We start from the raw sequence: 57,015 nt of genomic DNA, 5'->3' as shown, positions 1-57,015 counted from the left end.
TCGGCTCCTTCGACTTCAACTCGCGCTTCTACGCCGACGACGACCTCATCGTCGGCGCCGCCGATCCGTTCCAGCTGTTCCGCATCATCTTCGAGGTCGTCCGCGGCGGCGGGCTGAACAGCCCGGACGTGGCGTTCATGCTCGACCAGTGCCACAACGTCGAGGACAAGATCCCCGGGCAGATCCGCAGCGTCCTGAACGTGCAGGAGATGACCGCACGGGCGCTGCTCGTCGACCGCGACGCCCTCACGAGCGCGCAGCGCTCGGGCGACGTGCTCGAGGCGAACCGCATCTTCATGGACGCGTTCTACACCGACGTCCGCCCTGCCCTCGCCGAGTGGCGCGAGAGCCGGGGGCTGCCGGCCGACCCGATGAGAGCCTTCGCCGAGTCGGGCTACCTCGCCCGGATCGCGGCCGATCGCGTCGGCGGCGTCCAGGCGGGCTGGGGAGCGTGAGCACCTGCCCGATTCGGAAAGTCTCGGCATGACACAAAAGGGAGCGGATGCTGTGACCAGCCCGTATCCGGCGGCGGACGGCCTCGTCCGGGTCTACCCCGCTGCCGATCCCGACGGCACGGCCCTCGTCTGGGCGCACGGCGGCGCCTTCGCCTTCGGCGACCTCGACATGCCCGAATCCGACTGGGTCGCCCGCGAGCTCGCCGCCCGCGGCGTCACGGTGGTCTCGGTCGACTACCGGCTCGCCCCGGTGCCGCCCGGTTTCTCGCCCGACCGACAGCCGCGCGGCGGCGTGCACTTCCCGGCCGCATCCGACGACCTGGTGGCCGCCTACCGCTGGACCAGAGAGCATGCGGACGAGCTCCGCATCCGCCCCGACGCCCTCGCGATCGGGGGCACGAGCGCCGGAGGCAACCTCGCCGCCGGAGCGGCGCTGCGCCTGATCGGCGCCGGCACTGGCGACGGCCCCGCGCTCGTGGTGCTCGCCTACCCGACCCTGCTCGCCGTGCAGCCGGCTCCCGATGCGGCGCTGCGCGCGGCCCTAGACGCGGAACCCGACGCCGACCGCTTCGGCCCCGCATTCGTGCTGTCGATGTACGAGAACTACCTCGGCAGCCCTGTGGACGCGGCGCCGATCGCCGCGATCCCTGGGCGTGCGACGGCATCCGATCTCGCCGCGTTCCCGCCCACCCTCATGGTCAACAGCGACGTCGACGAACTGCGCGTCTCGGGCGAGCACTTCGCCGCGACCCTCGCCGCCGCCGGCCGCGAGATCGAGCTCGTCACCGAACCCGGCACGCAGCACGGGCACCTCAACCGCCCGGACGAGGCTGCGGCCACCGCGACCATCGAGCGCATCGCCGCTCGCCTGAAATCCCTCATCGCCTGAAAAGGAACCGTCATGACGAACCCCACCGCCGCCGCCCTCATCGAGCGGTCGAACCGCCTTGGTGCCGATCCCAAGAACACCAACTACGCCGGCGGCAACACCTCAGCCAAAGGCACCGAGACCGACCCGGTGACCGGTCACCCGGTCGAGCTGCTGTGGGTCAAAGGCTCGGGTGGCGACCTCGGCACACTGAAGGAAGAAGGCCTCGCAGTGCTGCGTCTGGACCGCATGCGCGCGCTCGTCGACATCTATCCTGGCCTTGACCGCGAGGACGAGATGGTGGCGGCGTTCGACTACTGCCTGCACGGCAAGGGCGGGGCAGCTCCCTCGATCGACACGGCCATGCACGGCCTCGTCGACGCCGCGCACGTCGACCACCTGCACCCCGACTCCGGCATCGCGATCGCGACCTCCGCCGACGGCGAGGAGCTCACCAGGAAGATCTTCGGTGACAAGGTCGTCTGGGTGCCCTGGCGTCGCCCCGGCTTCCAGCTCGGACTCGACATCGCCGCGATCAAGGCCCAGAACCCGCAAGCGATCGGCACGATCCTCGGCGGCCACGGCATCACCGCCTGGGGCGACACCAGCGAGGAGGCCGAGGCGAACTCGCTGTGGATCATCGACACCGCAGCCGCGTACATCGCCGAGCACGGAAAAGCCCAGCCCTTCGGCGGCGTCCGCCCTGGTTTCGAGGCGCTCCCCGAGCCTGAGCGGCGTCAGCGCGCCGCAGCGCTGGCGCCGACGATCCGCGGCATCGCCTCCCACGACAAGCCGCAGGTCGGCCACTTCACCGACGCTGACGTCGTGCTCGACTTCCTCGCCTCCGAGAAGGCACCGGCTCTCGCGGCGCTCGGCACCAGCTGCCCCGACCACTTCCTGCGCACCAAGGTCAAGCCGCTGATCCTCGACCTGCCGGCCACGGCATCCCTCGACGAGCAGATCGCGCGCCTGCACGAGCTGCACGCCGAGTACCGCGCCGACTACCAGGCCTACTACGACGCGCATGCGACCGCGGATTCCCCGGCGATCCGCGGCGCGGACCCGCTGATCGTGCTCGTCCCCGGCGTCGGCATGTTCTCGTACGGAGCCAACAAGCAGACCGCCCGCGTCGCTGGCGAGTTCTACGTCAATGCCATCAACGTCATGCGCGGAGCGGAGGCACTGTCGACGTACTCCCCCATCTCCGACGCCGAGAAGTTCCGCATCGAGTACTGGGCGCTGGAGGAGGCGAAACTGCAGCGGATGCCGAAACCGAAGTCGCACCAGGGCCGCATCGCCTTCGTCACTGGTGCTGCCAGCGGCATCGGCAAGGCCATCGCGACCCGCCTCGCCGCCGAGGGCGCCTGCGTCGTCGTCGCCGATCTCGATCTCGAGAAGGCGCAGGCCGCAGCCGCTGAACTGGGGAACACGGATGTGGCGATCGGCGTCGCCGCGAACGTCGCCGATGCGGATGCCGTGCAGGCCGCCATCGACGAGGCGCTGCTCGCCTTCGGCGGCGTCGACCTCGTCGTCAACAACGCGGGGCTCTCACTGTCGAAGCCCCTGCTGGAGACCACGGAGAAGGACTGGGACCTGCAGCACGACGTGATGGCCAAGGGCTCCTTCCTCGTCTCGAAGGCCGCAGCCCGTGTGCTGATCGACCAGAAGCTCGGCGGCGACATCATCTACATCTCGTCGAAGAACTCCGTGTTCGCCGGCCCCAACAACATCGCCTACTCGGCGACCAAGGCCGACCAGGCGCACCAGGTCAGGCTCCTCGCCGTCGAGCTCGGCGAGCACGGTGTGCGCGTCAACGGCATCAACCCGGACGGCGTCGTGCGCGGCTCCGGCATCTTCGCATCGGGGTGGGGCGCGAACCGCGCCGCGACCTACGGCGTCGCTGAAGAGGACCTCGGCCAGTTCTACGCGAATCGCACGATCCTCAAGCGCGAAGTCGTGCCCGAGAACGTCGCCGATGCCGTGTACGTGCTCACCGGCCCCGAGCTCAGCCGCACCACGGGTCTGCACATCCCCGTCGACTCCGGCGTCGCCGCGGCGTTCCTGCGATGACCACTCGCGCCGTCGCCGCGGTCGATCTCGGCGCGACCAGCGGTCGGGTCATGATCGGGCGGATCGGCGACGGCCTGCTCGACCTCGAGCTCGTCTCGCGGTTCCCGAACGGCCCCGTCCAGCGCGAGGATGGACTGCACTGGGACTTCAGCGCGCTCTACGAGCACGTCGTCGCAGGACTCGCCGAGGCCGTGCGCCGGGAACCCGGCATCGAGAGCATCGGCATCGACAGCTGGGCCGTCGACTACGGACTGCTGCGCGACGGGATGCTGCTCGCAGAACCGTTCCACTACCGGGACGCTCGTAACGACCGCGGGGTCAGCGAGGTGCACGATATCGTGCCGTTCGCGGAGCTCTACCGGCGCAACGGCCTGCAGTTCCTTCCGTTCAACACGCTGTACCAGTACCGCGTCGACGGCAGGACCGCGGATGCCGACACGGCGCTGCTCATCCCCGACCTCATCGCCTTCCTGCTCACGGGCACCGCGGTCGCAGAGCGCACGAACGCCTCGACCACCGGTCTGCTCGCCGTGGACACGGGCGAATGGGACGAGGAGCTCGCCGAGCGTCTTGGCATCCCGACGGGCATCCTTCCTCCGCTCGTCGATCCAGGCACCGTGGTCGGCACGCTGCGCCCCGAGCTCGCCCGCCGCATCGGCGCACAGCTGAAGGTAGTCGCCGTCGGCTCGCACGACACCGCCTCGGCCGTGGTCGCCACGCCCCTGTCCACGAAGGACTCCGCCTACATCTCCTGCGGCACCTGGGGACTCGTCGGCATCGAGCTCCGCGAGCCCCTCCTCACCGACGCCGCTCGCGAGGCGAACTTCACGCACGAGCTCGGCGTCGACGGGCGCTGGCGCTTCCTGCACAACGTCACCGGTCTCTGGCTCCTCAGCGAGACGGTGCGGGCATGGGAGACGGAGGACGGAGCCCCGATCGATCTGCCGTCGCTGCTGGATGCTGCGGCGTCCGTGCCGGGCGAGGCCCCGCTCTTCGATGCGAACGACCCCTCGCTCAGCGCGCCCGGCGACATGCCCGCGCGCATCGCCGCACTGCTCGGAGCAGGTGCCCCGCTCGATCGGCTCTCCTTCGCGCGCAGCATCGTGGAGTCGATCGCCGCGGCCTTCGCGAATGCCATCGAGACGGCATCCGTGCTCTCGGATCGCAGGGTCGACAGCATCCACCTCGTCGGCGGCGGCTCCCTCAACCGGCTGCTCTGCCAGGCGACGGCCGATCGCGCGGAGCTCCCGGTGCTCGCGGGCCCTGTGGAGGCCACCGCTCTCGGCAACGTGCTCGTGCAGGCCCGCGCCCTCGGCGCCGCCCCCTCCGCCCTCGAAGACCTGCGTGCGCTCGTCGCCCGCACCCACGAACCGGTCCGCTTCGACCCCCGCACCTGAGGCGCGGCAGGCGACCGACAGCACGGCCTGTCGGCTGCACGACGAGTCATCCGCTCTTGTTCTTGAATCGGTAAGCGCTTTCCCGTACTCTGGAGGGACACGATCCCCGGAAGAGATCCCCATGACCCACGACGTACTGCTGGTCGGAACCCGCGGCTTCGGTGCCGTGCACCTGCGCAATCTCGCAAGGCTCGCCGACCGTGCCCGCCTCATCGCCGTCGCCGACCCGGCAGGAGGCCCCGCTGCGGGCTTCGGATCCGACGTCCCGGCATTCCCCAGCCTCGATGCCGCGCTCGAGGCCGGCATCCGCCCCGACGTCACGGTGATCGCGACGCCGACCGGCACGCACTTCCCGCTGGCGATGCGCGCGCTCGAGGCCGGCAGCGACGTGTATCTCGAGAAGCCGCCGGTCGCGACGATGGAGCAGTTCAACCAGCTCCTCGCCGCGCAGGAGCGCACCGGCCGCGCCGTGCAGATCGGGTTCCAGAGCTTCGGCTCGCACGCGCTCGGCGAGATCGCCGCTCTCGGCACTCCGACGTCGGTTGCGACATGGGCGACCTGGACGAGGGATGCCGCATACTGGTCGCGCTCCGCCTGGGCGGGCCGCCGGTCCATCGACGGCGTGCCGATCGTCGACGGCGTCGTGACGAACCCGCTGGCCCATGCCGTCGCGACCGCGCTCCGCATCGCCGGCGCACGCCGGCGCGAGGACGTGCAGCGCATCGACCTCGACCTGTACCGCGCCAACGACATCGAGGCCGATGACACCTCCTCCGTGCGGATCACGCTGCGCGACGGCCGCCGCGTCACCGCCGCACTCACGCTCGCGAGCCCCGTGCAGACGGCTCCCCTGATCGAGGTCCGCACGGCATCGGGCGACGTCGTCTTCGCCTACACCGAAGACGAGCTGACGTACTCCGACGGCCGAAGGGAGCGCACCGGCCGCACCGATCTGTTCGAAGAACTGCTCGATCACAGGGAGCACGGCACGCCGCTCTCCTCGCCGCTCGTCGAGACGGGCGCCTTCATGACGGTGCTCGAGGCCGTGCGCACAGCGCCCGCACCGTACGCGATCCCCGCGTCGGAGCTGACCGTCCTCACCGATCGAGAGGCGCCGCTCACCACGGTCGACGGCATCGACGACTGGATCGAGCGCGCCGCACGCAGCGGGGCACTGTTCAGCGAGCTCGGCGCTCCCTTCGCGCGCGCCGCGATCGCCGGCAGACGCACGGCGCAGGCGACCCGCTGACGCCCCGGCGCCGCGGGCACGAGAGCGCGCTCAGGCGTACGGGCGCGTGGTGGGACGCCGCATCCCCTCGTACTCGACCGACGGCCAGCGCTCGTCCATCGTGAGCACCTCCCACCCATCGGCGGTGCGCAGCATCGTGTCCTCGACCTTGACGCCGGGCGCGGTCGGGTTCCACGCGAACGCCTGGTTCTCGACGAGGAGATCGCCGGTGGATGCAGTGGCGCGGGGGTCGCGTCCGGCGTAGCCGGTCGGCCCGCCCTGGTGGTGCCGCTGCCACTCCTCCTCGTCGAAGCCGGCCCTCCGGTATGCGGCGCACCCCGCGGCGAACACGTCATCGAGCCGGGCACCGGGAGTCGAGGCGTCCAGGAACGCCCGCTCGACCTCGAGGATCGGCTCCTCGTCCGCTGAGGCGCCGATCCAGCGCGTGACATTCGCGATCAGTCCGTCCCGTCGCCCGCAGACGACCACCATGGCCCGCTCGCCGAGCCGCAAAGAGGTGGGCAGCGGATGCCGGAATGCGATCCGCTCGTGGCCTGCGACCAGCACGACGAGGGCGTCGATGCCCCGGGCGACGAGTCCCACCGACACGACGGATGCCACGTCGCGTTCGCTGAGGTCGGGATGCGCGCCGCCGAGCGCGTCGGTGAGCACCTGCGCGGTCTCCCGGGAGAGCGTGCGGTATCGATCCGTCTCCGCCGGAAGCATCCGCGCTCGTGCGGCGCGCAGGGCCGCGCTGACGTCGGCCTCGGGGATCGCCGGCTGCGCGCCAGCGGCTGCGGAGGGAGGGATCCACCATGGCACCCTGACGATGCGCTCGGCGTCGGCCGGAAGCAGCTCCTCGGCGATGAGCCGATCCGCCTCGTTGTCGGCGATGTAGAGCGTGTCGCCGTCGGCATCCGCCCGTACCGCGAGCACCGGCGGGCCTGCGAGCGAGACGTGCGTGCGCACCCCTTCGAGGTACCACGCGATCGATTCGTGCGAGGTGAGAAGCAGCGGGCCGCCGACCGTTTCGCGTACTCGGGCGATCCGATGCTGCTTCTCGATACGATCCTGGTACGACCCGACCACCGGAACTCCGTTCATAAAACGTTTTCTCGTAGTATGACGGCAGCGCACGCAATGCGGTAGATGGGAATCAGATGGCACGCTCCACTCGCCCCGGCATCACCGATGTCGCCCGGCTCGCCGGCGTCTCGCTGTCGACGGTGTCGCGCGCGATGAACGACAACCCGACGGTCGATCCCCAACTGGCCGCACGCGTCAAGACGGCGGCCGCCGAGCTCGGCTACACCGCGAACCCCGTGGCGCGCAGCCTCGTGCTCGGTCAGACGCAGACGGTGTCGGTCATGGTCCCCGATCTCGCCAACCCGACCTTCCAGACGATCCTGCACGGGCTCAGCCGCGCCGCCGCCCCCGACGGCTATCACGTTCTCATCTCGGACACCGCGGAGCAGGTCGACGACGAAGTCGCGCTGGCTGCGACCACCCGCCGGCGCACCGACGGCGTGATCCTCTGCGCTCCGCGCCTGCCCCAGAGCGAGCTGACCGCGCTGCTCCCGTCCGTCGCGCCGGCGGTCGTGATCAACCGTCCGCAGCAGATCGATGCGCCGACGGTCGCCGCCGACTACGAAGCCGGCACCGCCGACCTCATCGCGCACCTGCACGGGCTGGGGCACCGGCGCATCGCCTTCCTCTCGGGAGCCGTCGCCAGCGCTTCCGGCGAGGCGCGCAGGCGCGCCATCGCCGAGGCCTCGAGAAGCGGCGACGCGGAGTTCGTCGAGATCACGGCTGGCGTCGACTTCGACAGCGGCGCCGCATCGATCGACGCCGTCGTCGCGAGCGGCTCGACCGCGGTGCTCGCCTTCAACGACCTGGTCGCGATGGGCCTGCTGTCGGCGGCGACGACCCGCGGCATCCGAGTGCCCGACGACCTCTCGATCGCCGGCTTCGACGACATCCCCTTCGCCGCGTACACCACGCCCCCGCTCACCACCGCCGCCGTCCCCGCAGAGGAGCTCGGACGCCGCGCCTGGACGGCGATGCACGCGCTGCTCACCGGTGCGCAGGCGCCGGCATCCGTCGTCCTCACCCCCGAGGTGATCCTCCGCTCGAGCACCGGCCCCGCGCCGCGCTGAGCCCGCCTCTTCGGACTCAGGTTGCGATTCGTGCCGCCTGCGCGCCCGCGAAGCGGCACGAATCGCGACCGGAACGAAAAGCGGATGCCGTGACGAGGCGCGCCCATTCAGGACCCGCTTGCGGGCGCATCCTGAATTGCCTGTTGTCGGCATCCGCCTCGCATGCTAACCTCGGGAAACCGGTTACTTGAGGAAGCGCTTTCCCGCGATTTTCTCGATCCGACTCGATGGCGAGCACAGGAAGGCGCACCGACAGTGAGCGTTGACGCGACGGCAGAACGGGCTTCCGTCGGCGATCGGGAGCGCCCGTGGTGGCAGAGCATCTGGCGTCACCGCGCGCTGTACCTGATGGCGATCCCTGGTATCGCGTACTTCATCATCTTCAAGTACGTGCCGATGGGCGGGCTGATCATCGCCTTCCAGGACTACTCTCCGTTCCGCGGCATCGGCGCAAGCCCCTGGGTGGGCTTCGACCACTTCATCCGGTTCTTCAGCGAGCCCACGTTCGCGATGCTGCTGGTCAACACCGTGTCCGTGTCGCTGCTGCTGCTAGTCTTCTCGTTCCCGATGCCGATCATCCTCGCACTGCTGCTGAACGAGCTGCGCTCGAAGCTCTTCCAGCGCAGCATCCAGACGATCATCTACCTGCCGCACTTCATGTCATGGGTCATCGTCGTCTCGCTGTTCTACGTGCTGCTGACCACCGACGGCGGCAGCATCAACGCGCTGCTGCAATCCTGGGGATGGGATGCTGTGCCCTTCCTCACCGATCCGAATTGGCTGCGGCCGCTGTACACGGTGCAGGAGATCTGGAAGACAGCAGGCTGGGGCACGATCATCTATCTCGCGGCGATGACCGGGGTCGACATGGAGCTCTACGAGGCGGCCGAGCTCGACGGCGCCGGCCGCTGGCTGCAGACCTGGCACATCACGCTCCCCGCGATCCGCCCGACCATCATCGTGATGTTCATCCTCGCGATCGGCGACTTCCTCGAACTCGGGTTCGAGCACATGTTCCTGATGCTGAACTCGCTGAACCGCGATCTCGGCGAGATCTTCGACACCTACGTCTACACCGCCGGCATCCAGAACGGACAACTCAGCTACGCCACCGCGGTCGGCCTGTTCAAGGGGCTCGTAGGGCTCATCCTCGTCATCGCGGCCAACCGGCTCGCCAAGAAGTTCGGCGAGGAGGGCGTGTACTGATGTTCTCGTACGAGGCTTTCATGCGTCTGAACCTGTTTCTGCGAGCCGTCTACCGTGTCGCCTACCTCAATCTGCTCTGGATCGCGACGACCGCGCTGGGGCTGGTCGTGTTCGGCATCGGGCCGGCCTCGTACGCGGTGGCCGCGTACATCGACGGCTGGTTCCGCCGTGGCGAGACGCCGCCGGTCACCGCCGCCTTCATCGGTCACCTCCGCACCCGCTACTGGCATGCGGCTGCGATGGGATGGATACTGCTCGCCGCGACCGCGATCATCGTGACCAACATCTTCACCGGGTCCAGCTGGCTGCTGCAGTTCGCCAACGTCATAGCGCTCGTCGTGATCAGCATCATCGCGTCGTACGTGTTCGCCGTGATGGCGGCCACCGACATCCGCAGCATCCCGCGCCAGATCGTCGCCGCCCTGCTGATCGGAATCGGGTCGTTGCACTGGACGATCGTCGCCGCAGCCGCGGTCGTCGGCATCGCCTGGCTGCTCGCCACCTGCGCGCTCCCGGTCCTCGTGATGTTCGGCGTCGGCATCCCCGCCGCCGCCGTCGGCTTCATCACGCGCATCGTCTTCGGTCAGCTGGACGACGCTCAGACTTCACCCCCGACGCCGCGCGAAACCTCGCCGGCTCATCCGCACCTTGCGAGAGGAACATCACAATGAGGAATCAGTCCAGACTCGGAATCGCCGTCGCTTCCGTCGTCGCCGCGGCGCTCGCGCTCACGGCGTGCGGCTCGTCGGGCGATCCTGACGACGACGGCGGCACCGCCGAGACCAAGCCCGCCGAGAGCGTCACGTGGATGGCGATGCTGCACACGCCCACCACCCCTGAGGCCGACGGCCCGATCCAGACGGCTCTCGAGGAGTACACGGGGACGAAGCTCGACTTCCAGTGGGTGCCCGACGCATCGAAGGACGAGAAGATCAACGCGGCGCTGGCCTCGGACTCGCTCGCAGACATCACGTCCATCACCAACACGTCGAACACCTCGGTGCGCCAGGCGCTCAAATCCGGACAGTTCTGGGATGTCGAGGAGTACCTGAAGGACTACCCGAACCTGTCGAAGATCGACGAGAAGACGATCGCGTCCGCCCGTGTCGACGGCCACCTGTACGGCGTTCCCATCCAGAAGCCGATCGCCCGCTACGGCGTGCTGGTGCGACAGGACTGGCTCGACAACCTCGGCCTCGAAGTGCCGCACACGATCGAGGAGCTCGGCGAGGTGGCCGTGGCCTTCACCACCGAGGACCCGGACGGCAACGGCCAGGACGACACCACCGGGTTCATCGACCGGCTGGAGAGCTTCAAGCTCGGGTTCAAGACGCTCGCCGGCTATTTCGGCGCCGGCAACAACTGGGAGATCACGGATGACGACGAGGTCGTCCCCACTTTCCAGACCGACGAGTTCAAGGAGGCCATGGAGTGGTACCGCGGCCTGTACGAGCAGGGAGCGGTGAACAGCGAGTTCGTGACGATGCAGAAGCAGAACCAGCTGGATGCGATCGCCCAGGGCAAGGGCGGCATCGTCGTGACGGGTCTGTTCGAAGCGAAGAACTACATGAACCTCGCTCTGAGCGCCGACCCGAACACTCCGATGAAGTGGGCGCTCATCAACGACATCACCTTCGACAACGTGCCGCGGCGCATCCTCTCCGACACCAATGGCGGCTTCGGCGGCTGGCTGGCGATGTCGACCACGCAGGTGAAAGACGAGGCCGAGCTGAAGTCGATCCTCGCGTTCATCGACAAGCTCCTCGACGAGGAGGCGTTCGCACTGATGTCGAACGGCATCGAAGGCGAGCACTACACGATCGACGACGGCGTCGTCACGATCATCGACCAGGCCAAGTGGGAGCAGGAGGTGCAGCCGTACAACTCGTCCCGCCCGTCCGACGTCGTCACGACGTTCAAGAGCTCGGCTCCATACGTCAACGAGGGCAGCGAGAAGATCGCCGAGAACGCCGAGTTCGCCGTCATCGACCCGACACTGCCGCTATCGTCCGCGACGTTCGATCAGAGCTGGTCGACGATCCAGCAGGCGGCCAACGACGCCTACAACAAGTACATGGTCGGCCAACTCGACATGGACGGCTACGAGGACGCGATCGACGCGCTCAGCAGCCAGGGGCTCGACAAGATCATCGAAGAGTTCACCGCCGCGTACGCAAAGAGCAAGTGACATGACCGGAACGCAGGTGCAGGGCATCGTCAGCAGCGTCGAGCGTGCCACGCGCGCCCTGCAGACGGCGATCGACAGTGCAGCCGATGCGGGCGGCGGTCGCGTGAGCGTCGCCTCCGGACTGCACGAGGTCGGTGCTCTGCGCCTGCGTTCCCATGTGGAGCTGCATCTGGAGGCAGGGGCCGTGCTGCGCTTCGTCCCCGACCCGATCCTGTATCCGCCGGTGACAGCACGCTGGGAGGGCGCAGCCGCGATCATCCACTCTCCGTGCCTCTACGCACGGGACGCCGTTGGCGTCTCGATCACCGGGCGGGGCGAGATCGACGGCGGCGGCTCGCGGTGGTGGGCGGCGTTCCGCACGGGTGATCTGGCCTACCCCCGCCCGACACTGATCGGGCTGCATGGATGCTCGCGAGTCGACATCGCAGACCTCACGCTGCGCGACTCCCCGGCCTGGACGGTGCACCCGCTGCTCTGCGACGACGTGCGGATCACCGGCATCCGCATCATCAACCCGCCCGACTCCCCCAACACCGACGGCATCGACCCCGAGTCGAGCCGCAACGTGCGCATCAGCGACTGCCACATCGACGTGGGCGACGACTGCATCGCCATCAAGGCCGGCAGCGAGCATTCCCTCGACCGGGTGCCCTGCGAGAACATCACGATCACGAACTGCACGATGGCCCATGGGCACGGTGGCGTCGTGATCGGCAGCGAGATGTCGGGCGGCGTCCGCGGCGTCGTGGTCTCGAACTGCGTGTTCCAGGACACCGATCGCGGCATCCGCATCAAATCGCGTCGAGGTCGCGGCGGCACTGTGACCGACGTGCGGGTCTCCAACATCGTTATGGACCGCGTGATGTGTCCGTTCGCCATCAACCCCTTCTACTTCTGCGGGCCTGGCGGCACGCTGCCGATCGTGGCCGATCGCACCCCGCAGCCGGTCGGCGAGGGCACTCCACGGCTGCGCGGCATCCACTTGTCGCACATCACCGCGACAAATGTGCAGTCCTGCGCCGCGTTCCTCTCCGGCCTGCCCGAGGCTCCGCTCGATGACGTCACGCTCGACGACGTGAGCATCGCTTTCGCCCCTGATGCTGAGCCTGCCGCCGCAGACATGGCCGACGGCATCCCCGCGACGGCCGCGGCCGGGATCCAGGCGCAGTTCACCACCGGCCTGCGCATCTCAGGGCTTCGACTCCATGGCGCCATCGGCCCTGAATTGGTCGCCGACGACACCGTGCAGGTGACGAGATGACCGCATCGACAATGACCCAGACGCACGTCACAGCCCCTTTCCGGCGACGCGCGGAGCTCATCATCGCCGGCATCGGCCTTGCGGCCTCCGCCACGCTGCAGGGCGGGTTCGCCCTCGTCGTCGCACGCAGCGACGACGACGCGCTGGAGAGCACGATCCTCCCGGCATTGCGCAGCGCCGGACTCGATCCGACCGGTGCCGACCTCCACATCGCGCTCAACACGCTCGCCGCCTGGTTCGGCTTCTCCTTCATCATGGTCGCCCTCTGCACCGCGATCGGCGTGTTCTTCGCGCGGCTCCGCCCGCGCCGTCGAGCGACAGGCTGGTGGTTCCTCGCGGCGGGTCTCGCCTGCCTGCTGGGAACGCAGTTCGTGCTGTACCCCGTCGCCTTCTTCTTCTTTCTCGCCGCCGCGCTTTTCGCGGTGCGCACCCCCACCCCTCGGAGTTCGTCATGACCAGCACCGCGCCTGCCCACATCGATGACGCGACCATCCCGATCCGTATCCGCCAGGTCGCCCGCAAGCGCAGGTCGATCACGCCCGGCCGCCGCGTCTTCATGGTGATCAACGCCGTGATCCTGACCGCGTTCGCGCTGGCGTGCCTGCTGCCTTTCGTGAACGTGCTGGCAAGCTCCCTGGCGACGCCGGGAGAGCTGGCGACGCGGCCGTTCATCCTGTGGCCGGAGACGTTCTCCCTCGACGCGTACCGGTACATCCTGTCGACGCCGACGATCTTCCGCGCCCTCGGCGTATCGGCGATCGTCACGTTCGGCGGCACGCTGATCAGCCTGATCCTCACGGCTTTCATGGCGTATGCGCTGTCGAAGAAGCACCTGAAGGGCCGCAGGGTGATCAACTTCCTCGTCCTGTTCACGATGCTGTTCTCCGGCGGCATGATCCCGACGTTCATCGTCGTGAAGAACCTCGGCCTGATCGACTCGCTGTGGTCGCTGATCATCCCTGTCGCCATCAACGCGTTCAATTTCGTGATCATGCGCAGCTTCTTCCAGGGCATTCCGGAGAGCCTCGAGGAGGCGGCTCGGATCGACGGATGCAGCGAGCTCGGTGTCTTCTGGCGGATCGTGCTGCCGCTGTCGCTGGCCTCGATCGCGACGATCGGATTGTTCTATGCCGTGTACTACTGGAACACCTACCAGAACGCTGTTCTGTACATCAACAGCTCCGAGAAGTGGCCGATCCAGGTGCTGCTGCGCCAGATCGTGATCGTGGCGAGCGGCATGAACGCCGACGACTCGGCGGTCGACGTGGTGCCGCCTGCGCAGTCCGTGCGCATGGCCGTGATCTTCGTCGCCACGCTGCCGATGCTCATCGTCTACCCGTTCGTGCAGCGGTACTTCGTGAAGGGCGCGCTGGTCGGGTCGATCAAGGGCTGATCGCGACCGAGCATCCTGCGCTCACGACCGACTCGGCCGGCGGTGAGACGGCGAGTCGGTCAGTGCGTCACCGCTCGGCCTTCAGCCGTCGGGCGACGGATGCCGGATCGACGGGCGGCCGATCGAGGACCGCGACCCGCAGGTCGAGGCGCAGCCGCTCGCCGGCCGCGAGCATCCGTCTGCCTGTCACGGCGACGGCCGGCCCGAATCCGACGTACCCCTCCGTTCGCACGAACCAGGGCATGTCGTCGTTGTCCGTGGCTGCGACCAACGATGCATCGGGGCCGTCGATCGCCAGCCAGGGCGACAGCGAGCCGTGCGCGGCATCCGCCCCTTCGCCATCCGCACAGCGCACGCGCGCCGTCAAGAACGGCGTCCGCCAGAAGATCCCGCCGTAGAAGGCGCCGTCGCGCCCGTTCGTCTGCGGACTGCCGAAGCTGACCGCCCCATGCCCGGCGATCAGCTCGCTGCTCCACCGCACGTCGATCCCGTCGTCGCCCTCGCGCACCGAGATCGTGCGCCGCTCGTCGAGCAGCAGACTCCCGTCCGGGCCCACCCAGTCCAGCAGCTCCATGGCGCCTTCCGCGCCGGTCTGCCGGGAGCGCACCGCCTGCCGCCCGTGATTCGACAGCAGCACAGAGCCCTCGCCGAGCACGAACGTACGTCCGCCCCAGAAGCTCACCCCGTTCACATCGGCGATCGCCGCGCTCACCCCGAGGTGGTGCGGATGGTCATCCGGCCCCACGTCCGTGGCGGCCACGGCGCCTTTCGTCATCACCGTGAGGTACGGCCGCGGAGACCGTTGCGGGTCGACGTCCGCGCCGTCGTGATAGCGGATGCGGGCAGCAACCGCTGAGAGCTCGTCGACGCTCACGACGACGCCCTGGTGCTCGCTCTGATCGCCAGCTCGGGCAGGAACATCATCGGCTCGCGGATCGGGTCATCGGTCATCTCGGCACGCAGCACTTCCCAGATGTGCGCGCCGATCTCGGCCAGTCGCGAGGTCATCGTGGTCAGCGACGGCGAGGAGAAGCGCGAGAACGGGATGTCGTCGAACCCGGCCACCGAGATCTCACCCGGCACCGGGATCCCCTCTTCGGAGAGTCGGCCGAGGAGACCGAGCGCGACGACGTCGTTGTAGGCGATCACAGCGGTCGCACCTGTCGCGCGCAGCGCCGGCCACGCATCGTAGCCGTCTTCGAAGGAGTGTCCGCACGGCACATCGATGATCTCGACGCCGGGTTCCGCGGTGCGCAGATCCTTGAGGCCACGCTCGCGCTCCCAGTTCGCGCGCGCATAGGTGGGACCGGCGAGGAACGCGATACGGCGATGGCCGAGCTCCATCAGATGGCGAGCGAGCAGCAGGATCCCCTCGTAGTAGTCGATCAGCACCGAGCCGGCGTTCTTGCCGGTGGTGCGGTTGAACACCACGACCGGGGAGACGCGCGGCAGCAGCTGCAGCAGGTTCTCTCTGGTCATGCGAGGCGAGAACAGCGCGACGGCGTCGGTACGATCGCGGAGGTCTCTGGCGAGCTCAGGCTCGGCGTCCGCGTCTTCGAAGGCATCCGTTACGACCACGTGATAGCCGTCCTGCGCGGCCGCGCTGTTGAACCCGTGCAGCACCTGGTGGAACATCGGGTTGCCGAGGTCGGGCAGCAGGACCCCCACCGTGCGGCTCGCGCCGAGCGACAACGACCGGGCGGTCTGGCTCGGCGTGTATCCGAGTTCCTTGATCACCGCGCGGACCCGCTCTGCGATCTCCTCGTTCACGGTGCTGACCCCGTTGACGACGCGCGACACGGTCGCCTTCGAGACGCCGGCGACCCTCGCGATGTCGTTGATGGTCGTCTCGCGGGTGGGCGTGGTTCGTGCGCGTTTCGCGGTCATGGTCATCTCTCCCGCACGTCGATGGTGAAGTCGGCGAATCGTCCGATCGCCTCGGGTGCACCGTGCGGACTCGCGGCGAACAGCGAGAGCGCGGCACCGACCCAGTCTCCCTCGACCGCCGTGAACTGCGGGTCGACCGAGGCCGCGTCGACCGTGAAGCGCACCCGCGCCTCGGCATCGACATCGACCGTGACCCGCACCCGTGATCCGGCCACGGGTATCGTTGCGATCACGCGTTCGCTCCGATCGTCTCGGGTGCGCACCGCGACGACCGCCTCGACCCCCGCGTCCGTCCGTCTGACGCCGGCCCAGGCGTAATCGCGCCCGAGCACCGCGATCCCCGCGCGACCCCCCGGCGGCGAGGTCTCCAACGCCACCTCGATCTGCGCGCTGCACGGCTGGCCGGGAAGGCTCTGCGAGAGCACGCGGGGCAGGGTGCGCACACTGCCGCCGTCGGGGCTCGATCGAAGACCCAGCCCCGGGCCGCGGCCGACCACGGCGTGCGGATCGGGGCGCGCCTCCCACTGCCACTGAGCGCCGGGCCACCCGCCCGCGAAATCGTCGGACAGGGCGAGCGTGCGCGAGTGCTGGGCCGTGCCGAAGGGAGACGGATGCCGCAGCACCGGCTGCCCGGCGCCTGCGCTCACTGCCTCGCCCATCATCGGCCACCCGTCGGCGGCCCACGCCATCGGCTGCAGATGCAGCACCCGGCCGTGTACCCCGCGGTCCTGGAAGTGCAAGAACCAGTCGCCGCCGCGGCCGTCGTCGACCCAGGCGCCCTGATGCGGCCCGTTCACCGGTGTATCCCCCTGCGCGAGCGTGATCCGATGCTCGTAAGGCCCGTAGGGCGTTGGCGCACGGAACACGCTCTGCCACCCCGTTGAGACGCCCCCGGCGGGGGCGAAGATCCAGTACTCCCCTTCACGCTTGTAGAACTTGGGGCCCTCGAGGGTGGTGATGCCGCCGGCCAGATCGCCGTCGATCACGTCGACGGCGGGGCCGAGCGGATGCCGCAACGCGGCATCCACCGGCATCACGGTGATCACGTTCTTGCGGCCGGCGCGCGAATGCGCCCAGGCGTGCACAATATAGGCACTGCCGTCGTCGTCCCACAGCGGACACGGGTCGATGATGCCGAGTCCTGGCAGCAGCAGGTGCGGCTCGGTCCAGGGCCCGGCGGGGTCGGATGCGGTGACCACGAACACTCCCTGATCGGGGTCGGGGTAGACGACGCGGAAGAGCCCGTCGTGATGACGGATCGACGGCGCCCACACGCCGCCGCCGTGCCGGGGCTGCGCGAACCATGCGGTCGGGGTGCCGCCTTCGAGTGCAAACCCGACGCGCTCCCAGGTGATCAGGTCGTCCGACGCGAAGATCGGCAGCCCGGGAGCACGGTGAAAGCTCGACGCCACGAGGTAGAAGCGGTCTCCGACGCGGATGGCGTCGGGATCGGGGACATCGGCATCGATGATCGGGTTGCGATAGGTGCTCGCGTCGTCGACGAGTTTCATCTCGCTCAAGGTAGTCGAGAAACCGGTTCCTGTCCACGCGACCGCGCGGCGGCCACCGTCACACCCCGAAGGGTGGCTTCCGCAGAACGGCACTCCCTGCTACGCTGAGAAAACGTTTCCTGATACCTGGAGCAATGATGCCGAAGACCCGTTACGCCCTCGCCGGCGCCGGTCACCGCGCGCAGCTGTACGTCGGCGCGATCGTCGGTGAGCACCGCGAACGAGCCGAGCTCGTCGCGATCGTCGAGCCGAACCCGGTGCGCGCCGAGCACTACGCGCGACTCGTCGCCGACGCGGGCGCCGCAGCGCCACGGCTCGCCGGCCCGGACGAACTCGAAGCCGTGATCAGCGAGGAGCGCGTCGACCGGGTCATCATCTGCTCGCGCGACGACCTGCACGCCGAGCTCATCGTCCGATCCCTCGAGGCCGGGGTCGACGTCGTGGTCGAGAAGCCCCTGACGATCGACGCCCCCAGCGCCGCCCGCATCGAAGAGGCGGTCGCACGCACCGGCCGGAAGGTCGTGCTGACCTTCAACTACCGCTACTCGCCCCGCAACAGCGCCCTTCGGCAGGTGATCCAGGACGGCACGATCGGAGACGTGACCTCCATCGACTTCTCCTGGGTGCTCGACACGAACCACGGCGCCGACTACTTCCGCCGCTGGCACCGCGAGAAGAAGAACTCGGGCGGACTGCTCGTGCACAAGTCGAGCCATCACTTCGACCTGGTGAACTGGTGGATCCGTTCTCAGCCGACGCGCGTGTACGCCTCCGGCGGCCTGCGCTTCTACGGCGCCGAGAACGCGAGGGCTCGCGGTCTCGGCGCACGCCCCGAGCGCGGTACGCACGACGGCGGCGATGCGTTCGAGCTCGACCTGCGCACCGACGAGCGCCTGAAGGCCCTGTACCTCGATGCAGAGCAGCACGACGGCTACCGCCGCGACCTCGACGTCTTCAGCGAGGGCATCACGATCGAGGACAACCTCGCCCTCGTCGTCGACTACGCCTCCGGCGCCACGCTCTCCTACTCGCTCAACGCGCACTCCCCCTGGGAGGGCTACCGTGTCGCCGTCAACGGCACGCTCGGCCGCGTCGAGCTCGAGGTCGTCGAACGCGCAGCGGTGCTCACGGGCGAGGGCCTGCACCCTCGGATCGACCCCAGCCTGTCCGGTCACGAGGGCACGGCGGGCCTGCGCTCCGAGGGGGAACGACTCATCGTGCAGAGGCACTGGGAGTCCGCCTACGAGGTGCCGATCGACGGCGGAGCAGGCGGACACGGCGGCGGCGACGCCCTGCTGCTCTCCGACGTCTTCGAAGGGCCGGGCGACGACCCGCTCGGCCGGCCGGCCGACTGGACCGACGGCATCCGCTCGATCTCGGTCGGCATCGCCGGCAACCGCTCGCTCGAGACCGGGCTCCCTGTCGACATCGCCGATCTCGGCATCTCCCTGGAGACTTCCCGATGAGGATCGTCGTCACTGGTGGCTCTGGACGCCTCGGCCGGTCTCTCGTGAACGGACTCGCGGATGCCGGGCATGAGCTCGTCTCGATCGACCGGGCCCCGACCGCACAGCTCGAACGAGACGGCGTCACCCAGGTCTCCGCCGATCTCTCGGATGCGGATGCCGCGACATCCGCCCTGGCCGACAGCCGGGCCGACGCGCTCATCCATCTCGCCGCGATCGCGGTGCCGTTCAGCGCCCCGGAGGATGTGATCCTCCGCACCAACGCCGGACTCGCCCAGGCCGTGCTCGGTGGTGCAGTGCAGGCGGGCGTCCGTCGCATCGTGGCCGCGTCCAGCCCGACCGTGATCGGCTACGGCTGCCCGCGCGGTTGGACCCCCGAGCGCCTCCCCCTCGACGAGACATCGCCCACGCTGCCCTGGAACGCCTACGGGCTGTCGAAGCTGCTGATCGAGCAGACGGCGGCCATGCTGCAGCGGCAGACCGCAGGCGACGTGCGCTTCGCGTCGTTCCGCCCCTGCTACGTGATCGCCCCGGAGGAGTGGGCGGGCGCGCCCACCCAGCAGGGCCACACCGTTCAGCAGAGACTCGACGATCCGGCGCTGTCGGCGCCAGCGCTGTTCAACTACGTCGACGCGCGCGATGTCGCCTCCTTCGCCGACACCCTACTGGCCGGCCTCGATGAGATCCCGAACGGCGAGGTGTTCTTCGTCGGCGCCGACGACGCGCTCGCCCGCGAGCCGCTGAGCGAGCTGCTGCCGCGGTTCCACCCCGGCACGGCGCACGCGGCGGCAGAGCTCACCGGATCGTCTCCCGCGTTCTCCTCCGCCAAGGCCGCGCGGCTGCTCGGCTGGCGCCCCGCCCGCAACTGGCGCGACGAACTCGCTCACCCCTCTGCTCCGGTCGCAAACCTGGTCGGCTCTGACCGAGATTGAGAACCAGGTTCGCGACCTGAACCCGCTGAAACGAATGAAAGGCACGGCTGTGAACTTCGATGGCATCCTGTTCTTCCCCGTTACACCGTTCGGGGGCGACGGCACGATCGATCATGACGTGCTCGCCCGGCATGTGACCACGGGGGTGGATGCAGGCGCGGGCGGCGTCTTCCCCGCCTGCGGCACGGGCGAGTTCCATGCGCTCTCCGCCACCGAGGCGATCGCCGTGACGCGAACGGCCACCGCGACGGTGGGCGGGCGCGTTCCGGTGCTCGCCGGTGCCGGTGGCTCGCTCGGCCACGCGATCGAGGTCGCCGGGGGCGCGGCGGATGCCGGAGCCGACGGGCTGCTCGTGCTGCCGCCCTACCTCGTCGGAGGCACGCAGGCCGGGCTCGTCGCCTACATCGAGCAGATCGCCGCGGCATCCGAGCTCCCGGTGATCATCTACCACCGCGGCACCGCGCAGTACGCCGTCGACACGGTGCGCCGCCTCGCCGAGAATCCGCGGGTGGTGGGTTTCAAGGACGGCACGGGAGACGTCGGCGTCACCCAGCTCATCGTGCGCGCGGTGGCCGAGACCGGCCGCGAGGACTTCGCGTTCTTCAACGGCCTGCTCACGGCAGAGCTCACACAGGCCGCGTACCGCGGGATCGGCGTGCCCCTGTACTCCTCTGCGGCTTTCGCCATGGCGCCGGACATCGCGAACGCCTACTACCGCGCATACTCCTCGGGCGATGAGGATGCCCGGCTGCGACTGCTCGACGGCTTCTACCGGCCGCTGGTGACGCTGCGTGATGAAACCCCTGGATTCGGTGTCTCGCTGATCAAGGCGGGGCTACGGATCGGAGGGCTCGACGTGGGATCGGTGCGCGCTCCGCTCGTCGACCCGTCACCCGAGCAGGAGGCCCGCCTCGCCGAGATCCTCGCCGCCGGACGTGCGCTGCTGTGACCACGATCGAGCGGCTCGAGACGCGGCGGCAGCGCGTGGCGCTGACCCGCCCGTGGGGGCCGTCGCACTCCGCCTCTGGCGGCGCCCCGTCGGGCGCTCAGGTCGACGCCGTCACCGTCATCGCCACCCGGGTCACCCGCAGCGACGGCGTTCAGGGTCACGGCTTCTCCTGGACCCCGCAGATCGGGGCGAGCGCCGTCCACGCGCTGCTCGACGACGAGATCATCCCCGCGGCGATCGGACGCTCGGCCGTGCCAGGCGAGAGCTGGGACGGGCTCTGGGCCCACCTGCATGAGGCGGGCGGCGGAGGCATCACGACGATCGCGCTCGCGGGTCTCGACCTCGCCCTGTGGGACGCGCAGGCGCGCGCCGCAGGAACCTCCGTGTCGCAGCTCATCGGCCGCCGCCGTGACAGCATCCGCGCCTACGGCTCCGGCGTGAACCTGCACTACAGCGAGGACGAACTCGTCGCCCAGGTGCGACGCTGGGTCGCAGCCGGCTTCGACGCCGTGAAGATCAAGGTCGGCAAGCCCGATATCGCCGAAGACCTCGATCGCCTCGCCGCCGTGCGCGAGGTGCTGGGGCCCGACCGCGCGCTGATGATCGACGCGAACCAGCGCTGGAGCCTCACCCAGGCGACGGATGCCGTCACCGCCCTCGCCGTGCACGATCTCACCTGGATCGAGGAGCCGCTGCGCGCCGACGACCTCCTCGGACACACCGAGCTCGCCCGCCGCATCGATGTGCCGATCGCGGTCGGCGAGAACCTCCACACGGCGTACCGCTTCGCGGAGTTCCTGCAGGCGGACGCAGCGCAGGTGGTGCAGCCGAACATCATCCGCGTGGGCGGCATCACCCCGTTCCTGCGCATCGCCGCCGTCGCCGCCGATGCGGGCGCAGCCGTGCACCCGCACCTGCTGCCAGAGCTCTCGGGCCAGCTCGCCCTCACCCTGCCGGGCGACCCGTGGGCAGAGGACGTGGAGGACGCCGGCTTCGGCGACCTCGGCGCCCTCGCCGACCCTTCACCCGTGACGATCCGCGACGGACGTCTCAGCGAGAACCCGCACCCGGGTCTCGGCATCCGTTTCACCGCCTTCGAGAAGGAGACCCCATGACGAGCACTGCAGACGTCGATGCGATCGTGAGCGCGGCCGCCGCGGCCGCCCCCGTCTGGCGCCGTTCCACCGGCAGCGAACGGGCGTCCTGGTTGCGCGCCGCCGCCGATGCGATCGACGCCGAGGTCGCAGAACTCGTCGCGATCGCCGACGAGGAGACCCGGCTGGGCGTGCCGCGGCTCACGGGCGAAGTCGCCCGCACGAGCGGTCAGCTGCGCCTGTTCGCCTCCGTCGTCGAGGAGGGCTCGTATCTCGAGCTGACCATCGACGATGCCGATGCCTCGGCCGCACCCCCTCGCCCCGAGCTGCGGCGCATGCTCACCGCGCTGGGCCCGGTCGCGGTGTTCTCGGCATCCAACTTCCCGTTCGCCTTCTCGGTCGCCGGTGGCGACACCGCCTCCGCTCTCGCCGCGGGCAATCCCGTGATCGTGAAGGCGCATTCCGGTCACCCGCGCCTCTCCGTCCGCACCGCCGAGATCGTCGCCGCAGCCCTGGAGGCCGCGGGCGCCCCGTCCGGCTCCCTCGCCCTCATCGAGGGGCGCGAAGCAGGCAACGCCCTCGTCCAGCATCCGCTCGTCAAGGCGGCCGGCTTCACCGGCTCGGTCGCCGGCGGTCGCGCGCTGTTCGACCTGGCCTCAGCCCGCCCCGAGCCGATCCCGTTCTACGGCGAGCTGGGCAGCATCAACCCCGTCGTCGTGACACCCGGCGCTGCCGCGGCCCGCGGCGAGGCGCTCGCGCAGGGTCTGGTCGGCTCGTTCACGCTCGGCGTCGGCCAGTTCTGCACCAAGCCAGGGGTCGTCTTCGTGCCGGAGGGTCTCGGATTCGAGGATGCCGTCGCCGCGGCCGTGCCCGCAGCGTCCGGCGGGCCGCTGCTCACCGATCGCATCACCGCCGCCTTCCCCGAGGGGCTCGCGCGGCTGGAGACGGACGCCTCCGTCGCGGTCGTCGCGACGGGTGTCGAGGTCAGCGGGGTGCGGCCAGTGGTCCTCGCCACCGACGCCCGCGCCGTGGCCGAGCGTCCGGAAGCACTGCTGGAGGAATGCTTCGGGCCGGTGACCCTGCTCGTGCGCTACAGCTCGGAGGACGAGCTGCACGCGGCTCTCGCCGTCGTGCCAGGCAGCCTCACCGCGACCCTGCACGCCGAGGAGGGCGAAGACGTCGCCGAGACGCTCGAGCTGCTGCAGGAGCGCGCCGGTCGCGTGCTGTTCGCCGGCTGGCCCACCGGCGTCGCGGTGACCTGGTCGCAGCACCACGGCGGTCCGTGGCCGGCGACGACGTCGCTGCACACCTCGGTGGGGGCGACGGCGATCCGCCGGTTCCTGCGGCCCATCGCCTTCCAGGACGCCCCGGAGCGGCTGCTGCCCGAGGCGCTGCGCGACGCCTCTCTCGCCCGTCTCCCGCACCGCCGCAACGGCGTGCTGACCGTCCCGGCATCCCGCTGATCGAAGAGCTGGCCACGGCGCTCGCGTCGCGGCAGCGCTGAGTGGGGGCGGATGCTGCGGCATCCGCCCCCGCTCAGCGCACGTTGCCGTTCGAGCAGGTGGTCTGCGCGGCCGACGTCCCCTTGATGTTCTCGGGAAGGGCCACCACGCCGTCCGGCGTCGCTGTGGGATCAGCGGTGGCTGAGGGATCGACGGGTTCGCCCGTCGCCGTCGTGCCGGGGTCGGTCACCACGACGCCGTCGTTCTCGGTGTTCTCGTGCGTGATCTGCAACTGCGCGTTCTGGTTGATCGCGTCCCACATCGCGGCGGCGGACGCCTCGTCGGCCACCACCCTGTTGGGGTTGTCCGGGTCGGCGAAGGTCGGGTACTGCAGGAACACGATGTCCTCGAACGCCACCGACTTCACCGCGAGGCCGATCTGCACGATCGTCATCGGGTTGGCCAGCGACGTGCTGGTCTCGAGGTTGTCGACCGCGGTGGTGGCGAGCTTCAGCATCACGGGGACGTTGCTCAGGGTGTCGCTGCTGATGAGCTTCTTGGCGAGGTTCGACATGTACTGCTGCTGGTTGCCGATGCGGCCGAGGTCGCTGCCGTCGCCGACACCGTGCCGGGTGCGCAGGAACTGCAGCGCCTCGAGCCCCTGCAGCGTGTGCGTGCCGGCAGCCAGATCGAGCCCGGTGTGGCGGTCCTTGATCGGGTTCGCGAGGCACACGTCCACGCCGCCGATGGCGTTGGTGATCTCGATCACCCCGCCGAAGGTGACGGATGCCGCGAACTGCACCTCCTGGTCGGTGAGCTCGGAGATCGTCTTCACCACGCAGCTGAGCCCTGCATCGCTGTAGGCGACGTTGAGCTGCTGCTTGCTCATGGCCGAGTGCGTGTTGCCCTCTTCGTCCTTGCACTCGGGGATGGGCAGCATGAGGTCGCGGGGGAAGCTCACCGCGGTGATGCGACGCGGCTCGTCGGAGACGTGAACGAGCAGGTTCACGTCGTTGAGGGTGCCCTTGGAGTCGGCGCCCGTGCAGCGATCGCCGAAGTACTGCTTGTACTCGTCCTCACAGGTGTCGACGCCGGTGAGCACGAGGTTGAAGCCGCCCTCGTAGGCACTGATGTCCGGCGGGACCTCTTCCTGGCCCTCGATCTCGACGGCGTTCGCGCTGACGGTGCTGCCGAAGTCGTAGGCGATGTACCCGGCCACGGCGACGCCGCTGACGAGGAGCACCGACAGGCCGATCGCGAAGAGCTTCAGGAGCTGACCGAGCGGACCTGGGGTGCGCAGCTGACCGTGACGCGCGATGGTGCGCCGGCGGGTGTTCTGACTCACTCGGGGCCTTTCGGTTCGGCGATCGATGCGGGGACATCGCGCCAAGGGCGGGTGGCGGAGGGTAAGGGATTCGAACCCTTGAGACATTTCTGCCCACTGGTTTTCAAGACCAGCTCCATCGGCCGCTCGGACAACCCTCCCGACAGACGGATCTGCCGACAAGCCGTGAGTCTAGCCGAGTTCTATTCTCCCGCGCTGACCTGGGCGGGCGCTGGAAGCGTGTTCAGAGCCCGCGCGAGCCCGCCGTCGACGACATCGTCTGTCACCTCGCCGGCGGCGGCCTTCACCTCGGCGGGGGCCTGACCCATCGCCACCGCGCGGCCGCCGAGGGCGCGAGCCCAGCCGAACATGCCGATGTCGTTGCGACCGTCGCCGGCCACGAGCACCCGCCCGTCGTCGAGGCCGAGCTGCGAGCGCACGAGCTCGAGCGCCGTGCCCTTGTCGACGCCGTTCGGCGCGATGTCGAGCCAGGCGGTCCAGCCGATCGCGTACGACACCTCGTTGAGACCAGCATCCGCCACCAACCGGTGGAAGTCCGCCTCGTCGTGGCCGGGCGAGGCAACGACGATGCGCGAGACCGGCTCGTCGGCGAGCTCGTCGAAGGCGACCTGGCGTCCGCCGTCGAGCGTCCAGTCGTCGAGGTGCTTCGTGTACAGACGCTGGCCAGAGGCGAGCTCGACCATGTAGCGCGCATCGGGAAGCCGATCGTGCAGCAGTGCGAGCACGGGAGACGGGTCGAAGGTCTCGATGTTCCAGCGCAGCCATTCGCCGCCGACGCGGCGCATGGTGACGGCGCCGTTCGAGCAGACGACGAACTCAGGCGTGAGGTCGAGCTCCTCGACCCAGCGCTGCGTCGCCATCCAGCTGCGACCGGTCGCGATCGTGACGATGTGCCCCGCCGCCTGCAGGCGTGCGACGGCCTCCGGCACGCCGGGGCTCATCGTCTCGTCCTGCTGCAGGATCGTGCCGTCGACGTCGAGGCCGACGAGCCAGGGAGCGGTCGCTGGCATCGCCGCCGCCGTCACAGGGCGCCCTGAGCCCGTCGAACGACGGGCTCCAGCTCCTCGAGACCGCCGAGGTACGGGCGCAGCACCTCTGGTACGCGCACCGAGCCGTCCTCCTGCTGGTGCGTCTCGAGCAGCGCCACGATCCAGCGGGTGGTCGCGAGCGTGCCGTTGAGCGTGGCGACGGGGGCGGTCTTGCCGCCGTCCTCCGGCCGGAACCGCACGTCCAGGCGCCTCGCCTGGTACGTCGTGCAGTTCGACGTCGAGGTCAGCTCGCGGAACGCGCCCTGGGTGGGCACCCAGGCCTCGATGTCGTACTTGCGGGCAGCGCTGGAGCCCAGGTCTCCCGCGGCGACGTCGATCACGCGGTAGGCGAGTCCGAGCGCGGTGAGCATCTCCTCCTGCATAGCGACGAGGCGCAGGTGCTCGGCCTCGGCCTCCTCGGGGGTGGTGTAGACGAACATCTCCAGCTTGTTGAACTGGTGCACGCGGATGATGCCGCGGGTGTCCTTACCGTAGGAGCCCGCCTCGCTGCGATAGCACGTCGACCAGCCCGCGTAGCGCAGGGCGCCCTGGGAGAGATCGAGGATCTCGTCCTTGTGGTAACCGGCCAGCGGCACCTCGCTGGTGCCGACGAGATAGAGGTCCTCCTTGCCGAGGTGGTAGACCTCGTCGGCGTGCTCGCCGAGGAATCCCGTTCCCTGCATGATCTCCGGACGCACCAGGGTGGGGACGATCATCGGCGTGAAGCCGTTGCGCAGCGCCTTGTCGAGCGCGAGGTTCATCAGCGCGATCTCGAGCCGGGCGCCGATCCCGGTGAGGAAGTAGAAGCGGGAACCGGAGACCTTGGCGCCGCGCTCCATGTCGATCGCCCCGAGGAGTTCGCCGATCTCGAGATGATCGCGCGGCTCGAACCCGAACGCGGGCACCTCGCCCACGCGGCGCAGCTCGACGAAGTCCTCCTCGCCGCCGGCCGGGACGCCGTCGATGACGATGTTCTCGATCGCGGCGAGCGCAGCGGATGCCGTCTCCGCCGCCTCATTGGCCGCCTGCTGCGCCTGCTTCACACGGTCGGCGAGCTCCTTGGCCTGGGCGACGAGGGCCGCCTTCTCCTCCTTGGGGGCCTTCGCGACCTGCTTGCCGAAGGCGTTCTGCTCGGCGCGCAGCTCCTCGAAGGCGGCGAGCGCCGCACGACGCGATCGGTCGGCCTCCACAGCCGCATCGACGCTCGCCTGGTCGTTGCCACGGGCGGCCTGTGAGCGGCGGACGATCTCGGGGTTGTCACGAAGCAGTGCGAGGTCGATCATCCACCGATTCTACCGGCGCTAAAGTTGGCGACATGACGACGCTTCCCCGGCCCCGCCCGCAGGCGGCGCTCGTCTACAACCCCATCAAGGTCGACGAGAAGAAGCTGCGCGCACTGGTGCGCCAGGCCAGCCGCGAGGCTGGTTGGGAGCATCCGGCGTTCTATCCGACGACCGTCCTCGACGCCGGCCGGGCGGTGACCGCCGAGGCGATCGAGCGCGGCGTGGCGGTCGTCATGGTCGCCGGCGGTGACGGCACCGTGCGCGCCGTGGCGGAGGCGATGGCGGGCACCGGGATTCCGCTCGCCATCATCCCCAGCGGCACCGGCAACCTCCTCGCCCGCAACCTCGGCCTGCCGCTCAGCGCTCCCGAGACGATGATCAGCGCGGCTCTCGGCGGAGCCCGGCATCCGATCGACATCGGCTGGGCCGAGATCACGCGCGCGGGCGGCGCGCGCTCCGAGCACGCGTTCGTCGTGCTCGCCGGCATCGGGCTGGATGCCGACATGATCGCGAACACGCGCTCCGACCTGAAGAAGACCGTCGGCTGGATCGCCTACGTCGACGGCGCCGCGCGATCGCTGGCCAAGGCGCAGGCGTTCCGCGCGGTGTACCAGGTCGATACAGAGCGGATGCACACGGCGAAGGTGCACAGCATCCTCTTCGCCAACTGCGGCACGCTCCCGGCGGGCATCGAGCTCGTGCCAGACGCCTCGGTCACCGACGGCAAGCTCGACGTCGCCGTCATCCAGGCGACCGGCGTCTTCGGCTGGCTGAACGTGTGGCGCAAGATCTGGTGGGACAACTCGGTGCTGCGGCGCAGCCGCGTCGGCCGCATGGCGCTCAAGCACCGCGGCCGCAACGCCGCGGTGAAGTACTTCCACGGCACGGTCGCCGAGGCCGCAGCGACCACGCCGACGCCCGTGCAGATCGACGGCGACGAGTTCGGCGAGGGGCTGCGCATGACGTGCCGCGTCGACCCCGACGCCCTGCTCATCGCCCTGCCTGCGACGCACCCGCTCGCTACTGCAGCGCCGAGGTGAGCCGGGCGAGGTTGTCGAGCACCGTGGAGCGCAACGGCTGCTGCATCCACTCCTGAAGCGTCAGCTCGCGGCTCAGTGAGCGGTACTGCGCCTCGACCCCGCGCATCTCGGCGACGAACTCCTCACCGCGCACGAGCATCGACACCTCGAGGTTCAGGCCGAACGAGCGCATGTCCATGTTGCTCGAGCCGATGACAGCGACCTGCTCGTCGATCGTCAGGCTCTTGGTGTGCAGGATGAAGGGCTTGCGGTACATCCAGATGCGCACGCCGGCCTTGAGCAGCGCCTCGTAGTAGCTGCGCTGCGCGTGGTAGACCATCGCCTGGTCGCCCTCCTCCGAGACGAACAGCTCCACCTCGACGCCGCGGTCGACGGCGGTCGTGACCGCGAGCAGCAGCGCTTCGTCCGGCACGAAGTACGGGCTCACGATCATGATCTTCTCCTTGGCCGCGTAGAGCAGCCCGAGGAAGAGGCGCAGGTTGTTCTCGACTTCGAAACCGGGGCCGGAGGGGATGACCTGGCAGTCCAGGTCGCCCGTGCCTGGACTTGCGGAGGCGATGTCGATCTCCTCGAGGATGTCGTCGGTCTCGCTGTACCAGTCGGCCACGAAGATCGCGTTCACGCTCAGCACGACAGGCCCGTCGATGCGCACCATGAGGTCGACCCAGTGCAGGCCGCGCGCGATGTTCTTGGGCAGGTTGTACGTCGAGTCGGTGATGTTCTGCGAGCCGAGGAAGGCCACGGTGCCATCGACCACGAGGAGCTTGCGGTGATTGCGCAGATCGGGGCGCTGCATCCGCCCCTTCAGCGGCTGCACCGGCAGCATGAGGTGCCAGTCGGCGCCCATCGCGTCGAGGCGCTCCGTCGTCTGCCGGTAGCGCGGCTTCCACCGGTTCGCCCAATGATCCAGCAGCACCCGCACGGTCACGCCCCGGGCGGAGACCTCTTCGAGCGCGCGGAAGAAGTCGTCGGTCGAGGCGTCGGACTGCAGAATGTAGAACTCCACGTGCACGTACTGGGTGGCTTTGCGGATCTCCGCGGCCATCGCGTCGAGCGACTCCTGGTATTCGGAGATCAGCTTCGCGCCGTTGTCGCCGGAGATCGGCAGGGCGCCGAGACGCTGGTTCATCTCGACCAGCGGCCCGAACCATGCGGGGGCATCCGGTCGCAGCGTGCCGAAGTGCAGCTGCTCGCTCGCCTCGTGGATGTAGCCGTTGATCTGGTCCTGCTTGCGCCGCCGGGCTCGCGGCAGCCGGGGGTTGCCGATGAGCAGGAACAGGAAGACGCCGATGAAGGGCAGGAAGAAGATCGCGAGCAGCCACGCCATCGCGGAGGTGGGGCGCCGGTTGCGCGGGATGACGATGATCGCCGTGATGCGGAACACGAGGTCGATCGCCGCGAGCACCCCGGCGAGCCACAGGCCCCAGGTCTCGGCGTTCATTGCTGACCTCTCCGCGAATCGGTGCCGCCATCGCGGCGAGCGCCCTGGCTACACAGTAACCGATGCCGCAGACACCGCTCAGTCGCGGGGAGGCAGGCCTCGCGCGGCGCGCTCCTCGGCTTCGATCCGCGCGTGCACGCGACGCTCGGTGCGGTCGAAGCGCAGGATCCCTCGGAGCACGAAGTAGAACACGGCGCACACGGCGGCGGTCGGCAGGATCGACCAGGCGGCGGCGAGCCAGAAGTTGTCCATGTCCCCATGCTACGCGAGCGACTCTCACTGCACATTCGGAGCACGGCCCCGCAGCCCTGTGGAATCGTCCCACGCGCACGCGCCGGCGCGCACACTCTCGACATGACCACGATTCTCAAGGCATCCGATTCCGCCGAGTTCCTCGGCATCATCCCCGCCCTCGCGGGCTTCGCACCGACCAGCAGCCTCGTGCTGCTGCCCTTCCACGGCAAGCGCACCTACGGCGCGCTGCGGCTCGATCTCCCCGACGACGAGTGCGACGCCGAGTACGCCGACACCGCCGTCGGCCTCGTGACGAAGGTGGACGATGCCGATGCCGTCGCCGTCGTCGTCTACGTCGATGACGTCCCGCAGTCCACGCACGACGGGCTGGTGCTTCCGCGCCTCGGCCTCGTCGACGACGTCCTCGCTGCGGTGAAGGAGGCCGGCCTACGCCTCGTCGATGCGCTGTGCGTGATGCCGCACGGGTGGGCGAGCTATCTCGAGGACGATCCAGAGCTGCTGCCGCTGCCCGAGGCGCACGCCGCCGCCCGCGACCATGCCGCCCGTGATCAGCGCGCCGGTGCAGGGCTCCCCCTGGCCGATCTCGCCGAGAAGGAGAGGGTGGGCCGCGCGGTGCGCGACCTCGACGCCGTGCTCGATCGCGACGGCGGCGGACGGCTCGACGGCAGTGAGAACCCGCAGGCGCTGGCCGCGCTCACGCTGCTGGAGGACATGACATGGTTCTTCGAATCGCTGCTGGAGGACCCCGCCGAGCAGCCGCCGTTCGTCACCGCCGCGCTGCTGTGGTGCCTGCACCGCCCGATCCTCCGCGACGTGGCGCTGCTGCAGTGGGCGACCTCGTACGCCGGCGGCGAACAGGCCTTCGACGAGCAGCTCGACATGAGCACGTGCGGCGGCCTGTACGAGACCGAGCTCAACGCGGTGATGATCGGCCGCGGTCCGCGTCCCGACCCCGCCCGGCTCGAACGCGCGCTCGAGATCGTGCGGCTCGCCGCCGCACGCGCTCCGCGGGCGATGCGCGCGGGTCCCCTGACCCTCGCCGCGTGGTTCTCGTGGGCGCTGGGCCGCTCGACGCACGCCGGCGTCTATCTCGCTCTCGTCCGGGAGATCGACCCCGGCTACGGGCTCGCCGGTCTCATCCGCACCGTCATCGACGCGGGGATGCTGCCGGAATGGGTCTTCCGGCGCGGGCCGCGGTACGAGTGAGCGACTACTTGACGAGCGGGAAGAGGATCGTCTCGCGGATGCCGAGGCCGGTGATCGCCATGAGCAGGCGGTCGATGCCCATGCCCATGCCCCCGGACGGCGGCATCGCGTGCTCGAGAGCCCGCAGGAACTCCTCGTCGATCGGCATCGCCTCGACGTCGCCGCGCGCGGCGAGCTTCGCCTGCTCGACGAAGCGCTCGCGCTGGATGACCGGGTCGACGAGCTCGGAGTACCCCGTGGCCAGCTCGAAGCCGCGCACGTACAGGTCCCACTTCTCCACGACGCCCGCGATCGAGCGGTGCTCGCGCACGAGGGGCGACGTGTCGACGGGGAAGTCCATCACGAACGTCGGGCGCACGAGGTCGCCCTTCACGAAGTGCTCCCACAGCTCCTCGACGAGCTTGCCGTGCGTGGCCTGCGGCGGCAGGTCGACGCCGCTCTCTTCGGCGAACGCAATGAGGTCCTCGACCGGATCCTGCGGGGTGATCGTGCGCCCTGACGCGGCGGAGAGCGACTCGTACATCGAGATGCGGTCCCACTCGCCGCCGAGGTCGTACTCGGTGCCGTCCGCCCAGGTGACGGTGGTGGAGCCCGCCACCGCGATCGCGGCGTTCTGCACGAGCTCCTGGGTGAGGGCGGCCATCTGGTTGTAGTCGCCGTACGCCTGGTAGGCCTCGAGCATCGCGAACTCCGGGCTGTGCGTGGAGTCGGCGCCCTCGTTGCGGAAGTTGCGGTTGATCTCGAACACCCGCTCGATGCCGCCGACGACGGCGCGCTTCAGGTACAGCTCTGGTGCGATGCGCAGGTAGAGCTCGGTGTCGAAGGCGTTCGAGTGCGTGATGAACGGACGAGCGGATGCTCCGCCGTGCTGCACCTGCAGCATCGGTGTCTCGACCTCGAGGTAGTCGTGGCTTGTGAAGGTGGAGCGCAGGCTCGCGTTCACGGCGGCGCGGGCGCGCACCGTGGTGCGGGCCTGCTCGCGGACGATGAGGTCGAGGTAGCGGCTGCGCACGCGGCTCTCCTCGCTGAGCTCGGCGTAGGCGTTCGGCAGCGGCAGGATCGCCTTCGAGGCGATCTTCCAGTCGTCAGCCATGATCGACAGCTCGCCGCGACGGCTGGAGATGACCTCGCCGTGCACGAAGACGTGATCGCCCAGGTCGACGTACTCCTTCCAGTCGGCGAGCGACTCCTCGCCGACGTTCGCGAGGGAGATCATCGCCTGGATGCGCGCGCCGTCGCCGGCCTGCAGGGTGGCGAAGCAGAGCTTGCCAGTGTTGCGGCTGAACACGACGCGACCGGCGACGCCGGCCATGACGCCGGTCTCGGCGCCCGCTTCGAGCTCGCCGTACTCGGCGCGCAGCGCCGGGATGGTGTGCGTGACCGGCACGCTCACCGGGAAGGCGCCGCCGCCGGCATCCGTCCGCTTCGCGATGAGGCGCTCGCGCTTGGCCAGACGCACGGCCTTCTGCTCGTGAACGTCTTCTTCGGGGGATTCGGGCGCGACGAACGCGTCAGTCATGTGCGGGGCTCCTTGAAAGTCGCCTCCAGTTTACCGAGGCCGAACTCACAGCCCCGACTCGGGTTCCGTCTGTCGGCCCGACGCCCTCGCCGTCCCGTCTGTCGGTTCAGATTCCGTCCGTCGGCTCAGATGGGAGAATCCGGCATGCAGACGGGTTCTGGGCATGCAGACGGCACCGCAGCTACCTGAGACACTCCGACGCCGATCCGGGATCGGCTCCGTCTTGAGGATCGCCCAGCGGGTCGTTGCAGCGTGATTCATCGCCTCATCGACGTCCTGCTGCGTTGTCAACCCGAGCTTGTTCCGCAGCACTCCCCCACTGCCGGGGATCGTGTACCGGTCGTCCTCAGCCACGGCCGACGGAGCGGTTCCGAGCGCGCTCCGTGAGGCGCGCGAGTGCACCGAGGGACGCCTCAGACCAGGGGCGGCGGATCGGATGCTCGGCGCAGCGCATCCTCGACGCTCGACTGCACGAGGGCCGACAGGTAACCCCCTGCGTTCTCGACGCCGATGGCGCGAAGGCGGGTGGTCGACTGCGCGATGATCGATCGCGAGAACGCGGTGACGGTCTCGATCGCGTCGGCGTAGGCCGCCCGATCGGCCTCGGCGATGACCACGGGCTCGCATCCGATCTCCACGGCGAGAGCCTGCGCGATCGGCAGCACCGCGGCCGGTGCGGTCACCGCCGCGTACCCCGCCTGCAGTTGGCGCAGATCGATCGAGGTACCGGTGAACGTGATCGCCGGGTGCACAGCCAGCGGGATCGCCCCGCGCTCGGCCGCGGGGCGGAGCACGTCGATGCCGTGTGCGGGGTCGGTGTGCAGCACGAGCTGCCCGAGCTGCCAGCCGCCCACCTCGGCGATGCCCGCGACGAGCCCTGGCAGCTGCTCGTGCGGCACCGCGATCACGACGAGCTCGCTGCGGCGCACGACCTCGACGGCGTCGAGCACGGGGACGCCCGGCAGCACGGCCGAGACGCGCTCGTCGTCGGACCCGCTCGTGATGCCGGTGAGCGCGTGCCCCGCGCCGGCGAGCGCCGCCCCGAGCACCGGGCCGACGCGACCGGCACCGATGATGCCGACGCCGAGACGCCCATCACGGCGCTGCGGCTCACTCACCCGCGCGCTCGCCCTGGTTCGGCGGGGTCGGATGCGGGGACGGCGGCGACGGAGGATCCGGCGGGGACGGCGGGACCGGCGGGGACGGCGGGACCGGCGGCGACGGAGGAACCGGCGGGGACGGCGGGGACGGCGGGGACGGCGGGACCGGCGGGGACGGCGGGACCGGCGGGGACGGAGGGACCGGCGGGGACGGAGGCGCCAGCGGCGGGGCCGCGACCGGCGGCTGCACGACCGGCGGCTGCGGCGGCGCGACCGGCGGCAACGGTGGGGCCGCGACCGGCGGCACGACCAGCGGAGCGTTCGGCGCCGGCGGGACCGACGACGGGCCCGGCATCGACGGGAACTGTCCGGCCGGCACCGCATCCGCGATCTGCCGGCCCTGCTCGCCCCAGCGATGGGTGCGGTCGCGCGCCGCGGCGAGGACCGCCGCGCGGCTGACCCCGTTGAGCAGTTCCAGCGCGTCGGCGCGCTCGAGACCGGAGAGGTGGCCGGTGATGGGGCCCATCACCGAGTGCACCTGCGCACCAGACACCCGCTGAGCGCGATCGATCGGCCCCTGCGTCAGCGACACGCCCTGCAGCCGGGCCAGCGGGAAGATGGCGAGCTTGCGCCAGATGATGCCCCTCCGCAGCAGCAGCCCGAACCCGGTCATCGCATACCCGTGCCGCTTCCACGACAGCGGCCGGCGCCACCACGCGCGCCGCGGCATCGTCCGGTACGGGTCGCCGGCGACCGGGCCGAGGATGCCGTGCTCCCAGACGAGCGGGATGTCCGCGGCCGGGGCGTCTGGCAGGATCAGCGACAGCACCCGCTCGACGTCGGCGCGCTTGCCGACGGGCAGCACGATGTTGAACTGCTGGTTGCTGCTCGACGCCTGCTGCGACGCGCTCTTGCCGCCCATGCGGTTGATGCGCACGGCCCACCATCCGAACGGCCGCCACAGCAGCGACTGCGAGACCTCGACGGCGAAGATGCGCCCCGGCGGCAGGGTCTCGGTGATCGTGGTGAGCAGTCCGTAGGTGATGCGCACGCCGTCGGGGGTCGGTGCGATCGAGTAGCGCAGCGACTTCGAGACCTGCGCCCAGGTGATGCCGACGACGGCGATGAGCATCGGGATCCCCATGCCGAGCGCGAGCCCGATGCCGATGACGCCGTCCAAGGGGTCGCCGTCGGCGATCGACCCGATCACCGCGCCGCCGATCGTCACGGCGAAAATCACGCCGAAGAAGACGAACCAGAGCGCGCCGACGATGATCTGCGAGCCGATCAGCCGTCCGGTGGGGATCTTGATCAGGGTCTCCGGCGCGACGTCCTGCACGTCGACGCCGTCGATCATCCCGGCGAGGCCGCTGTTGACCTCTTGGCGCACTTGGGCGACGAGGTGCGGCGACGCGGAAGCGGATGCCGCAGCATCCGCCTGTCTCGCCGAACGAGCGCCGGAGGCGAGCCGGAGGATGTCGGCGCGCACCGACTCGGCCCTGGAGGTGGCGAGGTACTCGAGCTCGACGTTCGCGTCGTTGCCGGCGCCGACCACCTCGAGCTTGGCGAGCCCGATGATCCGCGCGGGGAAGGGCCGGGTGAGGTTCACGCCCTGCACGCGGTCGAGCGGAGCCCGCCGGTGCGAGCGGAAGACGATGCCTTTGCGCACCTCGACGTGGTCGCCGGTGATGCGGAACTGCTGGAAGCGCCAGACCAGCCAGAACGCCACGACGAGCACGATGACGACGCCGAGGAGGCCGAGCAGCGCGAACAGGACCAGTCCGTTCGAGAACACCCAGTCGACGGGGTCTCCCCCGGGGTACTCGTCATAGCCCGCCCCGGGCTCGATGAGGTCGATCACCCAGGAGATAAGGCGATCGCGCATGTTCGCGATGAGGAAGCCGCCGACGACGATGAGCACCAGCCCGCCCTTGAACAGGGGGGTGAGCGGATGCATCCGATGCCACTCGCCATCGGCGAGCGTCGTCGATGCGGCGGGGGCCGCCTGCGGCTGCGGCGCGCTCACAGTCCGGTCCGACGCGTCTCGGCGACCTTGATGAGCGTGTCGCGCAGCGCCTCGGCGGCCGCCTGGGTGAGACCGGGGATCTGCACGCCGGTCGTCGCCGCCGCCGTCACCATCTTCAGCTGCGAGACGCCGAAGGCGCGATCCAGGGGCCCCTGGGTGATGTCGACGAGCTGCATGCGCCCGTAGGGGACGGCGATCATGCGCTGCCAGAGGATGCCCTTGCGGAAGACGATGTCGTCCTCGCGCAGCATGTATCCGATCGCGCGTGCCTGCCGGGGCAGGATGATGAGCGTGAGTAGGGTGATGAGCACGATGACCCCGGCGGGGATCAGCGCCCAGACCTGATGGAGCACGAACGCGACGACGAGTGCGGCCCCGGCGACGACGATGATGAAGAGCAGGTTCTGCACGATCTGCGACACGACGTAGCGCGGCGAGATCTGGTGCCACACGCCGTCGAGCTCGAGCCGGCCGTCGCTACGGGCCGTGCGCAGCTGCGTGTAGGTGCCGGCGTCGAGAGCCTGGTCAGTGACCGGTGCGGAGCTCACCGGGTCCGGGTTCAGGGGTCGGCTCTGCGGGTTCTCGGTCATCAGGGTCCTTCGGCAGGGTGCAGAACTGTTCGGCGACGAGGGCCGCGACCACCAGCACCGCAGCACTGGCGATCAGCGCGACCATCGCCACAGTCGACCCTACCGGCGCACTGACGGGGCGCGACAGGAGGAATGCCAGCAGCCCGCCCCCGAACCCGGCCAGGATCGCCCCGAGCAGGCTCGATGCCCGTGCGAGGGTCAGCGCCCTCGTCGCCCGGAACGGATCGATGCGGATGCCGGTGCGCACACTCCGGCGCACCGGCCACGCCAGTGCGAGGCAGGCGCCGCCGATGATCACGAGCAGCACTGGTAGCAGCGCCGACGGGGTGAACGTCGCCCGGCCGGTGGCGGTGAGCACCGTGTCGACGAGGAATCCGACGCCCCCGCCGAGCAGCGCGAGGACGACGACGAGACCGGCCGAGGTGCGCCTCACGAGCTCTCCCGACGTCGCAGCTCCTCGACGAGGTCGGCGACGCGCCCGTGCCCTGGGAGCACGGCGTCGGCATCGACCTCGAGCCACGGCTCGAGGACGAACAGCCTCTCGTGCGCCCGGGGATGGGGCACCAGCACCCGGGGATCGTCCGAGGTCTCGTCGCCGTAGGCGATGAGGTCGAGGTCGAGGGTGCGATCGCCCCAGCGCTCGTGCCGCTCGCGGCCGTTCTCGTCCTCGATGGCGTGGAGCATCCCGAGCAGGATGGCTGGCGCGAGGCGCGTGGTCACCAGCGCCACGGCGTTGACGTAGCCGGGCGCCTCGGGGTCGAAGCCGTCGAGCGTGAGCGCGACGGTCTCGTGAAGAGGGGAGAGCACGACGTCGTCGACGAGCGGGAGCCGGGCGATGCGCTGCGCCGCCTGGCGGATCGTCGCCTCGCGGTCGCCGAGATTGGCGCCGAAGGCGACGACGGCGACGGCTTCGGGGCGACGCGGCCCCGGCGCTGGCGGCTGCGGCGGATGCGTGAGGCTGCGGCTCATCGCGGCATCCCCTGGCGACCGCGGCGCACCGTCACGGCGACATCGGCGAAGGCGAGCGCGATCGGCGCGTGCGGCTTGTGCACGGTGACGGTCGCGAAGTGCACGCGCGGGTCTTCGAGGGCGACGTCGGCGATGCGCTGCGCGAGCGTCTCGATGAGGTTCACCGGCTCGCCGGCGACGACCGCCGCGACCTTCTCGGCCAGTTCGCCGTAGTGCACGGTATCGGCCACATCGTCGGATGCCGCGGCGTCGCGCAGCGGCATGGACAGGCGCAGGTCGATCGTGAAATCCTGGCCGTTCTCGCGCTCGTGGTCGTACACGCCGTGACGGCCGAAGACGGTGAGTCCGGTGAGGACGATCTCGTCGAGGACATCCATGTCAGCCCTCCCAGGCGTGTGCGATGGTCAATGCGTCGCGGGTGGCGGCCACGTCGTGCACGCGCACCGCCCAGACGCCGGCCCGCACCGCGAGCGCGCTGGTGACGGCCGTGGCGAGATCGCGCCGAGCCTCGGAGACCTCGGCCTCATCCCCTGGTGTCTGGGAGAGACGAAGGGTCTCCTCGAGGAACCGCTTCCGCGAGGTCCCGATGAGCACGCGCGGTCCGAGGGCGACGATCTCGTCGAGTCCGCGCAGCACGTCCCAGTTCTGCGCCGGGGCCTTGGCGAAGCCGATTCCTGGATCGACGATCATCCTCAACGGGGCGATGCCCGCTGCTGCGGCCTCCCCCATCCGTTCCTTCAGCTCGCCGGCGACTTCGCGCGCCACCCGGCGGTACTCGGCCCTCGCGTACATGTCGGCCGAGGGTCCGCGCCAGTGCCCGATCGCATAGTCCGCTCCCGACTCGGCGACGGCGGCCCGCATCTCGGGATCGGCGAGGCCGCCCGAGACGTCGTTGACGATGCGGGCTCCTGCCCGCACGGCTGCCACCGCCGTCGACGCGTTCAGCGTATCGATGCTCACGAGCGCTCCGGCCGCAGTGAGCTGCTCGATGACCGGGAGCACCCTGGCCTGCTCGACCTCGCAGCTCACTCGCTCAGCGCCGGGCCGCGTCGACTCCCCGCCGACATCGAGGACCGTTGCACCGTCGGCGCGCAGCCGCAACCCGTGCGCGACCGCGCGGTCGACGTCGAGGTAGCGCCCGCCGTCGCTGAACGAGTCGGGCGTGACGTTGACGATCCCCCAGATCTCCGTCATCCGTCCGACGCTCCCTGCCTGACCGACGCGCCGATCAGGGCGATGAGCTCGGCGCGGGCGACGGCATCCGTGTACTCCCCGCGGGCGGCGATGGTGAGCATCGACGCCTCCGGCTGGCGTCCGCCACGCATCGTGACGCAGCCGTGGTTCGCGTCGAGCACGACGAGCACGCCCCGGGTGTCGAGGTGCTCGACGATCGTGTCGGCGACCTGTTCGCCCAGGCGCTCCTGCACCTGCGGGCGGGCGGCGAGGATCTCGACGACCTTCACCAGGGCGCCGAGACCGACGACCTGTTCTCCGGGCAGGTACGCGATGTGCGCGCGGCCGGCGAACGGCAGCAGGTGGTGCTCGCACACAGAGCGGAACCGGATGTCGCGCAGCAGCACCGCACCGGAGGGAAGCGTGTCCGGCGCCGGGCCCCGCGTCACGCTGATCGTGCGCGCGAGGGGGGCGGCCGCATCCGCTCCCACTCCCGAGAAGAACTCGGAGTAGAGCTCGCCCATGCGCGCCGGCGTCTGCTTGAGACCCGGTCGGTCTGGGTCCTCGCCGATCGCTTCGAGAAGCTCGCGGGTGAGGCGTTCGACGCGTTCCCGGTCGACGGCCACGGTCACGCCGTCGCTGGACGGGGGTTGCCTGCTCCGGCGGAGCCAGCCTGCGTGCGGGGGGCGACCGCGGGGGCCTCGACGGATGCCGCGAGCGAGACATCCTTCTTCGGCACCTCGATCGGCGGTCGCTCCGACACCGGCCGGTCCTCGCTCGAGAGCCACAGCGGACGCTCGGGGAGCTTGCGCACGTCTGTGAAGATCTCGGCGATGCGGTTGTGATCGAGGGTCTCCTCCTCGAGCAGCGCGAGGGCGAGCCGATCGAGGATGTCGCGGTTGTCGCTGATCACCTGGTAGGCCTCGTTGTGGGCCTGCTCGATGAGGGCGCGCACCTCGACGTCGACGCGCTCGGCGATCGACTCGGAGTACTCGCGGCCTCGACCCATGTCGCGGCCGGCGAAGGGCTCTCCGCCCTCGGAGCCGAGCTTGACCGGGCCGAGCTCGGTCGTCATGCCGTACTCGAGCACCATCTTGCGGGCGATCGAGGTGGCCTTCTCGATGTCGTTCGAGGCGCCGGTGGTGGGGTCGTGGAAGACGATCTCCTCGGCGACGCGGCCGCCCATCGCGTAGGTGAGCTGGTCCTGCAGCTCATTGCGGGTGACGGAGTACTTGTCATCCAGCGGCAGCACCATCGTGTAGCCGAGCGCCTTGCCCCGAGGCAGGATCGTGATCTTCGTCACCGGGTCGGTGTAGTTCATCGCCGCGGCGGCGAGCGCGTGCCCGCCCTCGTGGTACGCGGTGATGAGCTTCTCCTTGTCCTTCATGACGCGGGTGCGGCGCTGAGGCCCTGCGATCACGCGGTCGATGGCCTCATCGAGCGCCCGGTTGTCGATGAGCTGCGCGTTCGAGCGGGCGGTGAGGAGGGCGGCCTCGTTGAGCACGTTCGCGAGGTCGGCGCCGGTGAACCCAGGGGTCTTGCGCGCCACGACCTCGAGGTCGACGCTCTTCGACAGCGGCTTGCCCTTGGCGTGCACCTCGAGGATCTTCTGGCGTCCCTTGAGATCGGGGGCGTCGACGCCGATCTGGCGGTCGAAGCGCCCTGGGCGCAGGAGCGCGGGGTCGAGGATGTCCGGGCGGTTCGTCGCGGCGATCACGATGACGTTCGCGTTCGGGTCGAAGCCGTCCATCTCGACGAGCATCTGGTTGAGCGTCTGCTCGCGCTCGTCGTTGCCGCCGCCGAGGCCGGCGCCGCGGTGACGGCCGACCGCGTCGATCTCGTCGATGAAGATGATGGCTGGCGCGTTCTCCTTGGCCTGGTTGAACAGGTCGCGCACGCGCGAGGCGCCGACGCCGACGAACATCTCGACGAAGTCGGATCCCGAGATCGAGTAGAACGGGGCGCCCGCCTCGCCGGCGACGGCGCGGGCGAGCAGCGTCTTTCCGGTTCCTGGCGGGCCGTACAGCAGCACGCCCTTCGGGATGCGGGCGCCGATCGCCTGGAACTTCGCCGGGTCCTGCAGGAACTCCTTGATCTCATGGAGCTCCTCGATCGCCTCGTCGGCGCCGGCGACGTCGGCGAACGTGACCGTCGGGGTCTCCTTGCTGACGAGCTTGGCCTTGGACTTGCCGAACTGCATGACCTTGCCGCCGCCGCCCTGCATCGAGGAGAGCAGCCACCAGAAGAGCAGGCCGAGCAGGAGCATCGGGATGAGGAGGGAGAGGAAGCCGTCGAACCAGCTGGCCCGCGGAACGGCGTCGTTGTACCCCTCCTTCGGGCTCGCCTCGTCGATCGCCGCGACCACGTCGGCGGCACGCGCCTCGACGTAGTAGAACTGCACGGTCTTGGACCCCTCGAACTCCTTCGAGAGGGTCATGTCGACACGCTGGTCGCCATCGGTGTTGACCACCTCGGTGACTGTGTTGCCGGCGAGCAGCTCCAGGCCCTCCTGGGTGGTGATCTGCTTGGGGCCGGCGAGGTTCGAGATCAGCAGGAACCCGCCGACGAAGAGCACGCCGATCAGCGCGGCGTAGATCAGCGGATTCCGGGTGAGCTTCTTCACATCCATGGTCGAATCAGAGTATCGCGCGCGCCCTTGCCCTCCGCTGTGCGTTCACCCACGGCGTAGCGATGAACGCAGCCTCGCTCACCGGCCGGTGGCGTGCTCGGCCCCCAGGTGCAGCACCGCCTCGGCCAGAGCCTGGATGCCGACGGCGACGTCGGCCGCCGCGACGGCCTCGTCCGGATGGTGGCTGATGCCGTCCGGATTGCGCAGGAACAGCATCCCGACGTCGGCGATCCCGGCGATGGCCATGCCGTCGTGGCCGGCGCGGCTGAAGATGGTCGCCGGGTCGTCCGCCCCGGCCGGCAGCGTGCTGAGCACGCCCTCGCGCACGACGTCCTGCAGGATCGGCGCGCAGAACACCGCAGGGGCGGCGTGCACCTCGCGCGCCCGCCAACGCAGCCCGCGACGCCCCATGATCTCGTCCAGGTCGCGGGAGATCGCGCTCCACACGCGGTCGCGCGAGCCGTCCAGCTCGCCGCGCAGGTCGAGGCTGAGCCGCGCCTCGCCCGGCACGATGTTCACCGCGCCGGGATAGGCCTCCAGTTGCCCGACGGTGCCGACGATGTGGTGCTCTGCACGGCAGATCCGCTCCACCGCCAGTGCTGCCTCGCTGGCGCCGAGCAGCGCATCCCTGCGCGACTCATAGGGCGTGCCACCGGCATGCCTGGCCTCCCCCTCCACCACGATCTGGAACCGCCGTGCCCCCGCGATCGAAGACACGACCGCCAACGACTCCCCTCGACGGTCCAGCTCCGGGCCCTGCTCGATGTGCGCCTCCAGGTAGCCGACGAGCTCCTCCGGCGACCGCGCGGCCTCGCCGACACGACCAGGATCCAGGCCGAAGTCGCGGAACGCCTCTCGGAGCGTGACGCCGGCGGCATCCGTCAACGCCCACCACTCGTCGCGCCAGGAGCCTGCGACGGCCGATGAGCCGAGCAGCGCCTTGCCGAACCGAGTGCCCTCTTCGTCCGAGAAGGCGATCACCTCCAGCGCGAACGGCAGCGGCACCGTCGCCTCGAGACCCCCCTCTCCTGGCACGCGCAGCAGCCGGACGACCTCCAGTGCCATCAGCACGCCGACGATGCCGTCGAAGCGGCCGGCATCCGGCACGGTGTCCAGATGAGAGCCGAGCATGAGCGCCGGGGCATCCCGATCGCCGCGGTCGATCCGACCGACCTGGTTGCCTGCGGCATCCTGCCGGGTGGACATCCCGATCTCGCGCATCCACTCCGCCACCAGACGGTTCACGCGCGCGTGCTCGGGCGAGAGGTAGATGCGCTCGATCCCCTCACCCGGAGTCGCGGTGACCCTGGCGAGCTCATCGCATCGCGCCATCACCCGGCGAGCCGCGACCTGGATCCGATCGCGGTCGACGCCGATCAGGCGTCCAGGCATCCTCACGCCCCCCGGTAGACGTCAGCAGCGGCTTCGACCCCGCCACCCACCGGCACCGGGGCGCCGAACCGCCGAAGCACGGCCTCCAGCGCCGCCAGCGTCGTCAGCACGGCGTCCTTGCGGGCGTTGTAGCCCATCGTCCCGATCCGCCACACGCGACCGTGCAGCGGCCCGAAGGAGGTGCCGATCTCGATCGCGAAATCGTCCAGCAGCGCGGCGCGGGCGGTGTCGCCGGGCACGCCGTCCGGGATCTCCACGGCGACGACGTTGTTCATCTTGTGCGCCACGTCGCCGAACACCGTGAGCCCGAGGCCCCGCACACCGGCGAGCATGGCCTCGCCGGCCAGCCGGTGCCTCTCGATCACCGCTTCGCGGCCCTCTGCCAGCAGCAGCCGCGCGCACTCGCGTGCGCCGTAGAGCATCGAGGTGGCCTCGGTGTGGTGGTTCAGCCGACGCGGCCCCCAGTAGTCCAGGATCATCCCGAGGTCGAAGTAGTTCGAGCGCACGAAGTCCGCGGCATCCGGGTCGTCCTGCTCGCGGATGCCGGCCTCGATCCGCTTGCGGGAGGAGATCACCGCGACGGCGCGATCGGACAGCGTGATCGGGGAGGAACCGGACGGCCCGCCGAGGCACTTCTGCAAGCCTGCCGTGGCGGCATCCAGCCCCCACGCATCGGTCTCGAAGTCGTTGCCGCCCAGGGATGCCGTGGCGTCGCTGTAGAACAGGACCCCGTGCCGCGCGCAGACCGCGCCCACCTCGTCCAGCGGCTGGTTCATCGTGGTGGAGGTGTCGCCCTGCACCAGGGCGAGCAGATGCGGCTTGACCCGCACGATCGCCTCCTCGATGGCCGACACCGGAAACACCTGCCCCCACCCGGTCTCGATGATGTGCACCTCGGCCATCGCGCGCTCGGCGATCTCGGCGAGCAGGTGCCCGAAGCGGCCGAACACCGGTACCAGCACGCGGTCGCCGGGGCGCAGCAGCGAGACCAGGGCCGCCTCGATGCCGGCGCGGGATGTGCCGTCGATGAGCAGGGTGGCGTCATTCCGGGTCGCCCACACGCTGCGGTACAGCTCCTGGGTCTCGACCATCGCGCTCGTCATGAACGGGTCGTACTGCCCCACCAGGGGCGCGGACATCGCCCGCAGCACTCCGGGGTACGCCGAGATCGGGCCGGGGCCCATCAACAGGCGATGCGGCGGGTCGATCGGTCCGAGATCGGTCACGATGCAGTTCCTCTCTGGTCGGGGTCGATCCGGCGGCGCGTGGATTCCTCGAGGCGTCGGGCCAGCCGCACGAGCGCGATGTCGGTGCCCTCCGCCGAGATGAGCGCGACGCCGACGGGTGCGGGGCCGAGGGCGGAGGCCACCGTGAGCAAAGGCGCCGACAGCGACGGCAGCCCGCCGATCGCGGCCGGCGTCGTCATCCGCAGGGTCGCGGCACGCACAGCGGCGACCCTGTCCCCGGTGTGCGTGCGCATCGGCGCAGGACCTGGAACGGTCGGCATGATCAGCACGCCTCGTCGCACCAAAGCCTGAAGCCGATCGCGCAGGACGCTCAGCCGGCCGCGTGCGGCGGCCTCGTCCTCTGCGGTGACGGCGGCGGCGTCGCGGAACCGCTCGGCGACGGCCGGGCCGACAGCCCCTGGGTGCTCTCGCAGCCAGTCGCCGTTGTTCCGCCAGGCCTCCGCGCCCTGCACGGTGCGGAACGCGCCCAGGTACTCGTCGAGATCGCCGATGCTCACGGACTCGATCTCGGGGGCGTCGCCCACGGCGGCGATTTGCGAGAGGAACCGCTCGAAGGCGGCCCCGGTCTCGGGTTCGGCAGCGGCGACGGCCTCCTCCACGACCAGCAGCCGCCACGGCAGGTCGGCGCCGGAGGGGCCGTACACGCTCTCGGTCGACTCGGAGCCGTCGTAGCTGAGGCACCAGTCGGCGACGCGCTGCAGGGTCGCCGAGTCGCGGGTGAGCCAGCCGACGGTGTCGAAGGACTGCGCCAGCGGCAGCAGACCCTGCCTCGGCACGAGTCCGTGCGTTGTCCGAAGGCCCCACAGCCCCTGATACGAGGCCGGAACGCGGATGGAGCCTGCGGTGTCGGTCGCGAGACCGATCTCGGCCTGCCCCGTGGCGACAGCGGATGCCGGACCGCTCGACGATCCGCCAGGCAGCGCCCCCGGCAATGCGCCGTTGGGCGGAGTGCCGTAGTGCACGTTGTCGCCCGCGATGCTGTAGGCGAACTCGTCGGTGCGCGCGATGCCCCGAAGAGACGCGCCGCCTCGGAGCAGGTCTGCCACCGCCGGCGCCGTCGTGGTCTCGGGCCGGGAGTCGTCGAGGAAGGCGGGCACGCCGGCGCCGATGCGGTAGCCCTTGATCGCGAACAGGTCTTTCACGGCGACCGTGAGGCCTGCGAGCGGGCCGTCCCAGGCGCCCTGGAACAGAGGGTCGCCCACCATCCGCCACACCGAGCGATCCAGCGCCTGCGCGCGGGCCGTCACGTGGGCGGCGGTGATCACCCAGCATCCGTCCCGCGTCTCCCACAGCTGCGTCTGCAGGCCGGTGCCACCGCCGACGAACCGCGACACGGACACGAGGAGTGCGGCATCCGCGCTGAGCGCGCGGTGCTCGATGCGCTCGATCACGCGCGCTGGCACACCGCCACGGATGCCGCGGAAGGCCGAGATCGCGTCGTGGCCGACGAGCAGGCCGGCCGCGTCGCCGCGGATCGTGTCGGGTCCGGGCGCGAACGCCGCGTCGAGGGCCTCCAGGTCGTTGGCGAGGATCGCATCCTCGTACGCCCAGAACGCCGCGAGCAGGTCGGCGGGCACGCTCTGTGCACCACGCGGGGCCACGCGCTCAGCCACGCGACACCTCCGCGAAGTCGGACTCCCGGATGCGGGCATGCACCCCGCACACGATGTCGACCACCTGCGAGATGTCGAAGTCGCAGGCGGCACTGAGATAGGCGTAGGCCAGGTGCTCGTCCAGGCCCCAGCGGGCGCGGATCAGCGCGATGGCGGCACGAACGCAGGCCCGCATCGCCTCGTTGAGATCAGGGTCGAGTCCGGTGGGGACCAGGTACCCTGCGGCCCGGATCAGGGGACCTGCGACCTCGCCGAACTCGTCTCGCGCCTGCGCAGCCGGCACCACATCGAAGCGCAGCGTCGCGCGCAACGAGGCCTCCAGCGCCGTGAGCGCCACCTCGCCGTCACCCTGCGCGAAGTGCGGGTCGCCGACGTAGGCCAGCGCGCCCTCGACCTGCACCGGGAGGTAGAGCACTGCGCCCTCCACCAGCAGGTTCACATCGATGTTGCCGCCGTGCGCACCGGGCGGCACGGAGTGCGGCCTCTCGTCCGCGGCCACCGCCACGCCCATCGTGCCCAGGAACGGGGCGAGCGGGAACGCCACGATGCGCTGGCCGCCCTCGGTGACCGGAAGCGCCCCGACCAGAGCGTCCGCCCGGCGCTCGACCGGGGTGAAGACGCTGACGTTCCCCGCCCCGCGGGGAAGCTCGCCGACCAGCGCGCCCTTGCCGTGCCGGTTCGAGATGACGCCATAGGGCACTCGGGGCACCAGGCGCTCGACGGTGATGCGCAGCAGGTCGCCGGGCTGTGCGCCCTCGATGAGGATCGGGCCGGTGACGACGTGCGGGCCGTCGGCCGCCGGATCGCGCGAGAGAGCTGCGGCGATCTCGATCGCGTCGTCGAGCACGGCCGACGCCGGCACGCCGTGGCCGGTGAAGTAGGCCAGCGGATCCTTGCCCTGGTCCTCCAGGATGCCCTCGTGGCTCACCGTGTCGATCGTCACGGTCGTACCAGCGGGGATGCTCAGCACAGGGGCATCCGCACGGCAGGGCAGCCGCCCCCACAGCACGGTCTCAGGGGTGGCGGGCAGGTAGGTGTCGCCGGGGATCTCCCCCTCTCCGCGCTGCAGCACCGGCAGATCGGCGAGCACCAGCTCTGCCGCATCTCTCGTCGTCATCTCCCCGCTCCCGTCTCCGCGAGCTTCTGCGCCCGCGCGTCTTCGCCCGTCGCTGCCGACAGCAGCGTGCCCGATGGTTCTCCGCGGAAATCCGGAGACTCCCCGGCTCCCCCCTCCGATGCGTCGAACACCAGGTCGCCGTGCAACCAGGTGCGCCGGATGCGTCCCTTCAGCACGCGGCCATCGTAGGCGGAGATCGGGTTGCGGTGCCGAAGCCGACGCGCGTCGACCGGCAACGAGTCGTCCACGCCGAACACGGTCAGGTGCGCCGGGGCTCCCTCAGCGAGCACGCCGGCCCCCGCAAGCCCTGCCACCGCTGCGGGTCCGGCGGTGAACAACGGTACGAGGGCGGAGAGCGGGATGCCGCGACGGCGCGCCTCGGTCCACACCGCGGACAGGCCGACCTGCAGACCCGAGATGCCGCCCCAGGCCAGGCCGAAGTCGCCACCGCCGGTCGTCTTGAGCTCCACGGTGCTGGGCGAATGGTCGCTCACGATCGCGTCGATGGAGCCGTCGACGACGCCTTCCCAGAGCAGGTCCCGGTTGGCGGCTTCGCGGATCGGGGGGCAGCATTTGAAGGCCGCGGCCCCCGCCGGGATGTCCTCGGCGGCGATGGTCAGGTAGTGCGGGCAGGTCTCGACCGTCAGCGGCAGGCCTTCGGCCTTCGCGGAGCGGATGGCCGCCAACGAGCCGGCGTCGCTGAGATGGAGGATGTGGGTGCGGCATCCGGTGCGCCGAACGCCGTCGATGACGGTTGCGATCGCCGACGCCTCGCTCTCCGGCGGACGCGATTGCAGGAAAGCGGCGTAGTCGGCGCCGAGCGCGCGGTCACCGCCGAGCAGCGCAGGGTCCTCGGCGTGCACGATCAGCCGCGATCCGAGCGCCGCGATCTCGGTCATGGCCGCGATCAGCTGCTCCTGGTCGAGATGACCGAATTCGTCCACGCCGGAGGGCGAGAGGAAGCACTTGAAACCGAACACCCCGGCCCGGTGCAGCGGGGCGAGTGCGCCGAGGTTGCCCGGCACCGCACCGCCCCAGAATCCGATGTCGACGTACGCCGAGTGCGCGGCCGCGCCGCGCTTGATCTTCAGCGCCTCGACCGTGGTCGTCGGCGGGATCGAGTTCAGCGGCATATCGACGATCGTGGTCACGCCACCGGCGGCAGCGGCGAGTGTGGCCGAGCGGAAGCCCTCCCACTCCGTCCGCCCCGGCTCGTTCACGTGCACGTGCGCGTCGACGAGACCTGGCAGCAGCACGGCATCGTCCGGCACACGGATGAGGGGGCCGCGTCGGTGGACGGGCGCGCCGATGCGGGCGATCACGCCGCCCTCGACCTCGACCTGCGCTGGGCGGAAGGCACCGTCGATCCAGGCGTTGGCCGCCTGGATCGTGAGTCCCGTGTGTGCCACGTCATCCTCCGTCTGTGAACCTATCGCTTAACCTCACGCTAGACCGCTCGTGTTGCGCCGATGTTTCCCCCTGGGCTGCGTCATCGACACGACAGTTGTAACGCCCCGGAAATCCGGTATCCGGTACCGTCTCGGCATGGACCTCGACCAGTTCAACCAGGCCAGCCCCGCCGAGGCCTCCGCCGCAGCGAGCGTCTGGGTTGCCATCCCCGCGTGGGTCGAGCAGGTCGTCTCAGGCCGGCCGTACGCCTCGGTGGACGAGGCAGCGGATGCCGCCGAGACCGCCTCGCGGACGTGGGATGCCGCCGACCTCGATGCCGCGCTGGCGCACCACCCGCGCATCGGTCAGCGCCCCACAGGCTCCGGCGCCGAGGCCGACGCCTCGCGCCGGGAGCAGGCGTCGATGGCCGGCACATCCGCTGCGATCGCTGACGAGATGGCCGCAGCGAACGCGGCGTACGAAGAGCGCTTCGGACGCGTCTTCCTGATCCGCGCCGCCGGCCGGTCGCCCGAAGAGATGCTCGCCGAGGCCCTCCGCAGGCTCGGCAACGACGATGCGGCAGAGGCCACCGAGTCCCTCGCGCAACTGCGCGAGATCGCCCTGCTGCGACTTCGACAGACCCTGCACACGCCCGATTCGACAGCGGAGGCCCGACGATGACCAGCCATCTGACCACGCACATCCTGGATGCCGCCTCCGGCTTCCCCGCCGCCGGCGTCGCCGTCGTGCTGCACACGTCCGACGGGACCGAGATCGAGCGGGGGGTCACCGACGACGACGGACGTCTCGGGATCGGACCGGAGGTGCTCGGCCCGGGTGAGTACACGCTCGTCTTCGACACCGCCGGGTATTTCGCGGGGCAGGGTGTCCCGACCTTCTACCCCTCGGTGAGCGTGGCGTTCACGGTGTCCGATCGCCCGCACTACCACGTGCCGCTGCTGCTCAGCCCGTTCGCGTACTCCACCTACCGCGGCAGCTGAGAGCGATCAGCCGACCTCGGTGTCTTCGCGATCGGCGCCTTCGCGCCAGTTGCGCAGGGTGAGCCAGATGGCGCAGGCACTGACATCGGGCGACTCATTGACGACACGGTGCGGGCGGGTGGCCCAGAACGACAGCGCCTCGCCGGGGCCGAGCTGCACCGAGCCCTCGGAGAACTCGAAGAGCAGCGTCCCGCTCAGGACGCGCCCCACCTCGTACCCCTCGTGCACGAGCATGGCGCCATCGACACTGGAGGTCGTCAGCGGTGGATAGACGGTCTCGAAGAAGTCCACGCCGTCGATGCGGGTCGGCGTCAGCCGACGGTAGATGACGCCCTGCCCCAGGGTCATCTCCGCCTGACCGCCCTGGACGACGACACCGGGGATCGGCTCGCTGACCTCGCCGCCATCCACCGACACCGGTCGGAGCACGTCCGAGTCCTCGAAGATCGCCGAGACGGGCACCCCGAGCACGCTGACGAGCTCGACCAGGCGGTTCACAGACGGCTGCATGATCCCGGTCTCGATCTGCGAAAGCGCGCTGGAGGAGATGCCGACCGCCTCTGCGACGGAGCGCAACGAGCGACCGGACCCGGTGCGCAGTTGACGCAGCCGTCCCCCGATCGATGCCGCCGTCTGCCGCTCTGACACGCGCACTCCCTCTGCCGTGCCGCAGATGAGACGCGGCGACGCCAGAATACCGCGCCGCGACGCCGATCGGCGCTCATCAGTTGAAACGACCTCTTAACAGGACCGTAATCGATCCGGACATGTTAAGGCATAGCTTCACAGTTAGGCGCCCGATTCACCGCCGGGGGCGAACACCGAGAGGACGACATCCTGATGACCGATGTGAGCGTGACCCTGGGATCGAACAAGTACGGCAAGGCCGAGAACCGTGTGGTGCGCATCGTGCGCGACACGGCACGGCACGAGATCATCGACCTGAATGTGACGTCGCAGTTGCGCGGCGAGAAGCTGGTCGACTCCTACCTGACGGGCGACAACAGCCTCGTCGTCGCCACAGACACACAGAAGAACACGGCCTTCGCCTTCGCCAAGGAGTACGGAATCTCTTCGCCGGAAGAGTTCCTGCTCAAGCTCGGCGCCCACTTCACCGGAGAGTTCGACTGGATCGAGGGCGGGCTCTGGCAGGCCGAGAAGTACGAGTGGGAGCGCATCGTCGTCGATGGCGCCGGACACGACCACTCCTTCGTCCGCAAGGGCCAGGGCACGCGCCTTGCCACCGTGCAGATCGTGGACGGCGAGACCCACGTCACCGGTGGCGTGAAGGACCTCGTGGTGCTGAAGTCCACCGGCAGCGAGTTCGCCGGCTTCCCGCGCGACAAGTACACCACGCTGGTCGAGACCAATGACCGGATCATGGCGACCTCGGTCACCGGCCGCTGGCGTTACCTGCCTGAGGCCGTCGAGGCCGACATCGACTACAACGGCCTGTACGAAGAGGTCACCGCCATCCTCCTGTCGACCTTCGCCACCGTGCACTCCCTCGCACTGCAGCAGACACTGTTCGAGATGGGCAAGGCGGCGATCACGGCGCGCCCGGAGATCGCCGAGGTGCGTTTCGCCATGCCCAACAAGCATCACTTCGTGTACGACCTGAGCCCGTTCGGCCTGGAGAACCCCAACGAGGTCTTCATCGCCGCCGATCGCCCCTACGGGCTGATCGAAGGAACCGTCATCCGCGACGGCGCCTCCCCCACCCCTGCCGCCTGGCTCGACGTGCCCACCTTCATCTGAGCCGTCGTACGCGCGCCTGGTACGCCCCGGCGCGCACGAGGAATCGAGGAACCATGACAACCTCCCCCACCGTCAAGAACAAGAAGACCAGATCCAAAGCCGCCACCGGCCGCCCGGAGGACGAGCGCCTCGGCCTCGGGCCCACCTTCGGCTATGGCATCCAGCACATCCTCGCGATGTTCGGCGGCGTGATCGCCGTTCCGCTCATCGTCGGCGGCGCCGCAGGGCTCGACACCGCAGAGCGGGCGCTGCTCGTGGCATGCGGGCTGTTCGTGAGCGGCCTGGCCACCATGCTGCAGACGCTCGGCGTGCCGTTCTTCGGCGCCCAGCTCCCGCTCGTGCAGGGCACCTCCTTCGCCGCCGTGTCCACCATGCTCGCGATCATCGGCGATGACGGAGGTGAGGGCCTGCAGCACGTCTACGGCGCGATCATCGCAGCCGCCGTCATCGGCCTGGTGATCACGCCGTTCTTCGCCCGCGTCGTCAGGCTGTTCCCGGCCGTCGTCACCGGATCGATCATCACCGTGATCGGGCTGTCGCTCATGCCCGTCGCCGCAGGATGGATCACCGGCCAGGCGACGATCACCGTCGACGGCGAGGTGGTGGACAACCCCAACTTCGCCGCGCTCGACAACATCGGCCTTGCCCTGTTCACCCTGCTGGTGGTGCTGGTGCTCAGCAAGATCCCGATGCTCTCCCGGCTCGCTGTGCTGCTGGGACTGGCGATCGGCACGATCGTCGCTCTCATCATCGGCAAGGTCGACGTCTCGCCGGTCGGCGAAGCGGCGGTGTTCGCATTCCCGCAGCCGTTCGCGTTCGGCATGCCGATCTTCGAGATCGGCGCCATCATCTCGATGTTCATCGTAATCCTGGTGATCATGGTCGAGACGACGGCCGACCTGCTCGCCGTCGGCGAGGTCGTCGGCACGAAGGTCGACTCCCGGCGCGTCGGCGACGGCCTGCGCGCCGACATGATCTCCACGGCCATCGCCCCGGTGTTCAATGCCTTCCCCGCATCCGCCTTCGCTCAGAACGTCGGTCTGGTCGCACTGACAGGTATCAAGAGCCGCTTCGCCGTGGCCGCCGGCGGCGTCGTGCTGCTCGTGCTCGGCCTTTCGCCGATGGCATCCGCTGTGTTCAGCCTGATCCCCGGCCCCGTCCTCGGCGGCGCCGGCGTCGTGCTGTTCGGAACGGTGGCAGCCAGCGGCGTGCGGACGCTGTCGAAGGTGTCCTACGCGGGCAACAACAACCTCGTGATCGTGGCGACCTCGCTCGCCTTCGGGCTGATCCCGGTGGTCTCGTCCGACTTCTGGCACGCCTTCCCGTCGTGGTTCGTGACGATCTTCCACTCCGGCATCAGCTCGGCTGCCATCGTGGCAGTGCTGTTGAACCTGTTCTTCAACGTATTCCTCCCCGGAACGCCCGAGGAACCAAGCGACCTGGCCGCCGCCCCTGCCCTGCAGGTGCAGACGACGGAGATCAAGGTGCTCCGCAGCGGAGGCACCCTCGAACCCGACTCCTACGAGCTGGACGGACGCATCGAGGGCACCCGCGCGAAGGACCCCGACGACACGCACTGACGTTCGGGGATTTGCCGCAGGGCGCGGGTCCGCTTCCAGGGAAGAGCGGATCTGCGCCCTGTGTTTGTTCGTCCGGGAGCGCTCAGCTGTACACGTGCGGTGCGAGCACCGCCACGTCGCGCAGATTGCGGTAGCGCTCGCCGTAGTCGAGGCCGTAGCCGACGACGAAATCGGTGGGGATGTCGAAGCCCACGTACCTGCAGTCGATCTCGACTTTGGCGGCTTCCGGCTTGCGCAGCAGCGCCAGCACCTCGATCGATTCGGCGCCGCGCGAAGCGAAGTTCTCCAGGAGCCAGCTCAGCGTCAGGCCCGAGTCGATGATGTCCTCGACGATGAGCACGTGCTTGCCGTGCAGGTCGGTGTCGAGGTCCTTGCGGATCTGCACGACGCCGCTCGACTTCGTGCTCGCACCGTAGCTCGAGACCGCCATGAAGTCGACGGGTGCGTGAAACGGCAGCGCGCGGGCGAAGTCGGCCATCACCATGACGGCGCCCTTGAGCACGCCGACGAGGAGCAGGTCCTTACCCTCGTAGTCGGCGGCGACGCGCAGGGCGAGCTCATCGAGCTTGGCGCGGATCTCCTCCTCTGTGACGAGGATCTCGGCAAGGTCGTCCTGGATGTCCGCGGCGCGCATGGATCGATTTTAGGTGATCGGAACGGATGCCGTGCCCCGCGGCATCCGGGTATCCTCAGCGCAGGGGCACAGACGCCCCGAGTACCCGGAAGGAACCACCATGGCCCTTGACGACCTCCTCTCGCAGGTCCCGATCGACGACATCGCGAAGAAGCTCGGCGTCTCCACCGACGTCGCCCGCGAGGCGGTGCAGCAGGGCGGTGCGGTGCTGCTGGGCGGTCTCGCGAAGAACGCCTCCACCGAGGAGGGCTCCTCGGCGATCGAGAACGCCCTCAAGCGCCATGAGGGCGCATCCGGCGTCCGCTCCGTCGACGAGGTCGACGAGGCCGACGGCGGCAAGATCGTCTCGCACATCCTCGGGGCAGACAAGCAGCAGGTCGCCGAGAAGCTCACGCAGTCGGACAAGACCGCCGGCATCGACTTCGGCAAGCTCCTGCCGATCCTGGCGCCCATCATCATGGGCCTCATCGCGAACGCGAACAAGGACAAGAAGGCGGAAGACGCAAGCTCCAGCGGCGGCATCGGCGACATCATCGGAGGGCTCCTCGGCGGCGGCAGCGAGAGCAGCTCCGGCGGCGGCGGCATCGCAGACGTGCTCGGGGGACTCCTCGGCGGCGGCTCTGGCGGCGGGATCGGCGATCTTCTCGGCGGCCTCTTCGGCGGCAAGAAGTAGCGTCCCCCGCTCGCTCCGCGAGGGAGTGCCGGGGATCGAGACGAAACGTCTCAGCGCGCCGTGAAGACGACCCTTCCGCCGACGCGTGCGGCGGAGCATCCTGGAAGGTCGATCGGCCCCTGACCCGACCAGTCGGTCACGAGCCGGGCGACCTCCAGGGTCTGCGTGCGGGTCAGCGCGGCGCCGAACTCGCTCGATGCGACGAGACGGATGATCCGGTTGCGCAGCGCCGCGGGGTTCGCGGCGAGGGCGGCGGCGCTGACGGAGATCCCCGCCTCCGCGTGCTCGACGATGTCCTCGATCGTCTCGTGGATCATCTCGTCGAAGGCCTCGGCGTCCTCGCGCAGCTGCTCGGCGGTGCGGGCGAGCGCCTCGGCGATGCCCGGACCGAGCTCGGCTTCCAGCACCGGCAGCACGCTCCGGCGCACGCGGACGCGCGCGAAGCGGTCGTCGGCGTTGTGCGGGTCCTCCCAGACCTCCAGAGCGGATGCCGCGCAGAACGCCCTCGTCCGCTCACGCCGCACGCCCAGGAGCGGTCGCACCCAGCGCACGCCGTCCTCGTCCTCCCTGACCGGCGCCATGCCCTGAAGGCTCGTCGCCCCCGAACCGCGGGCGAGGCCCAGCAGCACGGTCTCGGCCTGGTCATCGAGGGTGTGGCCGAGCAGCACCGCGGCAGCGCCGATGTCGAGGGCGGCGTCACGCAGCACGCCGTAGCGCGCCTCGCGCGCCGCGTTCTCCGGCCCCCCCGCAGAGCCGACGTCCACGGTGACGACGAGGGGATCCAGTCCGAGGGAGCCGGCGGTCTGCGCGGCACGGCGGGCCACGGCATCCGACCCCTCCTGCAGGCCGTGGTCGACCGTCAATGAGGCCGCCCGCAGGTCCAGCGCCCGCGCCTCGAAGCCGACGGCGGCGGCGAGGGCGAGGGAGTCCGCGCCGCCCGAGACCGCGACGAGCACGACGGATCCTGCGGGCAGATCGGCGAGCGCCGTGCGAACGGCGAGGCGGATCTCGGCGATGGCGGGGTCGAGGGAGGGCACGGTACGACGTTAGTCGCGTCGGCGCTGTCCTGGGCGACGTTCTCGGTCATGAACGCCCTCCAGCACCGGCCGACCTGCGCGGGTAGGCTGGTGCCGGCATCCACCCGTCTTTTCCTGAGGAGCACATTCATGGGCGCACACGACGCCGTCATCGAGATCCCGCGCGGCAGCCGCGTGAAGTATGAGGTCGACCACGAGACCGGACGAGTGCACCTCGACCGCGTGCTGTACACGACCTTCGGCTACCCCGCCGACTACGGCTACTTCGACAACACACTCGGCGAAGACGGCGATCCCCTCGACGTGCTGGTGCTCCTCGACCACGCCATCTACCCCGGCGTCGTCGTCGAGGTGCGCCCCGTCGCCGTGCTCAAGATGAGCGACGAGGCCGGTGGCGACGACAAGCTCGTCGCCGTGCTGTCGAAGGACCCCCGCTGGGCCCACATCCAGGACGTCGACGACCTGGCGGAGTACACCAAGAAGGAGATCTCGCACTTCTTCGAGCACTACAAGGACCTCGAGCCGGGCAAGTGGGTCAAGGTCGATGAGTGGGGCGACGCCGCCGAGGCGCAGCGCATCCTCGACGAGGCGATCGTCCGTTTCGGCGAGCAGGGTCACTGACCCGCATCCGGCTAATACGACGAATCCCCCGGTCGCTCTGCGGCCGGGGGATTCCTCGTCGTGCGGTGCGTCGCAGACGAAGAGCGGATGCTCAGACCGAGATGCCCCGCGCGGCGAGGAAGTCGATGGGGTTCGTCGTGCGTCCGTTGATGTAGACCTCGAAGTGCAGGTGGCAGCCGGTCGACGCGCCGGTCGTGCCGGAGTAGGCGATGACCTGACCGGCTTCGACCCACTGACCGCTGCCGACGGCGAAGCCCCCTGGACGGATGTGCGCGTAGCCCGAGGCCACACCGCCGCCGTGCTGGATGCGGATGTAGTTGCCGTACCCGCCGTTGTAGAAGGCCGCGTCGACCGTGCCCGCGTGCGCGGCGTAGATCGGCGCTCCGCATCCGTTGGCGAGGTCGACGCCGTAGTGGAAGCTCGAGCAGGAAGGGCAGGGCTTGACGCGGGGACCGTAGCCGGAGCTGCGGTATCCGCCGTGCGGCCGCACCCAGCCGTCGGCGCCGACGACAACGCCACCGCCTCCACCGCCGTTGTTCTCCTGGTTCCTCTTGTTCTCCTCCTCCTGGCGGCGGCGCTCTTCCTCCTCACGGACGCGGACGCCCTCCTGGTAGGCGGCGACCGTGGTCGCAGTGGCGTCCTTGAGGGCGGCGAGCTGCGCTTGCATCGTGGCGAGGTTCGTCGTCTGCTCGTCGAGAGCCGCCTGGGCGGCGTCGGCCGCGGCCTGCGCCTCGATCATCTTCTGCTCGGCGATCTTCTGCAGGCGGTCGCGCTCGTCACGGGCGAGAACGGCCTGATCGCTGAGCGACTGCGCGGTGTTGCGCGCCTGGACGGCGGTGTCGTAGATCTTCTGCGTGTAGGCGTAGACCTTGTCCATCGTGCCCAGGCGCGACAGCAGCTCATCGGCGTTCTTCGACGACCCGGAGAAGAACAGTTCGAGCGAGGTGTCATCGCCGCCGGCGCGGTAGAGCTGGGTGGCGACCTGCGCCGCCTTGCGCTCCGCCTCATCGGCCGTCGCCGCCTGGACGTCGGCCTTGGACTGCAGTTCGTCGGCGCGGGCGGCGGCGTCGAAGAACTCCTGCTGCGCTTCGAAGAACGCGGCCCCCGCGGCCTCGGCCGCGGCCTGCGTCTCGGCGACGCGCTGCGTGAGCGCGTCGATGAGACCCTGGATGCGGGTGATCTCGGCGGCCTTGGCGGCCTCACTGGCCATGGCGTTCTGCACGTCGTCCCAGCTGGGGTACTCCGCGGCGTAGGCTGCGGAGATCCCCGTGCCGACGCCGAAGGCGCTGAGCGCGACGGCGCCGAGCGCTCCGAGGCCGAGTGCGTGGCGGCGGCTGAACCGGCCGCCCCAGAGGGCGCGCTGCTCCGCGGGCGTAGGGGCGCACCCGCAGTCTTCGGATGCCGCCTCCGCGCTCTCTGCGATCGTTGGCTTGTCGTTCACACGGCCCCTTCCGCCGGTTTCACTCATGCCACAGTAGCAACAACTTTCACATCCGCAACAGGTATGGCGACTGTTCTCCCCGGCATGGCGAACACAACCATCGTCCTCCTGAACACGCCCGGGCGGAAGCGGACGCGCCCTCGATTCGCGATTTCGGCATCGCATCGCTTATGCTTGAGCGTCGGCAAGGAAGTCCCCCGGGACTGACTCGGCCCCATCGTTTAGCGGCCTAGGACGCCGCCCTTTCACGGCGGTAGCACGGGTTCGAATCCCGTTGGGGTCACCCTTCCGATATAATCGAAAACAGTATGGCCCTGTAGCGCAGTTGGTTAGCGTGCCGCCCTGTCACGGCGGAGGTCGCGGGTTCAAGTCCCGTCAGGGTCGCTCTAAGCGACGGGCCTTCTT

53 protein-coding genes and 3 tRNA genes (1 of these 56 only partly in view) are annotated in these 57,015 nt (G+C 69.8%); 27 read left to right on the top strand and 29 right to left on the bottom strand.

Annotated features, from left to right (window positions below):
- The 5 genes from rhaI to QM568_RS11955 form a co-directional block, all read left to right on the top strand.
- Positions 1–455: the 3' portion of an L-rhamnose isomerase gene (gene rhaI / locus QM568_RS11975; RefSeq protein WP_415139135.1), read on the top strand. The gene continues 712 nt to the left of window position 1, outside the view; only the last 455 of its 1,167 coding nucleotides appear in the window; its start codon lies off the left edge, out of view; its stop codon occupies positions 453–455.
- Positions 456–483: 28 nt separating this feature from the next.
- Positions 484–1,344: an alpha/beta hydrolase gene (locus tag QM568_RS11970; protein WP_415139105.1), complete on the top strand. Its 861-nt coding sequence runs from the start codon at positions 484–486 to the stop codon at positions 1,342–1,344.
- 12 nt (positions 1,345–1,356) lie between these two features.
- Positions 1,357–3,393: a bifunctional aldolase/short-chain dehydrogenase gene (locus QM568_RS11965; RefSeq protein WP_415139103.1), complete on the top strand. Its 2,037-nt coding sequence runs from the start codon at positions 1,357–1,359 to the stop codon at positions 3,391–3,393.
- A complete protein-coding gene (locus QM568_RS11960; protein ID WP_415139101.1) occupies positions 3,390–4,790 on the top strand; it encodes a rhamnulokinase in 1,401 nt (466 codons plus the stop codon). Before QM568_RS11965 ends, QM568_RS11960 begins: the two co-directional genes overlap by 4 nt.
- 121 nt (positions 4,791–4,911) lie before the next feature.
- The gene (locus tag QM568_RS11955) at positions 4,912–6,039 is read left to right on the top strand and encodes a Gfo/Idh/MocA family protein (protein WP_415139099.1); all 1,128 of its coding nucleotides are present in this window, start codon (positions 4,912–4,914) and stop codon (positions 6,037–6,039) included.
- Between the two features lie 30 nt (positions 6,040–6,069).
- On the opposite strand, the gene QM568_RS11950 is transcribed toward QM568_RS11955, so the two are convergent.
- A complete protein-coding gene (locus tag QM568_RS11950) occupies positions 6,070–7,122 on the bottom strand; it encodes a M24 family metallopeptidase (protein ID WP_415139097.1) in 1,053 nt (350 codons plus the stop codon).
- 56 nt (positions 7,123–7,178) lie between these two features.
- Between QM568_RS11950 and QM568_RS11945 the strand changes: the two genes are divergently transcribed.
- From QM568_RS11945 to QM568_RS11915, 7 genes are all read left to right on the top strand, one after another.
- A complete protein-coding gene (locus tag QM568_RS11945) occupies positions 7,179–8,174 on the top strand; it encodes a LacI family DNA-binding transcriptional regulator (protein ID WP_415139095.1) in 996 nt (331 codons plus the stop codon).
- 255 nt (positions 8,175–8,429) lie between these two features.
- Positions 8,430–9,380 carry an ABC transporter permease gene (locus QM568_RS11940; RefSeq protein ID WP_415139093.1) on the top strand — a complete coding sequence of 317 codons (951 nt, stop codon included), beginning with the start codon at positions 8,430–8,432 and terminating at the stop codon, positions 9,378–9,380.
- Between the two features lie 20 nt (positions 9,381–9,400).
- Positions 9,401–10,051 carry a YesL family protein gene (locus tag QM568_RS11935; protein ID WP_415139091.1) on the top strand — a complete coding sequence of 217 codons (651 nt, stop codon included), beginning with the start codon at positions 9,401–9,403 and terminating at the stop codon, positions 10,049–10,051.
- Complete coding sequence (locus tag QM568_RS11930; RefSeq protein ID WP_415139089.1) at positions 10,048–11,568, top strand: extracellular solute-binding protein; 1,521 nt, start codon at positions 10,048–10,050, stop codon at positions 11,566–11,568. Before QM568_RS11935 ends, QM568_RS11930 begins: the two co-directional genes overlap by 4 nt.
- A gap of 1 nt (position 11,569) precedes the next feature.
- Positions 11,570–12,829 (top strand): glycoside hydrolase family 28 protein, encoded by a 1,260-nt coding sequence (locus tag QM568_RS11925; RefSeq protein WP_415139087.1) that lies wholly within the window; start codon positions 11,570–11,572, stop codon positions 12,827–12,829.
- Entirely contained in the window at positions 12,826–13,284 is a 459-nt protein-coding gene (locus QM568_RS11920; RefSeq protein ID WP_415139085.1) for a hypothetical protein, read from the top strand. The genes QM568_RS11925 and QM568_RS11920 overlap by 4 nt, the downstream gene beginning before the upstream one ends.
- Entirely contained in the window at positions 13,281–14,222 is a 942-nt protein-coding gene (locus tag QM568_RS11915) for a carbohydrate ABC transporter permease (protein ID WP_415139083.1), read from the top strand. The genes QM568_RS11920 and QM568_RS11915 overlap by 4 nt, the downstream gene beginning before the upstream one ends.
- Positions 14,223–14,289: 67 nt before the next feature.
- Here QM568_RS11915 and QM568_RS11910 read toward each other — a convergent pair whose 3' ends face one another.
- Genes QM568_RS11910 through QM568_RS11900 form a run of 3 tightly spaced genes read right to left on the bottom strand, consistent with a single transcriptional unit; the run spans position 14,290 to position 17,620 of the window.
- Entirely contained in the window at positions 14,290–15,096 is an 807-nt protein-coding gene (locus QM568_RS11910; RefSeq protein WP_415139081.1) for a DUF6807 family protein, read from the bottom strand.
- The gene (locus QM568_RS11905) at positions 15,093–16,109 is read right to left on the bottom strand and encodes a LacI family DNA-binding transcriptional regulator (protein ID WP_415139079.1); all 1,017 of its coding nucleotides are present in this window, start codon (positions 16,107–16,109) and stop codon (positions 15,093–15,095) included. The genes QM568_RS11910 and QM568_RS11905 overlap by 4 nt, the downstream gene beginning before the upstream one ends.
- Positions 16,110–16,111: 2 nt before the next feature.
- A complete protein-coding gene (locus QM568_RS11900; protein ID WP_415139077.1) occupies positions 16,112–17,620 on the bottom strand; it encodes a family 43 glycosylhydrolase in 1,509 nt (502 codons plus the stop codon).
- Between the two features lie 137 nt (positions 17,621–17,757).
- Between QM568_RS11900 and QM568_RS11895 the strand changes: the two genes are divergently transcribed.
- Genes QM568_RS11895 through QM568_RS11875 form a run of 5 tightly spaced genes read left to right on the top strand, consistent with a single transcriptional unit; the run spans position 17,758 to position 23,524 of the window.
- Entirely contained in the window at positions 17,758–19,086 is a 1,329-nt protein-coding gene (locus QM568_RS11895) for a Gfo/Idh/MocA family protein (protein WP_415139075.1), read from the top strand.
- Complete coding sequence (locus QM568_RS11890; RefSeq protein WP_415139073.1) at positions 19,083–20,018, top strand: NAD-dependent epimerase/dehydratase family protein; 936 nt, start codon at positions 19,083–19,085, stop codon at positions 20,016–20,018. Before QM568_RS11895 ends, QM568_RS11890 begins: the two co-directional genes overlap by 4 nt.
- A gap of 49 nt (positions 20,019–20,067) precedes the next feature.
- Positions 20,068–20,967, top strand: a complete 900-nt coding sequence (locus QM568_RS11885) for a 5-dehydro-4-deoxyglucarate dehydratase (protein WP_415139070.1) — start codon at positions 20,068–20,070, stop codon at positions 20,965–20,967.
- Entirely contained in the window at positions 20,964–22,082 is a 1,119-nt protein-coding gene (locus tag QM568_RS11880; RefSeq protein WP_415139068.1) for a mandelate racemase/muconate lactonizing enzyme family protein, read from the top strand. Before QM568_RS11885 ends, QM568_RS11880 begins: the two co-directional genes overlap by 4 nt.
- Positions 22,079–23,524 carry an aldehyde dehydrogenase (NADP(+)) gene (locus QM568_RS11875; protein ID WP_415139066.1) on the top strand — a complete coding sequence of 482 codons (1,446 nt, stop codon included), beginning with the start codon at positions 22,079–22,081 and terminating at the stop codon, positions 23,522–23,524. Before QM568_RS11880 ends, QM568_RS11875 begins: the two co-directional genes overlap by 4 nt.
- A 73-nt stretch (positions 23,525–23,597) precedes the next feature.
- Here QM568_RS11875 and QM568_RS11870 read toward each other — a convergent pair whose 3' ends face one another.
- From QM568_RS11870 to serS, 4 genes are all read right to left on the bottom strand, one after another.
- Positions 23,598–24,848, bottom strand: coding sequence for an LCP family protein (locus tag QM568_RS11870; protein ID WP_415139064.1), 1,251 nt, complete (start codon positions 24,846–24,848; stop codon positions 23,598–23,600).
- Positions 24,849–24,900: 52 nt separating this feature from the next.
- Positions 24,901–24,988, bottom strand: a tRNA-Ser gene (locus QM568_RS11865).
- Between the two features lie 42 nt (positions 24,989–25,030).
- Positions 25,031–25,858 (bottom strand): HAD family hydrolase, encoded by an 828-nt coding sequence (locus QM568_RS11860; protein ID WP_415139062.1) that lies wholly within the window; start codon positions 25,856–25,858, stop codon positions 25,031–25,033.
- 11 nt (positions 25,859–25,869) lie between these two features.
- Positions 25,870–27,159, bottom strand: a complete 1,290-nt coding sequence (serS, locus tag QM568_RS11855; protein WP_415139060.1) for a serine--tRNA ligase — start codon at positions 27,157–27,159, stop codon at positions 25,870–25,872.
- 32 nt (positions 27,160–27,191) lie between these two features.
- Between serS and QM568_RS11850 the strand changes: the two genes are divergently transcribed.
- On the top strand, positions 27,192–28,199 hold the full coding sequence (locus QM568_RS11850) for a diacylglycerol/lipid kinase family protein (protein ID WP_415139058.1): 1,008 nt from the start codon (positions 27,192–27,194) through the stop codon (positions 28,197–28,199).
- Here the strand turns inward: QM568_RS11850 and cls are convergent.
- Together cls and QM568_RS11840 are read right to left on the bottom strand one after the other, a co-directional pair.
- On the bottom strand, positions 28,180–29,640 hold the full coding sequence (cls, locus tag QM568_RS11845; RefSeq protein ID WP_415139056.1) for a cardiolipin synthase: 1,461 nt from the start codon (positions 29,638–29,640) through the stop codon (positions 28,180–28,182). The genes QM568_RS11850 and cls overlap by 20 nt on opposite strands.
- Positions 29,641–29,718: 78 nt before the next feature.
- Positions 29,719–29,892 (bottom strand): hypothetical protein, encoded by a 174-nt coding sequence (locus QM568_RS11840; RefSeq protein WP_415139054.1) that lies wholly within the window; start codon positions 29,890–29,892, stop codon positions 29,719–29,721.
- Positions 29,893–29,994: 102 nt separating this feature from the next.
- Here QM568_RS11840 and QM568_RS11835 point away from each other — a divergent pair, with 102 nt between their 5' ends.
- Entirely contained in the window at positions 29,995–31,101 is a 1,107-nt protein-coding gene (locus QM568_RS11835) for a DUF4192 family protein (RefSeq protein ID WP_415139052.1), read from the top strand.
- 4 nt (positions 31,102–31,105) lie between these two features.
- Here the strand turns inward: QM568_RS11835 and lysS are convergent, their stop codons facing one another.
- The 15 genes from lysS to allB form a co-directional block, all read right to left on the bottom strand.
- Positions 31,106–32,620 carry a lysine--tRNA ligase gene (gene lysS / locus QM568_RS11830; protein WP_415139050.1) on the bottom strand — a complete coding sequence of 505 codons (1,515 nt, stop codon included), beginning with the start codon at positions 32,618–32,620 and terminating at the stop codon, positions 31,106–31,108.
- A 413-nt stretch (positions 32,621–33,033) separates the two neighbouring features.
- Positions 33,034–33,738, bottom strand: coding sequence for a DUF2520 domain-containing protein (locus QM568_RS11825; protein ID WP_415139048.1), 705 nt, complete (start codon positions 33,736–33,738; stop codon positions 33,034–33,036).
- Entirely contained in the window at positions 33,731–35,746 is a 2,016-nt protein-coding gene (locus tag QM568_RS11820) for a PH domain-containing protein (protein ID WP_415139046.1), read from the bottom strand. The genes QM568_RS11825 and QM568_RS11820 overlap by 8 nt, the downstream gene beginning before the upstream one ends.
- Positions 35,743–36,336 carry a PH domain-containing protein gene (locus QM568_RS11815; RefSeq protein ID WP_415139044.1) on the bottom strand — a complete coding sequence of 198 codons (594 nt, stop codon included), beginning with the start codon at positions 36,334–36,336 and terminating at the stop codon, positions 35,743–35,745. The genes QM568_RS11820 and QM568_RS11815 overlap by 4 nt, the downstream gene beginning before the upstream one ends.
- A complete protein-coding gene (locus QM568_RS11810; protein WP_415139042.1) occupies positions 36,272–36,769 on the bottom strand; it encodes a DUF3180 domain-containing protein in 498 nt (165 codons plus the stop codon). Before QM568_RS11810 ends, QM568_RS11815 begins: the two co-directional genes overlap by 65 nt.
- Complete coding sequence (gene folK / locus QM568_RS11805; RefSeq protein WP_415139040.1) at positions 36,766–37,305, bottom strand: 2-amino-4-hydroxy-6-hydroxymethyldihydropteridine diphosphokinase; 540 nt, start codon at positions 37,303–37,305, stop codon at positions 36,766–36,768. The genes QM568_RS11810 and folK overlap by 4 nt, the downstream gene beginning before the upstream one ends.
- Complete coding sequence (gene folB / locus QM568_RS11800) at positions 37,302–37,682, bottom strand: dihydroneopterin aldolase (protein ID WP_415139038.1); 381 nt, start codon at positions 37,680–37,682, stop codon at positions 37,302–37,304. Before folB ends, folK begins: the two co-directional genes overlap by 4 nt.
- 1 nt (position 37,683) lies before the next feature.
- A complete protein-coding gene (gene folP, locus QM568_RS11795; protein WP_415139036.1) occupies positions 37,684–38,499 on the bottom strand; it encodes a dihydropteroate synthase in 816 nt (271 codons plus the stop codon).
- Positions 38,496–39,104, bottom strand: coding sequence for a GTP cyclohydrolase I (folE, locus tag QM568_RS11790; protein WP_415139133.1), 609 nt, complete (start codon positions 39,102–39,104; stop codon positions 38,496–38,498). The genes folP and folE overlap by 4 nt, the downstream gene beginning before the upstream one ends.
- 2 nt (positions 39,105–39,106) lie before the next feature.
- A complete protein-coding gene (gene ftsH / locus QM568_RS11785; RefSeq protein ID WP_415139034.1) occupies positions 39,107–41,107 on the bottom strand; it encodes an ATP-dependent zinc metalloprotease FtsH in 2,001 nt (666 codons plus the stop codon).
- A gap of 78 nt (positions 41,108–41,185) precedes the next feature.
- On the bottom strand, positions 41,186–42,499 hold the full coding sequence (locus tag QM568_RS11780) for an allantoate amidohydrolase (RefSeq protein ID WP_415139032.1): 1,314 nt from the start codon (positions 42,497–42,499) through the stop codon (positions 41,186–41,188).
- A gap of 2 nt (positions 42,500–42,501) precedes the next feature.
- Complete coding sequence (locus QM568_RS11775) at positions 42,502–43,683, bottom strand: pyridoxal-phosphate-dependent aminotransferase family protein (protein ID WP_415139131.1); 1,182 nt, start codon at positions 43,681–43,683, stop codon at positions 42,502–42,504.
- Between the two features lie 38 nt (positions 43,684–43,721).
- The gene (locus QM568_RS11770; RefSeq protein WP_415139030.1) at positions 43,722–45,359 is read right to left on the bottom strand and encodes an AtzH-like domain-containing protein; all 1,638 of its coding nucleotides are present in this window, start codon (positions 45,357–45,359) and stop codon (positions 43,722–43,724) included.
- Positions 45,352–46,476: an acetamidase/formamidase family protein gene (locus tag QM568_RS11765; RefSeq protein ID WP_415139028.1), complete on the bottom strand. Its 1,125-nt coding sequence runs from the start codon at positions 46,474–46,476 to the stop codon at positions 45,352–45,354. Before QM568_RS11765 ends, QM568_RS11770 begins: the two co-directional genes overlap by 8 nt.
- On the bottom strand, positions 46,473–47,885 hold the full coding sequence (gene allB, locus QM568_RS11760; protein WP_415139026.1) for an allantoinase AllB: 1,413 nt from the start codon (positions 47,883–47,885) through the stop codon (positions 46,473–46,475). The genes QM568_RS11765 and allB overlap by 4 nt, the downstream gene beginning before the upstream one ends.
- 136 nt (positions 47,886–48,021) lie before the next feature.
- Here allB and uraD point away from each other — a divergent pair, with 136 nt between their 5' ends.
- Both uraD and uraH read left to right on the top strand, forming a co-directional pair.
- Entirely contained in the window at positions 48,022–48,546 is a 525-nt protein-coding gene (uraD, locus tag QM568_RS11755) for a 2-oxo-4-hydroxy-4-carboxy-5-ureidoimidazoline decarboxylase (protein WP_415139024.1), read from the top strand.
- On the top strand, positions 48,543–48,866 hold the full coding sequence (gene uraH / locus QM568_RS11750) for a hydroxyisourate hydrolase (protein ID WP_415139022.1): 324 nt from the start codon (positions 48,543–48,545) through the stop codon (positions 48,864–48,866). The genes uraD and uraH overlap by 4 nt, the downstream gene beginning before the upstream one ends.
- A 6-nt stretch (positions 48,867–48,872) precedes the next feature.
- Here uraH and QM568_RS11745 read toward each other — a convergent pair whose 3' ends face one another.
- A complete protein-coding gene (locus tag QM568_RS11745) occupies positions 48,873–49,514 on the bottom strand; it encodes a helix-turn-helix domain-containing protein (RefSeq protein ID WP_415139020.1) in 642 nt (213 codons plus the stop codon).
- Between the two features lie 192 nt (positions 49,515–49,706).
- On the opposite strand from QM568_RS11745, the gene pucL reads away from it, so the two are divergent.
- Together pucL and QM568_RS11735 are read left to right on the top strand one after the other, a co-directional pair.
- Positions 49,707–50,624 (top strand): factor-independent urate hydroxylase, encoded by a 918-nt coding sequence (gene pucL / locus QM568_RS11740; protein ID WP_415139018.1) that lies wholly within the window; start codon positions 49,707–49,709, stop codon positions 50,622–50,624.
- 53 nt (positions 50,625–50,677) lie between these two features.
- Entirely contained in the window at positions 50,678–52,204 is a 1,527-nt protein-coding gene (locus QM568_RS11735; protein ID WP_415139016.1) for a nucleobase:cation symporter-2 family protein, read from the top strand.
- Positions 52,205–52,286: 82 nt separating this feature from the next.
- On the opposite strand, the gene hpt is transcribed toward QM568_RS11735, so the two are convergent.
- On the bottom strand, positions 52,287–52,838 hold the full coding sequence (gene hpt, locus QM568_RS11730) for a hypoxanthine phosphoribosyltransferase (RefSeq protein WP_415139014.1): 552 nt from the start codon (positions 52,836–52,838) through the stop codon (positions 52,287–52,289).
- 100 nt (positions 52,839–52,938) lie between these two features.
- Between hpt and QM568_RS11725 the strand changes: the two genes are divergently transcribed.
- Positions 52,939–53,511 (top strand): DUF937 domain-containing protein, encoded by a 573-nt coding sequence (locus tag QM568_RS11725; protein ID WP_415139012.1) that lies wholly within the window; start codon positions 52,939–52,941, stop codon positions 53,509–53,511.
- A 50-nt stretch (positions 53,512–53,561) separates the two neighbouring features.
- On the opposite strand, the gene tilS is transcribed toward QM568_RS11725, so the two are convergent.
- Positions 53,562–54,548, bottom strand: coding sequence for a tRNA lysidine(34) synthetase TilS (tilS, locus tag QM568_RS11720; RefSeq protein WP_415139010.1), 987 nt, complete (start codon positions 54,546–54,548; stop codon positions 53,562–53,564).
- Between the two features lie 129 nt (positions 54,549–54,677).
- Between tilS and ppa the strand changes: the two genes are divergently transcribed.
- Positions 54,678–55,169, top strand: coding sequence for an inorganic diphosphatase (gene ppa, locus QM568_RS11715; RefSeq protein WP_415139008.1), 492 nt, complete (start codon positions 54,678–54,680; stop codon positions 55,167–55,169).
- A 91-nt stretch (positions 55,170–55,260) separates the two neighbouring features.
- Here ppa and QM568_RS11710 read toward each other — a convergent pair whose 3' ends face one another.
- Positions 55,261–56,610, bottom strand: coding sequence for a M23 family metallopeptidase (locus QM568_RS11710; protein ID WP_415139006.1), 1,350 nt, complete (start codon positions 56,608–56,610; stop codon positions 55,261–55,263).
- 210 nt (positions 56,611–56,820) lie between these two features.
- On the opposite strand from QM568_RS11710, the gene QM568_RS11705 reads away from it, so the two are divergent.
- Together QM568_RS11705 and QM568_RS11700 are read left to right on the top strand one after the other, a co-directional pair.
- Positions 56,821–56,893, top strand: a tRNA-Glu gene (locus QM568_RS11705).
- Between the two features lie 27 nt (positions 56,894–56,920).
- Positions 56,921–56,994, top strand: a tRNA-Asp gene (locus QM568_RS11700).
- Positions 56,995–57,015 lie beyond the last annotated feature (21 nt).

Source organism: Microbacterium sp., from assembly GCF_047607465.1.
Taxonomy (GTDB): Bacteria; Actinomycetota; Actinomycetes; order Actinomycetales; family Microbacteriaceae; genus Microbacterium.
This window is presented reverse-complemented; position numbering and strand designations above follow the sequence as displayed.

Excerpts from the sequence above, each read along its gene's own strand:
- QM568_RS11970 (WP_415139105.1), top strand. The coding sequence starts at position 484 with ATGACACAAAAGGGAGCGGATGCTGTGACCAGCCCGTATCCGGCGGCG.
- QM568_RS11965 (WP_415139103.1), top strand. The coding sequence starts at position 1,357 with ATGACGAACCCCACCGCCGCCGCCCTCATCGAGCGGTCGAACCGCCTT.
- QM568_RS11960 (WP_415139101.1), top strand. The coding sequence starts at position 3,390 with ATGACCACTCGCGCCGTCGCCGCGGTCGATCTCGGCGCGACCAGCGGT.
- QM568_RS11955 (WP_415139099.1), top strand. The coding sequence starts at position 4,912 with ATGACCCACGACGTACTGCTGGTCGGAACCCGCGGCTTCGGTGCCGTG.
- QM568_RS11950 (WP_415139097.1), bottom strand. The coding sequence starts at position 7,122 with ATGAACGGAGTTCCGGTGGTCGGGTCGTACCAGGATCGTATCGAGAAG.
- QM568_RS11945 (WP_415139095.1), top strand. The coding sequence starts at position 7,179 with ATGGCACGCTCCACTCGCCCCGGCATCACCGATGTCGCCCGGCTCGCC.
- QM568_RS11935 (WP_415139091.1), top strand. The coding sequence starts at position 9,401 with ATGCGTCTGAACCTGTTTCTGCGAGCCGTCTACCGTGTCGCCTACCTC.
- QM568_RS11930 (WP_415139089.1), top strand. The coding sequence starts at position 10,048 with ATGAGGAATCAGTCCAGACTCGGAATCGCCGTCGCTTCCGTCGTCGCC.
- QM568_RS11925 (WP_415139087.1), top strand. The coding sequence starts at position 11,570 with ATGACCGGAACGCAGGTGCAGGGCATCGTCAGCAGCGTCGAGCGTGCC.
- QM568_RS11920 (WP_415139085.1), top strand. The coding sequence starts at position 12,826 with ATGACCGCATCGACAATGACCCAGACGCACGTCACAGCCCCTTTCCGG.
- QM568_RS11915 (WP_415139083.1), top strand. The coding sequence starts at position 13,281 with ATGACCAGCACCGCGCCTGCCCACATCGATGACGCGACCATCCCGATC.
- QM568_RS11905 (WP_415139079.1), bottom strand. The coding sequence starts at position 16,109 with ATGACCGCGAAACGCGCACGAACCACGCCCACCCGCGAGACGACCATC.
- QM568_RS11900 (WP_415139077.1), bottom strand. The coding sequence starts at position 17,620 with ATGAAACTCGTCGACGACGCGAGCACCTATCGCAACCCGATCATCGAT.
- QM568_RS11895 (WP_415139075.1), top strand. The coding sequence starts at position 17,758 with ATGCCGAAGACCCGTTACGCCCTCGCCGGCGCCGGTCACCGCGCGCAG.
- QM568_RS11890 (WP_415139073.1), top strand. The coding sequence starts at position 19,083 with ATGAGGATCGTCGTCACTGGTGGCTCTGGACGCCTCGGCCGGTCTCTC.
- QM568_RS11875 (WP_415139066.1), top strand. The coding sequence starts at position 22,079 with ATGACGAGCACTGCAGACGTCGATGCGATCGTGAGCGCGGCCGCCGCG.
- QM568_RS11860 (WP_415139062.1), bottom strand. The coding sequence starts at position 25,858 with ATGCCAGCGACCGCTCCCTGGCTCGTCGGCCTCGACGTCGACGGCACG.
- serS (WP_415139060.1), bottom strand. The coding sequence starts at position 27,159 with ATGATCGACCTCGCACTGCTTCGTGACAACCCCGAGATCGTCCGCCGC.
- QM568_RS11850 (WP_415139058.1), top strand. The coding sequence starts at position 27,192 with ATGACGACGCTTCCCCGGCCCCGCCCGCAGGCGGCGCTCGTCTACAAC.
- cls (WP_415139056.1), bottom strand. The coding sequence starts at position 29,640 with ATGAACGCCGAGACCTGGGGCCTGTGGCTCGCCGGGGTGCTCGCGGCG.
- QM568_RS11840 (WP_415139054.1), bottom strand. The coding sequence starts at position 29,892 with ATGGACAACTTCTGGCTCGCCGCCGCCTGGTCGATCCTGCCGACCGCC.
- QM568_RS11835 (WP_415139052.1), top strand. The coding sequence starts at position 29,995 with ATGACCACGATTCTCAAGGCATCCGATTCCGCCGAGTTCCTCGGCATC.
- lysS (WP_415139050.1), bottom strand. The coding sequence starts at position 32,620 with ATGACTGACGCGTTCGTCGCGCCCGAATCCCCCGAAGAAGACGTTCAC.
- QM568_RS11815 (WP_415139044.1), bottom strand. The coding sequence starts at position 36,336 with ATGACCGAGAACCCGCAGAGCCGACCCCTGAACCCGGACCCGGTGAGC.
- folK (WP_415139040.1), bottom strand. The coding sequence starts at position 37,305 with ATGAGCCGCAGCCTCACGCATCCGCCGCAGCCGCCAGCGCCGGGGCCG.
- folB (WP_415139038.1), bottom strand. The coding sequence starts at position 37,682 with ATGGATGTCCTCGACGAGATCGTCCTCACCGGACTCACCGTCTTCGGC.
- folP (WP_415139036.1), bottom strand. The coding sequence starts at position 38,499 with ATGACGGAGATCTGGGGGATCGTCAACGTCACGCCCGACTCGTTCAGC.
- ftsH (WP_415139034.1), bottom strand. The coding sequence starts at position 41,107 with ATGGATGTGAAGAAGCTCACCCGGAATCCGCTGATCTACGCCGCGCTG.
- QM568_RS11780 (WP_415139032.1), bottom strand. The coding sequence starts at position 42,499 with ATGCCTGGACGCCTGATCGGCGTCGACCGCGATCGGATCCAGGTCGCG.
- QM568_RS11775 (WP_415139131.1), bottom strand. The coding sequence starts at position 43,683 with ATGGGCCCCGGCCCGATCTCGGCGTACCCCGGAGTGCTGCGGGCGATG.
- QM568_RS11765 (WP_415139028.1), bottom strand. The coding sequence starts at position 46,476 with ATGACGACGAGAGATGCGGCAGAGCTGGTGCTCGCCGATCTGCCGGTG.
- uraD (WP_415139024.1), top strand. The coding sequence starts at position 48,022 with ATGGACCTCGACCAGTTCAACCAGGCCAGCCCCGCCGAGGCCTCCGCC.
- uraH (WP_415139022.1), top strand. The coding sequence starts at position 48,543 with ATGACCAGCCATCTGACCACGCACATCCTGGATGCCGCCTCCGGCTTC.
- pucL (WP_415139018.1), top strand. The coding sequence starts at position 49,707 with ATGACCGATGTGAGCGTGACCCTGGGATCGAACAAGTACGGCAAGGCC.
- QM568_RS11735 (WP_415139016.1), top strand. The coding sequence starts at position 50,678 with ATGACAACCTCCCCCACCGTCAAGAACAAGAAGACCAGATCCAAAGCC.
- hpt (WP_415139014.1), bottom strand. The coding sequence starts at position 52,838 with ATGCGCGCCGCGGACATCCAGGACGACCTTGCCGAGATCCTCGTCACA.
- QM568_RS11725 (WP_415139012.1), top strand. The coding sequence starts at position 52,939 with ATGGCCCTTGACGACCTCCTCTCGCAGGTCCCGATCGACGACATCGCG.
- ppa (WP_415139008.1), top strand. The coding sequence starts at position 54,678 with ATGGGCGCACACGACGCCGTCATCGAGATCCCGCGCGGCAGCCGCGTG.